Source organism: Pantoea sp. X-Soil-ISGK-259 (assembly GCF_059730705.1).
Map to the genome: position 1 here is coordinate 1 of NZ_AP035989.1, position 57671 is coordinate 57671.

Annotated in this window: 53 protein-coding genes, 4 pseudogenes and 1 riboswitch (1 of these 58 running past the window's edge); of the genes and pseudogenes, 37 read left to right on the top strand and 20 right to left on the bottom strand. The window is 48.9% G+C overall.

All coding sequences use genetic code 11. The features are described 5' to 3' along the window. Positions 1 to 114: 114 nt before the first annotated feature. From AC6I77_RS22215 to AC6I77_RS22230, 4 genes and pseudogenes are all read left to right on the top strand, one after another. On the top strand, positions 115 to 1323 hold the full coding sequence (locus tag AC6I77_RS22215; RefSeq protein ID WP_497817368.1) for an AAA family ATPase: 1209 nt from the start codon (positions 115 to 117) through the stop codon (positions 1321 to 1323). Then, on the top strand, positions 1320 to 2297 hold the full coding sequence (locus AC6I77_RS22220) for a ParB family protein (protein ID WP_497817369.1): 978 nt from the start codon (positions 1320 to 1322) through the stop codon (positions 2295 to 2297). Before AC6I77_RS22215 ends, AC6I77_RS22220 begins: the two co-directional genes overlap by 4 nt. 573 nt (positions 2298 to 2870) lie before the next feature. Next, positions 2871 to 4431, top strand: a pseudogene (locus AC6I77_RS22225) (ATP-dependent nuclease). Continuing rightward, entirely contained in the window at positions 4416 to 5438 is a 1023-nt protein-coding gene (locus AC6I77_RS22230; protein WP_497817370.1) for a DEAD/DEAH box helicase, read from the top strand. Before AC6I77_RS22225 ends, AC6I77_RS22230 begins: the two are co-directional and overlap by 16 nt. 18 nt (positions 5439 to 5456) lie before the next feature. On the opposite strand, the pseudogene AC6I77_RS22235 reads toward AC6I77_RS22230, so the two are convergent. Then, positions 5457 to 6280, bottom strand: a pseudogene (locus AC6I77_RS22235) (tyrosine-type recombinase/integrase). Between the two features lie 2103 nt (positions 6281 to 8383). Here AC6I77_RS22235 and AC6I77_RS22240 point away from each other — a divergent pair. The 19 genes and pseudogenes from AC6I77_RS22240 (at position 8384) to AC6I77_RS22330 (ending at position 26979) form a co-directional block, all read left to right on the top strand. Then, the gene (locus AC6I77_RS22240) at positions 8384 to 8704 is read left to right on the top strand and encodes a hypothetical protein (RefSeq protein ID WP_497817371.1); all 321 of its coding nucleotides are present in this window, start codon (positions 8384 to 8386) and stop codon (positions 8702 to 8704) included. Positions 8705 to 9267: 563 nt separating this feature from the next. Beyond that, a complete protein-coding gene (gene yjbE, locus AC6I77_RS22245) occupies positions 9268 to 9540 on the top strand; it encodes an exopolysaccharide production protein YjbE (RefSeq protein ID WP_497817372.1) in 273 nt (90 codons plus the stop codon). 41 nt (positions 9541 to 9581) lie between these two features. Next, positions 9582 to 10076, top strand: coding sequence for a helix-turn-helix domain-containing protein (locus AC6I77_RS22250; protein ID WP_497817373.1), 495 nt, complete (start codon positions 9582 to 9584; stop codon positions 10074 to 10076). An 84-nt stretch (positions 10077 to 10160) separates the two neighbouring features. Continuing rightward, positions 10161 to 11298 (top strand): annotated as a pseudogene (locus tag AC6I77_RS22255) (polysaccharide export protein). A gap of 232 nt (positions 11299 to 11530) precedes the next feature. After that, positions 11531 to 11761 (top strand): arsenate reductase/protein-tyrosine-phosphatase family protein, encoded by a 231-nt coding sequence (locus AC6I77_RS22260; protein WP_497817374.1) that lies wholly within the window; start codon positions 11531 to 11533, stop codon positions 11759 to 11761. After that, positions 11739 to 13913 (top strand): polysaccharide biosynthesis tyrosine autokinase, encoded by a 2175-nt coding sequence (locus AC6I77_RS22265; protein ID WP_497817375.1) that lies wholly within the window; start codon positions 11739 to 11741, stop codon positions 13911 to 13913. Before AC6I77_RS22260 ends, AC6I77_RS22265 begins: the two co-directional genes overlap by 23 nt. Before the next feature lie 62 nt (positions 13914 to 13975). Further along, positions 13976 to 15022 carry an EpsG family protein gene (locus AC6I77_RS22270; RefSeq protein WP_497817376.1) on the top strand — a complete coding sequence of 349 codons (1047 nt, stop codon included), beginning with the start codon at positions 13976 to 13978 and terminating at the stop codon, positions 15020 to 15022. 24 nt (positions 15023 to 15046) lie between these two features. Then, positions 15047 to 16159, top strand: a complete 1113-nt coding sequence (locus tag AC6I77_RS22275) for a glycosyltransferase (RefSeq protein ID WP_497817377.1) — start codon at positions 15047 to 15049, stop codon at positions 16157 to 16159. Then, entirely contained in the window at positions 16156 to 16383 is a 228-nt protein-coding gene (locus AC6I77_RS22280) for a glycosyltransferase family 2 protein (RefSeq protein ID WP_497817378.1), read from the top strand. The genes AC6I77_RS22275 and AC6I77_RS22280 overlap by 4 nt, the downstream gene beginning before the upstream one ends. Further along, entirely contained in the window at positions 16331 to 17029 is a 699-nt protein-coding gene (locus AC6I77_RS22285) for a glycosyltransferase (protein WP_497817379.1), read from the top strand. The genes AC6I77_RS22280 and AC6I77_RS22285 overlap by 53 nt, the downstream gene beginning before the upstream one ends. A 34-nt stretch (positions 17030 to 17063) precedes the next feature. Next, positions 17064 to 18053, top strand: coding sequence for a cellulase family glycosylhydrolase (locus tag AC6I77_RS22290; protein ID WP_497817380.1), 990 nt, complete (start codon positions 17064 to 17066; stop codon positions 18051 to 18053). Between the two features lie 70 nt (positions 18054 to 18123). Then, positions 18124 to 18978 carry a hypothetical protein gene (locus AC6I77_RS22295; protein ID WP_497817381.1) on the top strand — a complete coding sequence of 285 codons (855 nt, stop codon included), beginning with the start codon at positions 18124 to 18126 and terminating at the stop codon, positions 18976 to 18978. Between the two features lie 122 nt (positions 18979 to 19100). After that, a complete protein-coding gene (locus tag AC6I77_RS22300; protein WP_497817382.1) occupies positions 19101 to 20537 on the top strand; it encodes a lipopolysaccharide biosynthesis protein in 1437 nt (478 codons plus the stop codon). Positions 20538 to 20644: 107 nt separating this feature from the next. Next, positions 20645 to 22042: an undecaprenyl-phosphate glucose phosphotransferase gene (gene wcaJ, locus AC6I77_RS22305; protein WP_307570696.1), complete on the top strand. Its 1398-nt coding sequence runs from the start codon at positions 20645 to 20647 to the stop codon at positions 22040 to 22042. A gap of 128 nt (positions 22043 to 22170) precedes the next feature. Beyond that, positions 22171 to 23214: an acyltransferase family protein gene (locus tag AC6I77_RS22310; RefSeq protein ID WP_497817383.1), complete on the top strand. Its 1044-nt coding sequence runs from the start codon at positions 22171 to 22173 to the stop codon at positions 23212 to 23214. Between the two features lie 67 nt (positions 23215 to 23281). Further along, a complete protein-coding gene (locus tag AC6I77_RS22315; RefSeq protein WP_497817384.1) occupies positions 23282 to 23797 on the top strand; it encodes a hypothetical protein in 516 nt (171 codons plus the stop codon). A 46-nt stretch (positions 23798 to 23843) separates the two neighbouring features. Beyond that, positions 23844 to 24719 carry a beta-1,6-N-acetylglucosaminyltransferase gene (locus AC6I77_RS22320; protein ID WP_497817385.1) on the top strand — a complete coding sequence of 292 codons (876 nt, stop codon included), beginning with the start codon at positions 23844 to 23846 and terminating at the stop codon, positions 24717 to 24719. Between the two features lie 327 nt (positions 24720 to 25046). Continuing rightward, complete coding sequence (locus tag AC6I77_RS22325; protein ID WP_497817386.1) at positions 25047 to 25316, top strand: hypothetical protein; 270 nt, start codon at positions 25047 to 25049, stop codon at positions 25314 to 25316. A gap of 542 nt (positions 25317 to 25858) precedes the next feature. After that, positions 25859 to 26979, top strand: a protein-coding gene (locus tag AC6I77_RS22330; RefSeq protein ID WP_497817387.1) for an IS3 family transposase whose coding sequence is annotated in 2 segments (ribosomal slippage) — positions 25859 to 26117 and positions 26117 to 26979 — 1122 coding nt in all. Because the reading frame shifts where the segments join, the coding sequence is not laid out codon by codon here. On the opposite strand, the gene AC6I77_RS22335 is transcribed toward AC6I77_RS22330, so the two are convergent. Then, positions 26959 to 27105: a hypothetical protein gene (locus tag AC6I77_RS22335; RefSeq protein ID WP_497817422.1), complete on the bottom strand. Its 147-nt coding sequence runs from the start codon at positions 27103 to 27105 to the stop codon at positions 26959 to 26961. The genes AC6I77_RS22330 and AC6I77_RS22335 overlap by 21 nt on opposite strands. 1079 nt (positions 27106 to 28184) lie before the next feature. Between AC6I77_RS22335 and AC6I77_RS22340 the strand changes: the two genes are divergently transcribed. Together AC6I77_RS22340 and AC6I77_RS22345 are read left to right on the top strand one after the other, a co-directional pair. After that, positions 28185 to 29216 carry a tyrosine-type recombinase/integrase gene (locus AC6I77_RS22340; protein ID WP_346458065.1) on the top strand — a complete coding sequence of 344 codons (1032 nt, stop codon included), beginning with the start codon at positions 28185 to 28187 and terminating at the stop codon, positions 29214 to 29216. 467 nt (positions 29217 to 29683) lie between these two features. Continuing rightward, positions 29684 to 30628, top strand: coding sequence for an Rpn family recombination-promoting nuclease/putative transposase (locus AC6I77_RS22345; RefSeq protein WP_497817388.1), 945 nt, complete (start codon positions 29684 to 29686; stop codon positions 30626 to 30628). Between the two features lie 59 nt (positions 30629 to 30687). On the opposite strand, the pseudogene AC6I77_RS22350 reads toward AC6I77_RS22345, so the two are convergent. The 4 genes and pseudogenes from AC6I77_RS22350 to AC6I77_RS22365 form a co-directional block, all read right to left on the bottom strand. Further along, a pseudogene (locus AC6I77_RS22350) lies at positions 30688 to 31128 on the bottom strand (DUF2913 family protein); the annotation flags it as partial. 510 nt (positions 31129 to 31638) lie between these two features. Further along, positions 31639 to 32412: an SDR family NAD(P)-dependent oxidoreductase gene (locus AC6I77_RS22355; RefSeq protein ID WP_425018513.1), complete on the bottom strand. Its 774-nt coding sequence runs from the start codon at positions 32410 to 32412 to the stop codon at positions 31639 to 31641. A gap of 65 nt (positions 32413 to 32477) precedes the next feature. Further along, positions 32478 to 33179: a DsbA family oxidoreductase gene (locus AC6I77_RS22360; RefSeq protein ID WP_425018512.1), complete on the bottom strand. Its 702-nt coding sequence runs from the start codon at positions 33177 to 33179 to the stop codon at positions 32478 to 32480. A 53-nt stretch (positions 33180 to 33232) separates the two neighbouring features. Then, a complete protein-coding gene (locus AC6I77_RS22365) occupies positions 33233 to 34348 on the bottom strand; it encodes an alkene reductase (RefSeq protein ID WP_425031789.1) in 1116 nt (371 codons plus the stop codon). A gap of 237 nt (positions 34349 to 34585) precedes the next feature. Here AC6I77_RS22365 and AC6I77_RS22370 point away from each other — a divergent pair, with 237 nt between their 5' ends. Beyond that, positions 34586 to 34915, top strand: coding sequence for a thioredoxin family protein (locus AC6I77_RS22370; RefSeq protein WP_425018510.1), 330 nt, complete (start codon positions 34586 to 34588; stop codon positions 34913 to 34915). Positions 34916 to 34945: 30 nt separating this feature from the next. Here AC6I77_RS22370 and AC6I77_RS22375 read toward each other — a convergent pair whose 3' ends face one another. The 4 genes from AC6I77_RS22375 to AC6I77_RS22390 form a co-directional block, all read right to left on the bottom strand. Then, complete coding sequence (locus AC6I77_RS22375; RefSeq protein WP_019105537.1) at positions 34946 to 35284, bottom strand: carboxymuconolactone decarboxylase family protein; 339 nt, start codon at positions 35282 to 35284, stop codon at positions 34946 to 34948. 11 nt (positions 35285 to 35295) lie between these two features. After that, the gene (locus AC6I77_RS22380; RefSeq protein ID WP_497817389.1) at positions 35296 to 35868 is read right to left on the bottom strand and encodes a TetR/AcrR family transcriptional regulator; all 573 of its coding nucleotides are present in this window, start codon (positions 35866 to 35868) and stop codon (positions 35296 to 35298) included. Positions 35869 to 35945: 77 nt separating this feature from the next. Beyond that, positions 35946 to 36305, bottom strand: coding sequence for a thioredoxin family protein (locus tag AC6I77_RS22385; protein WP_497817421.1), 360 nt, complete (start codon positions 36303 to 36305; stop codon positions 35946 to 35948). Continuing rightward, positions 36199 to 36477 carry a thioredoxin domain-containing protein gene (locus tag AC6I77_RS22390; protein ID WP_497817423.1) on the bottom strand — a complete coding sequence of 93 codons (279 nt, stop codon included), beginning with the start codon at positions 36475 to 36477 and terminating at the stop codon, positions 36199 to 36201. Before AC6I77_RS22390 ends, AC6I77_RS22385 begins: the two co-directional genes overlap by 107 nt. A 182-nt stretch (positions 36478 to 36659) precedes the next feature. Between AC6I77_RS22390 and AC6I77_RS22395 the strand changes: the two genes are divergently transcribed. From AC6I77_RS22395 to gorA, 3 genes are all read left to right on the top strand, one after another. Continuing rightward, on the top strand, positions 36660 to 37523 hold the full coding sequence (locus AC6I77_RS22395) for a DMT family transporter (RefSeq protein ID WP_425031790.1): 864 nt from the start codon (positions 36660 to 36662) through the stop codon (positions 37521 to 37523). Positions 37524 to 37630: 107 nt separating this feature from the next. Further along, positions 37631 to 38875, top strand: a complete 1245-nt coding sequence (locus tag AC6I77_RS22400) for a MalY/PatB family protein (RefSeq protein WP_497817390.1) — start codon at positions 37631 to 37633, stop codon at positions 38873 to 38875. Positions 38876 to 38908: 33 nt separating this feature from the next. After that, the gene (gorA, locus tag AC6I77_RS22405) at positions 38909 to 40264 is read left to right on the top strand and encodes a glutathione-disulfide reductase (protein ID WP_425018505.1); all 1356 of its coding nucleotides are present in this window, start codon (positions 38909 to 38911) and stop codon (positions 40262 to 40264) included. A gap of 163 nt (positions 40265 to 40427) precedes the next feature. On the opposite strand, the gene AC6I77_RS22410 is transcribed toward gorA, so the two are convergent. Then, positions 40428 to 40985, bottom strand: a complete 558-nt coding sequence (locus AC6I77_RS22410) for an OsmC family protein (RefSeq protein ID WP_029571184.1) — start codon at positions 40983 to 40985, stop codon at positions 40428 to 40430. A gap of 552 nt (positions 40986 to 41537) precedes the next feature. Here AC6I77_RS22410 and AC6I77_RS22415 point away from each other — a divergent pair. Then, positions 41538 to 42458 carry an FGGY family carbohydrate kinase gene (locus AC6I77_RS22415; protein WP_497817391.1) on the top strand — a complete coding sequence of 307 codons (921 nt, stop codon included), beginning with the start codon at positions 41538 to 41540 and terminating at the stop codon, positions 42456 to 42458. Positions 42459 to 43322: 864 nt separating this feature from the next. Here the strand turns inward: AC6I77_RS22415 and AC6I77_RS22420 are convergent. From AC6I77_RS22420 to AC6I77_RS22435, 4 genes are all read right to left on the bottom strand, one after another. Then, on the bottom strand, positions 43323 to 43661 hold the full coding sequence (locus AC6I77_RS22420; protein ID WP_497817392.1) for a hypothetical protein: 339 nt from the start codon (positions 43659 to 43661) through the stop codon (positions 43323 to 43325). Continuing rightward, complete coding sequence (locus AC6I77_RS22425) at positions 43658 to 43903, bottom strand: hypothetical protein (protein ID WP_497817393.1); 246 nt, start codon at positions 43901 to 43903, stop codon at positions 43658 to 43660. Before AC6I77_RS22425 ends, AC6I77_RS22420 begins: the two co-directional genes overlap by 4 nt. A gap of 454 nt (positions 43904 to 44357) precedes the next feature. Next, a complete protein-coding gene (locus tag AC6I77_RS22430) occupies positions 44358 to 44873 on the bottom strand; it encodes an NAD(P)H-dependent oxidoreductase (protein WP_161736121.1) in 516 nt (171 codons plus the stop codon). A 17-nt stretch (positions 44874 to 44890) separates the two neighbouring features. Next, a complete protein-coding gene (locus AC6I77_RS22435; protein WP_161736120.1) occupies positions 44891 to 45856 on the bottom strand; it encodes an aldo/keto reductase in 966 nt (321 codons plus the stop codon). A gap of 115 nt (positions 45857 to 45971) precedes the next feature. On the opposite strand from AC6I77_RS22435, the gene AC6I77_RS22440 reads away from it, so the two are divergent. After that, on the top strand, positions 45972 to 46865 hold the full coding sequence (locus tag AC6I77_RS22440; RefSeq protein ID WP_161736119.1) for a LysR family transcriptional regulator: 894 nt from the start codon (positions 45972 to 45974) through the stop codon (positions 46863 to 46865). 157 nt (positions 46866 to 47022) lie between these two features. On the opposite strand, the gene AC6I77_RS22445 is transcribed toward AC6I77_RS22440, so the two are convergent. Continuing rightward, entirely contained in the window at positions 47023 to 47910 is an 888-nt protein-coding gene (locus AC6I77_RS22445) for a LysR family transcriptional regulator (RefSeq protein ID WP_161736118.1), read from the bottom strand. A 142-nt stretch (positions 47911 to 48052) separates the two neighbouring features. Between AC6I77_RS22445 and AC6I77_RS22450 the strand changes: the two genes are divergently transcribed. From AC6I77_RS22450 to AC6I77_RS22460, 3 genes are all read left to right on the top strand, one after another. Further along, positions 48053 to 49450: an amidohydrolase family protein gene (locus AC6I77_RS22450; protein ID WP_497817394.1), complete on the top strand. Its 1398-nt coding sequence runs from the start codon at positions 48053 to 48055 to the stop codon at positions 49448 to 49450. A gap of 14 nt (positions 49451 to 49464) precedes the next feature. Further along, positions 49465 to 49938 carry a DMT family transporter gene (locus AC6I77_RS22455; protein ID WP_161736116.1) on the top strand — a complete coding sequence of 158 codons (474 nt, stop codon included), beginning with the start codon at positions 49465 to 49467 and terminating at the stop codon, positions 49936 to 49938. 84 nt (positions 49939 to 50022) lie between these two features. After that, positions 50023 to 50883, top strand: a complete 861-nt coding sequence (locus tag AC6I77_RS22460; protein WP_497817395.1) for an SMP-30/gluconolactonase/LRE family protein — start codon at positions 50023 to 50025, stop codon at positions 50881 to 50883. A gap of 144 nt (positions 50884 to 51027) precedes the next feature. On the opposite strand, the gene AC6I77_RS22465 is transcribed toward AC6I77_RS22460, so the two are convergent. The 4 genes from AC6I77_RS22465 to umuC all read right to left on the bottom strand — a co-directional run bounded on the left by AC6I77_RS22465 (position 51028) and on the right by umuC (position 54419). Next, the gene (locus AC6I77_RS22465) at positions 51028 to 51807 is read right to left on the bottom strand and encodes an IS110 family RNA-guided transposase (RefSeq protein WP_497817396.1); all 780 of its coding nucleotides are present in this window, start codon (positions 51805 to 51807) and stop codon (positions 51028 to 51030) included. Next, the gene (locus AC6I77_RS22470) at positions 51773 to 51964 is read right to left on the bottom strand and encodes a hypothetical protein (protein ID WP_497817397.1); all 192 of its coding nucleotides are present in this window, start codon (positions 51962 to 51964) and stop codon (positions 51773 to 51775) included. Before AC6I77_RS22470 ends, AC6I77_RS22465 begins: the two co-directional genes overlap by 35 nt. Before the next feature lie 1088 nt (positions 51965 to 53052). After that, positions 53053 to 53304 (bottom strand): EexN family lipoprotein, encoded by a 252-nt coding sequence (locus AC6I77_RS22475; RefSeq protein WP_497817398.1) that lies wholly within the window; start codon positions 53302 to 53304, stop codon positions 53053 to 53055. 89 nt (positions 53305 to 53393) lie between these two features. Beyond that, positions 53394 to 54419, bottom strand: a complete 1026-nt coding sequence (umuC, locus tag AC6I77_RS22480; RefSeq protein WP_497817399.1) for a translesion error-prone DNA polymerase V subunit UmuC — start codon at positions 54417 to 54419, stop codon at positions 53394 to 53396. Between the two features lie 253 nt (positions 54420 to 54672). On the opposite strand from umuC, the gene AC6I77_RS22485 reads away from it, so the two are divergent. The 3 genes from AC6I77_RS22485 (at position 54673) to AC6I77_RS22495 (ending at position 57580) form a co-directional block, all read left to right on the top strand. Beyond that, positions 54673 to 55671: a YncE family protein gene (locus AC6I77_RS22485; protein ID WP_085016771.1), complete on the top strand. Its 999-nt coding sequence runs from the start codon at positions 54673 to 54675 to the stop codon at positions 55669 to 55671. Positions 55672 to 55823: 152 nt separating this feature from the next. Beyond that, complete coding sequence (locus AC6I77_RS22490) at positions 55824 to 56984, top strand: TDT family transporter (RefSeq protein ID WP_085016770.1); 1161 nt, start codon at positions 55824 to 55826, stop codon at positions 56982 to 56984. Next, the gene (locus AC6I77_RS22495; RefSeq protein WP_085016769.1) at positions 56981 to 57580 is read left to right on the top strand and encodes a uracil-DNA glycosylase family protein; all 600 of its coding nucleotides are present in this window, start codon (positions 56981 to 56983) and stop codon (positions 57578 to 57580) included. The genes AC6I77_RS22490 and AC6I77_RS22495 overlap by 4 nt, the downstream gene beginning before the upstream one ends. A 49-nt stretch (positions 57581 to 57629) precedes the next feature. Beyond that, positions 57630 to 57671, top strand: a riboswitch (Fluoride riboswitch); it runs 28 nt beyond the window's last position.

Consider the following 57671-nt stretch of genomic DNA (forward strand, 5'->3'; position numbering starts at 1 on the left):
GAACGGCGGTAATATTTTTTTTGGTTGTACAAAAAAATAAAGACATTCTTAAAATTGTTGCTCAGTCATGATTCCTGTGTACAATCGATACAAAATTGACAACGGAACGGTTATATGAAAAGTCAGTACGGTGGAGTGGACGAGACTGCACGCAGGGCCAGCGCAATGTTGCGCAGTATGAGCGACGATATCTCTCTCAGAAGAAACGAGTTCGGACTGGATCAGTATTATCAGACATTCACCCGTAACTCGGTGGCTAATCTTCCCAAACTCAGCCGGCGTGCTGTCGAGCAGGCGATTGATGAAATGGAAGCACAGGGGCATGTTTTCGGCAGGAAAGATGCCGGAAATACCCGGCATTATGCGCTGACCATCAAAGACGTTGTTGATATTTATGCCCACCGCAAAGTGCCAAAATACCGTGATTTGCACGCCGGCGAAGGCCCTTTTGTTATCTTTGTTGTGAATCTGAAGGGCGGGGTCTCGAAGACAGTAAGCACTGTTACACTGGCACATGGTTTACGAGTTCATCAGGACCTGCTCCAGCATGATCTTCGTATCCTTGTGGTGGATCTGGATCCCCAGGCATCCAGCACGATGTTTCTCAGCCAGGAAAACAGCATTGGCTCCATAATGGAGACTGCCGCACAGGCAATGCTTAACGATCTTGATGCCGACCAGCTCCGTGAAGACATCATCAAACCTACAATCATTCCCGGTGTTGATGTGATCCCTGCTTCTATAGATGATGGTTTCATAGCCAGTCAGTGGAATGACCTTGTCAGAGAGCACCTGCCTGACAAGCTACCCTCAGAAGTTCTGCGCCGAACCATCATTGACCGGGTCGGGGGGGATTATGATTTTATCTTTATCGATACCGGTCCTCACCTTGATGCCTTCATGCTTAATGCGCTTGCGGCGAGCGATTTATTACTTACTCCTACACCACCGGCACAGGTGGATTTTCACTCCACGTTGAAATATCTCACCCGATTGCCTGAAATGATTGAACAGCTTGAGGAAGAGGGTATTACGCCACGTATTAAAGGCAATATCGGTTTTATGTCGAAAATGACGTCAAAGCGTGACCATGAGATGACGCACGGTCTGGCGCGCGATGTCTTCACGTCTTACATTCTCGATGCTGTCCTACCACGGCTGGATGGTTTTGAACGCTGCGGAGAGAGCTTTGATACAATTATCAGCGCTGATCCATGTTCTTATCCAGGCAGCGCTGAGGCGCTCAAAAAAGCAAAACGGGAAGCAGAACGTTTTACTCAGGCTGTATTCAAAAGGATCGAGTTCATCAGGGGTGTTAAATGAAAAAAGAAATGGTGAAGCTGGGTCGGCAGTTGGGTAATTCCAGCTTTTCTAAAATGATGACGGAGTCAGACAGTGAGAGGGTGTTCACCCTGAAATCTGGTGCCCAGGCACGTTTTGTTCTGACCAGGATTCTGCATGGCGATATTGAAGCACAGACTTTTGTAGACGCAACTGTCAATGGTCGTGATCAGGCCTTTCTGACACCCGAATCAGTCAGTGATATCTCCCGGACCATCAGACTGCAGCAGTTCTTTCCTGCCATCGGCCGGGAAGTAGACGGGTGTACAGAGATCCTTGATGGTTCACGCCGCCGGGCGGCCTGCCTTTATAACGGGACGGCCTTTGAAGTGCTTGTAACGCGTGACGCATTATCTCTGTCTGATGCAAGACAGCTGGCCACTGACATTCAGACGGCCAGAGAGCATACGCTGCGTGAACTCGGTAAACGATTAAAGCTGATGTATCCTGCGGATATGAATCAGTCAGATATTGCCGCCGCAGAGGGGCTTTCGCCGGCCAAGGTTACCCGTGCATTTCAGGCGGCCTCAGTGCCTGAGGAGGTCATTTCAGTCTTTCCATCCGTCAGCGAACTTTCCATCAGCGATTACCAGATCCTGCTGGATGTGACTGAGAGAGCCCGGGCAAGAGGTATCAGCGCGGAGCAATTAGCAGGCAACGTCCGTGTGCGTATGGAAAGTGATGTGTATGACGACAGGACTGACCCTGCCTTTAAGGCAAAAATAGTCAGTTATTTCCGCGCTGAAAGCGCAGAGCCCAAAAAAGGATCGGTCAGCAAAAAAGTCGTTACTGAAAAACTGGCTGAATTTACTGATAAAAAACAGTTTGCAAGAAAGAAAACGGATTCGGATAAACGGCTGGTGACGTACGAATTTTCGCGTCTTTCTGCCGCCTGTCAGGCTGAACTCGATGCCGCAGTACGAAGCGTCATCGAACGCATGGCTGTGAAGGGTTAGCGTGCCTGACTTCCTTTTTGTTGCGGGAGACAGAAATTTCCCGCAAAGAAAATTGCTTAACACCCTGTTTTAAAGAAAAAAAAACAGATATTTCAGGCTGAAATTCCCGCAGTACCATATCCTCTTCTGCCTGAAATGTCGGGATTCGGCGCTGGTCAAAGTAATAAGAACCTGAAAACTGAGTATTAACAGACGAATAAAAAAGCTGAGACTGGCGGATTAAATATATTATGTCGTCTTAAACGTCGTTCTCCGCGAACCTGAACAGGAGTGATGGCGTTTCTGATTCACCGGTCCTGGCTCAACAGGCTCTCTTTCATCTGTATTTTCAGTCAATGGCTCTGCTTTATCTGAGCCGGAACCTTGTTGTTCCTCACAACATTCGAACTACTGCCTTATGTCGCCACATCATGTTTTGAACCCACCCCGGACAACGCGCATATTAGTTAATCACCTATCCCTGTCCTGAACTCTCCTTTTAATAGAGCTGGACAAGGACAGCAGAGAACCGGACCGGGTTAGTTTGCCCTAGTGGATCCAATTAATCGTGATCAGACAAATAAGGAGAAAATGGTGCCGGCCATTACCCATCTTATGCTCAGGAACTTCAGGAAATTTGATTCGCTGAGGCTGAATTTCCACTCCGCAAAGAACGTTCTTATTGGAGATAATGAATTCGGTAAGAGTTCTGTTCTTCTCGCGCTGGACCTTGTTCTCAACGGAAAAGCCGTCACCGTGTGGAAATGCTGGGCGCTGAATTGCTGCTTTCCCGCCAGGCGGTAAGGGCGTTTCGGGCGGGACCTCGTCGCGCTGATTTGTTACCGGAACTCATTGCGGAGGTATTTCTAAGTCATACCGGAAACCCCGATCTGAACGGGCGACAGAATCTTATGGAAAGAGATTTTGACGGGCTGAGAATGCATATTTCGCCGATGCTAGAAGAGTATGGTCAGGATATCCGGCACGTACTGGAAGAGGATCCAGCCAGCTTCCCGTTTGAATATTATGCAGTAAAATTTAGCACCTTCTCAGGTGGCGCTTATGCCGGCTTCAGTCGTCATGTCCGTCATCTGATGCTCGACAGTGCGCGCATAGATACCGATCATGCTGCACAGGAGTATACCCGCACCTTATACAACGTAAACGTTCCCGTGTCTAACAGGTACCGGCTGGAAAATCATGGCGTCAGCAGAAAGAACGTTTTCAGGAGCAGCATCTCTCAGCCATAAATGAAGAACTCGAAACCTGCTAGTTTGGTATCCGGTCAGGCATGCGTGCAGGCCTTGAGGCCAGTCTGTATATTCTTGAAGACGGTATACCGATCCGCGATCGGGGCAAAGGAAGACAGTGCTTCATCAAAACCGAATTTGCGTTGCGCTGGCGTAAACAGCATAAAGAGCTTGATGCGCTGCTGCTCGAAGAGCCGGAAAACCATCTCAGCCATGTGAACATGAAAAAACTGGTGAATAAGCTGGCGCAGGAACGGGAGATGCAACTGTTTGTGGCCACACACAGCAGTCATATCTCATCGCGACTGGATTTCCGCAGTGCCATCCTGCTCGGTAAAAGCAGACCAGTTTCTTTGCATGAACTTCCGGAAGACGCGGACCGTTTTTTTATGAAGGCTCCGGATAATAATGTTCTTGAGTTCGCACTGGCCCGGCGGGTTATCCTGGTAGAAGGCGACGCAGAGTTTATCCTTACTGACGTATTTTATCGCACACTGACCGGCAGAGCTCCGGAGGACGATGGGGTGCACATCATTTCTATCGGCGGTACGAGTTTCCGCCGTTATCTAGAGCTGGCGGTACTGCTTGAAAACCGCGTTGCTGCACTGAGGGATAACGACGGTGATTATCAGCAGAACTGCTTAGAACGCTTTGCAGATGTATGCAGTCCGGATACACGGGTTTTCAGCGATGAAAATAATGCCAGGTCAACATTTGAAATATGCCTTTATCAGGACAACGTTGCGATTTGCGAGCAGGCCTTCGGCAGCGGCCGTCGCCGGCTGTCGGTGCTGGCCTACGTGCTCGCCAATAAGGCTGAAGCCGCTTTTGAATTGGTGGAACTGAACGTCCCGCTGTCTGTACCTGCGTACATTCGTGAGGCCGTAACATGGATAAGCGAGTAATCTTCGCGGTTGCAGGTTCAGGTAAAACGATGTTCCTGACGGAGCACCTTACAGAAAACAGCCGGGCCCTGTTACTGACCCATACACGGAATAATGAAGCGAACCTGCGAGCCAAGCTCATTCAGCGTTTTGGATTTATTCCGGGCGGGATCCGCGTAATGACGTGGTTTGAGTTTCTGCACGGTTTCTGTTGCCGGCCACTTCTGCAGCAGCATTTGCAGAGCCGTGGTCTCAGTTTTGCCCGGCCTGTGCCGGGGACCGCACGCACCCAGCATCTGCATTTTCAGGATAGCAGCGGACGTCTTTACCACCGTCGTCTGTCACTCCTGCTGATGTACCGTAATATGATGCCGGATATCTGCGCCCGGCTTGCACAGTATTGTGACGTGGTGCTGGTTGATGAAGTTCAGGACTTTGCGGGTCACGATTTTAACTTCCTTCTCGGACTGTGCAGTGCTGAAATATCAGTGCTGCTTGCCGGTGATTTTTATCAGCACACGTTTGACACCAGCCGGGACGGCAATACCAACTCAACCCTGCACGATGATATCACCCGTTATGAAAGCCGTTTTCTGGCGGCAGGAATTGTACCCGACAGGGTCACTCTCAGCAAAACCTGGCGCTGCTCGCCATCAGTGTGCTGTTTCATCACTGAGCGTCTCGGCATAAGGATTGATGCTCACCGTGAGGATGAGACGCAGATTAAACTGATCACCTGTCAGAGTGAAGCGGGGAGACTTTACGCAGATGAAGGTATCATAAAACTCTTTTACCAGGAACATTACCGGAATGGCTGCCATTCCCTGAACTGGGGCGCCAGCAAAGGACTCGATCATTTTACCGACGTCTGTATTGTAATGAGCGCAACACACTGGGCGCTGCTCACAGACCGGTGCTTAGGGGAGTTACCCCCCTCCACCCGTAATAAACTCTACGTTGCCTGTTCGCGCGCCCGGGGGCGGATCTGGTTTGTGCCGGAAAGACTGCTCCGCCATTACAGACACTAGGCGTTATGCCTGCGAAGATCAGCGCGGCAGTAGCAGCCGCCCGGCCTCATGGAGATCCATCGTGAACCGCACCCCGAGCTGGCGGGTAACATCCAGCGCAAACACTCTGGTATACCACTCCGTGGACTTCGCATCTTTGTGACCCATGAGTGTCTGAATGACCTTCTGGGGCACCTGGTGCTGCACGAGGTGCATCGCAAACGAATCCCGGAACGTCTTGGGTGTGACCGGCCGGATGGAGAACATCACACCGTCACGCGCAGCCGCCGCCACAGCCTGGCTTATCCAGCTGCGCGCCGTGTCTTCACTCCTGATATCCCAGAGCCGGCTGCCTGCCGGCAGCTGCGCAGTCGCAAACCATTCCCTGAGCCGCTGCACAAACGCCGGATCGGTGAGGGGCACCGCGCGCGGCGGGTTATCCCGGATTTCCGCTTCGGTTTCGCGCTCCGCCTGCTGCTCCTCCCGGGTAGGCCGCCCGCGTGCGCGCCGGCGGCTGCGGGCCGCCGTTTCAAGCTTACGCTGTTTGAGCGTGCGCAGCACCACGAACGGCGAGGTGAGGGGCGCACCGGTGAGCGGATCGTCCAGCACAAAATCCCCCCCGTCAGCGGCAGGATTTCGTTGAGACGCCCGCCGGTATTCCACAGGGTATCGATGAACAGCCGCTTCTTAAGATCAGGGACCTTTGACAGCAGCACGGCCACCTCAGGAGCGAGCAGGTAGCGCGGCATGTCGGTGCCGTAAGCGGTGGCTAGGTTGCGCAGCGCCACGGCGCTTTCGTAGTCAAAGTAGCGCGCGGCGCCGGATCCGGTTACGTTCTGACCAGTGACGTCGCTACGCGAAATCTGCGTCAGTTCGCGGGTAAAGAGCCCGAACTTTCAATCTCCGTTGTCTGGCGGTGCGGAACGTATTTTCTCCTGTCTGTCCAGAGAAAACCACGTGAATAAATCGATCCGGACAGGATCCGGTTCGGAGCAGTGTTCCGGCTTTTTTCCTGTATAGGGAGAATAGCCTGGACGGCCGGAAATAAAAAGGTGCGAACCGCGGCGTCTTTCGCGCACGGAAAACAAGGTAAATCGTTGGTTTTAAGGCATATTATGAGAAATCAGTGCCAACGGGATCGCACCAGGCACTCTTTGCTGAATCCCTTGAAGGTAAGCGGATAAAAGATGAACAACTGTAATTACCTGCGTGAACAGATCAATGGTGTCATGAGTCTTATGCGCAATCGTAAAGGTGAAGAATAGCAGATCGAAACGGCGCGGCACTTTTATATAACCTTCAAAGTATGAAGTTGGCAGTTCAGATGTTGAAATATATTGCTAGTACTATGAGAAACTCTGTTATGGAACCTGCCTCGTGCGGAAAAACGTCCGGAACCTCGTTAACAAAGCAGTTTCGGGAAAAAGCCCTCAAACCCTGTTGAACATTGATTGTCCTCTCGCGGATTCAATGGCATTCAACGCCCGAAGCTATGGGCGCTTAAATCAGCCATGTAACTATCTGAAATATTATTGTAATACTGATCTGCATGATGCTATGTGCGCGGAAGATTTTCAGCCTGTTAATAAGAGAAGATAAATGATGTTTTTTTCATCGCACAGAGAGTCAGATACAAATATGCGCGTTACAGTCATACGCACTTTTTTTAACCCGGCGAGATGATGTTGTAATCGGTATTTCTCAGGTATCAGTTATTCAGTGTTTCGTATGGACGCTCACGGTTAATTGATGAAAGCTATGGCTCTGTGATTTACCGTACTTCGTACAGCGTCCTAATCCGATTGAAATCGGATATTTCAATTAGGTATGTCCTGTTATAACGCATTATTTAATGCATTCTGAGTCGGTTTGCCCGGTCAGATAAATTACAGCTATGTGCCTGTCTGCCCAATCAGCCAGTGTCAGCGAAAGACATACTAGTCCGTTTTTCATAAAAAGCATCACTGAAGATCCCTGGGGTGCTGCGATCTTGCTGGACACAAAAATAGTCCGCATGGCTGGCACATCTATGTCTTTTTCAAGCGACAAAGCGTCGCAATTAAAATTATCGACAATATTGGACGTGCGAAAGCAGCCGCCGAAAATCAGCGCGTAATGAACAAAAATCTTCGGACCAGTTGTGGTTAAGAGCTTCCGGCGAGGCCAGAGGGTATGGGTTGCATACAGGCATATGCTATTTGTCACCTGGACAAAAATTCATCTTCAGCAAGTGGTTAATATGATGGAACCGTTTATGTAAACCAGCATTGCTGCCGACCCAGTTTCTGAAACAGCTATGCAAGGCCATATCGTGCATGTCTTTGATCAGTCGTGTGCAACTCGGAAAGCAATGGTTTGCCACGAGTTTGGTCCAGACTTGTGTTCAGGTTCAGACTTTTACGGGCATGAGTTCTACTTAGTCCAAATATTTAGCCGATGAGCTAGGAACGACTCTTAAGGGCCAGCGGTTGTTATATATGTCTTCAGCGATTCTGGACTCCTGACAAGCATCTTTCACTGTTCATCCGGCTTAGTTTGGCTTAATCACTGAGATGAACTGATTGTCAGTAAACGGGCTATACGAATAACCTTCCTGTTCGTTGGTAAAAGGGAGGATGCCGGAGGGGTTCTCTAAGTATGAATGGATCGAACATCGGGGAGGCATACTTTTTAGCGAGTGCAGGAATAATTCTGTTAGCAACTATATGCATGTCTTTGTAATTAAAGATTATATTTAAAATGCTAGTTTAAAAGATGACTTATAGTGAAATGAACAAAATATAGCACCATTTTAGAAAGTTAAATTAGCCTATGATTTTGAAAATTCCAAATAAAAAGGATTTTTCGATCAAAATGTATGTTTTGATAGGAAAAATCATAGACCTTTCCGATCATTATATGTTTATTGATTGGTTAAATTGATCATAAAATAGGACCATTCTGATGCAGTTTGTTGAGAACTGATCATGTGCAGTAACGAATCTTCAATCAGTAACGCAGCAAAAGAGCGCTTATCCGATCCAAAAATTTCAAGTGCAAAAGGAGTGATCTCGGTCGCGATTCGTACAGAGTGTGCCTCACCAGGGAAACTCTTTGGATTTAGGGTAAGCCGGAATAGATGGGAAAAAAGAAAATTATTGAAGGAACAACTCCTGTTCATCAAGAAGAAAGATGAGCATTTTGTTACCAATGATATCTTATGCTGCATCCGAAAATATTTCGATATAGTTGGTCACTTAATAAAAGATGCTGAAATTTCTACTTTAGCTAAGTTAATGCCTTTCTAGCGTTTAGAGGTTTATGAAGACTTCCCAAACATTCCGACGGGAAAATAATAGCCTGTTAAAGATGCTGTCGAGTAATTATATCTTGTGGTTAGGAAATCTTGATTCAGGTGGCGCAAGTTTTCGATTTTTACAAGGAAAATTATACTAAGCAGTAAGGATGAAGAGGGATTTTTAAGCTCTATTCAGAATTTATTATCTGGCCAGTGATAATCAGAAACGTGATGGGATATTGCTGCTTCAGCATATTAGACGACGTCAGTAATCAAGAAAATTTTAACCATCTGGCAAGAGTATTAATTGTGTTAACGGCAATTACATCACAGATTTTGCTTTGAATGAGATTGAGAGACTTAACCGAATATATTAAAACGTCAAATTAAATCATTATTAAATTTTTTTATCGCACTTTTATATAAGTGCCTCAATATCATCTTGCTGTTATTTTTTGAGGAAGTGGCTTTATATTTTTTATTTAGGTCATTGGTGCCAGTAAACCAAGGGCGGTAGCATTAGTAAATTTATAGTCCCGTGGCTATATACAACTATTTTGAAAAGGGTAAATCATGAAAACTTCATTGATTATTATATTAATCATGTCGGCATTGATGAGCACAAATACAATCGCTGACGAGAAGAGTGCCAAGAATAAAACTGATTATGTTAAAAATGCAGGGGCACCAGCCGGTGATATGGCGACAGGATATGCTGTAGGTTACTCTACTGCTGTTGGTTGTTCTGTCATTTCAGTTATGGCGGGAGTCGCGCTGGCGACAATGAATTCAGGGGGCAGTAATACAAGCACCACAACCACTACAACCACTATTCCAGGAAAATAGGGCAATTTGTACTAACGGGAAATTTACAAAGGTGACAGGATATGAGGATAATATCTGAAGACAATTTCTTTAGATTAGGTCTAAAGGAGGTGCTTAAAATACATGACGCTGGATTAAGAGAAATTACTATCTCGTTAAGTACTGATCTGAATACTATAAGATTATATAAGAATGTTTCCACATATTCGAATGAGAGATATTTTATACTTAATTGCCTCACTGGGTTTATCTTAAGCCATCAACTCAGCGATGGTCTAACAGTTTTACATCAAAATCTATTTAAATTGATAACTGAAAAAAAAACAAATTATCTGACACCGCGAGAAATAGACGTAATGAAAGCATTGCTTAAAGGTAATAATGTTACAGATATTTCCAGGTTAAGAGGGTTAAGCCATAAAACAATCAGCGCACAAAAAAGCTCCGCATTAAGAAAGTTAAAAGTCAGTAATTTAACCATGTTGCACCGTGATCTTGAAACATTTAAAAGCCTTTTTTACAACGAGTGCTATAGCCATAAAAATGCTGATTTATGATACTTAACATCTGAACAGAAAATCCTCTAATAATTTTAAGCGCTTTTTTGTCTTTAACCCTTTTCCCAGCCAATAGTTTATCTTATGAAGAAATTTTCTTGCCGTATATGTGCAATATCCCTGGCTGTATTATCACTTTCTGGGTGCACGCTAATCCCCGGACAAAATTTATCTATCAGTAATAAAGATGTAATAGAGCAAATGGACTCAAATACTGATATTGATAAGTATGTTAGCGTTATTCCAATAACACCAAAATTGATTGAGTCTCTCCAGCCTAAGAGCATCATTTCAAGCCAAAACATTCAGTTAGATGAGGCCATCAAAAACTATCAATACCGTATTGGTGTTGGCGACGTGCTAATGGTCACCGTTTGGGATCATCCTGAATTGACCACCCCGGCGGGTCAGTACCGCAGCGCAAGCGATACCGGCAATTGGGTAAATACCGATGGCACCATTTTCTATCCTTACATCGGAAAAGTTATGGTTGCTGGTCACACAATTGAACAGGTACGCGACGAAATATCCTCGCGCCTGAAAACATTTATTGAAAGCCCGCAGGTCGATGTCAGTGTTGCCGCGTTTCCGTTCGCAAAAAGCCTATGTTACAGGCGAAGTGGTGCGATCCGGTCAGCAACCGATTAGTAATATCCCATTAACCGTGATGGATGCTATAAATGCTGCGGGTGGCTTAGCACCCGATGCAGACTGGCGCAATGTGGTGCTGACCCACAACGGTAAAGACAGTTTGATCTCGCTGCAGGCGTTAATGCAGCTGGGTGATTTGCGACAAAACCGCATACTGTCGCCTGGCGATATATTATTTGTACCGCGTAATGACGACCTCAAAGTCTTTGTCATGGGGGAAGTGAACAAACAAGCGACGCTCAAAATGGACCGTAGTGGCATGACTCTCGCTGAAGCGCTGGGTAGTGCAGAAGGGGTCTCTCAACAAATGGCAGATGCATCGGGCATCTTTGTTATTCGCGCAATAAGAAAAAATTTGGGCAGTTATAAACTGGCGAATATCTATCAGTTAAATGCCAAAGATGCGGCCGCCATGGTACTGAGCACCGCATTTCAACTACAGCCTTATGACATCGTTTATGTCACGACAGCCCCGGTAGTCCGCTGGAACCGTGTGATATCGCAATTGGTTCCAACGATCGGTGGCGTATATGACTTGATAGATTCTGCACATTATATACGCAAGTGGTAAGCACTATGTTTGAATCTATTTTGCTGATTTGCGCTGGGAGTATCTGCAGGTCACCGATCGCGGATCGTATTTTATTACCAGCGTTTCCCAAAAAAAAAGATTGATTCAGCTGGTCTTGAGGTGTTGGTCGGTAACCCGGCCAATGCCACCGCGGCACGCGTGGCTGCCGCCATACCTCGACAGGTACACCGCACGCAGTTTAGAGGCCAATAAAGATGCCTTGTTGCTGGTAATGGAACAGCAGCAACGGGAAAAGATCAGTCTGATAGCCCCTCAATTAAGAAGTAAAGTCATGCAGCCCGGGCGCTGGAACGGCCATCGCGACATTCCTGACCCTTATAAAAAAAGTGATACCGCATTTGAATCGGTACTCAATCTTATCGCTATGGCCTGCCATCAATGGGTCAATAAACTCGGCACTAAACATTCAGGGAATAAAGATGACCACAATGATGACCAATAAGCACTATGCCGGAAGCCCGGATGAAGGCGAGATGGGGCGATATATTGCGGAGCTACTGGACCACCGGAAACTTATACTCACCATAACCGGTTGCTGCATCGTGCTTACTGCAATCTATGCCTTGCTGGCTACGCCGATATACCAGGCTGATGTGTTGATCCAGGTTGAGCAAAAACAAGGTAATGCAATTCTTGACAGTCTCAGCCAGATGTTACCCGATTCACAACCTGTATCGGCGCCGGAAATCTCACTGATTCAGTCGAGAATGGTGGTTGGTCAAACGGTTGACGATTTAAATCTGCGTATTGATGTGCAGAAAAAATATTTTCCGCTAGTGGGTAAGGGGTTAGCCAGGCTTTTAGGAGAGGAGGCCGGCACACTATCAGTAGCAAAATTGAGCCTTGCTACTACCACAGACCTGAAACCGGGAGTCGCGCTGTTAACTGTTATTGATGGTCAGCATTTCAGCGTTTCCTACGATGATGAAACGGCAACCGGTCGCGTAGGGCAGATGTTGAATACAAATGGGCTGTCATTACTGGTCGATCAAATTAATGCTCATCCGGGCGAACGCTTTGTTGTAAGAGAGTTCACCCGGTTGGCTGCGGTCGACAGATTACAGTCAATCCTGACGGTAGCTGATCAGGGGAAAGATACCGGGATGCTTGAACTTAAGCTGACAGGTGATAACAAACAGAAAATAAGCAAGATTCTCAATAGCCTGAGCTACCATTACCTGGCGCAAAATATCGATCGTGAAGCCGCTCAGGATGCAAAGAGTCTCCAGTTTTTAAATCAGCAGTTACCTCAGGTCCGCAACGAACTCGATCGTGCTGAAGATAAGCTGAACGCCTATCGCCAGAAGAAGGACTCAGTGGATTTATCGCTGGAAGCAAAGTCAGTTCTCGATCAGGTGGTCAATGTCGATAATCAATTAAATGGACTGACTTTCCGTGAAGCTGAAGTTTCGCAACTCTATACCAAAGAGCACCCGACTTATAAGGCTTTACTTGAAAAAAGAAGCACCTTAGAGCAGCAGAAACAAAAGTTGAATAAACAAGTCTCTTCGATGCCATCCACTCAGCAGGAAGTGCTGCGCCTGAGCCGTGATGTGGAATCCGGACGTGCGGTCTATATGCAACTGCTGAATCGCCAGCAGGAATTGAGCATTGCTAAATCAAGTGCCATTGGCAATGTGCGTATTGTAGATGACGCAGTAGCAGCACCAAAGCCCATACGGCCACAAAAGATTCTGTTGATCCTGGCTGGTGCGGTTCTTGGATTTATGCTTTCAGTAAGCGTGATTCTGCTGCGTATTTTTTTCCATCGTGGGATTGATTCAGCCGATCAACTCGAAGAGGCGGGATTGTCTGTTTATGCCACCATCCCTGAATCTGAATGGATCAAGAAGACAACACGGGGGGGTATAAAATCGTTTCGTCAACAGCGGGAAAAAAACGTTAGTTTCTTAGCGGCAGAAAATCCAGCGGATCTCGCCATTGAGGCAATTCGAAGTCTACGCACCAGCCTGCATTTTAACATGTTGGACGCGAGTAATAATGTGGTGATGATCTCTGGCGCAACCCCAGAGGCGGGGAAAACGTTTATCAGCGCTAACCTCGCTGCCATTATGTCGTTAACAGGGCAAAGAGTGCTGCTGATTGATGCTGATATGCGCCGCGGTACTGGACACAAGGTGTTCGACGTCAGCAATTCGAGGGGGCTGGCAGAAATCCTTTCGGGGGAGGTGTCCTTCGCAACACCAATTATCCGAGTGGAAAAAAATGATTATAATTTTGATTTCATACCTCGCGGAAAAACCCCAGCGAACCCTGCTGAAAGACTGATGGGACCGGTAACGCCTGAACTTATAAAATGGGCGTCAGAAAATTATGATCTGGTGATTATCGATACACCGCCGGTACTGTCCGTGACCGATGCCGTGATAATTGGTAAACATATTGGGACATTATTACTGGTCGCTCGCTATCAAACTAACACGGTGCGGGAAATTGAGCTGAGCATTAAACGATTTACTCAATGCAATATTAATGTACAGGCTTGTGTACTTAATATGGTAACCAGCAGTTTCAGAAGCTATTACAGTTACGGCTATAGCAATAGTACTTACGCATACGGTGAAACCAAGTAAATTAACAGAGACTCATTAAATGTGGCTTCAGTGTTGAAGAGAACTGCACCTCCGAGAAAATTATGCTTCCCTATTTATTTGCCGCCCTTTTTTGCATTTTTTTTGTGTACGTTCAGGATAAATCATTAAATAGTCGTTCGGTTATATTTCCGTTGCTGGCATTAACACTGATTGCTTCATTGCGGGATTATACCATCGGCACGGATGCTAAAAGCTACACGCGTGATTTTCGCTTTCCCTTTAATCACTATCCGCTTGTACTAAATCCAGATGTCGAAAAGGGATACCAACTTCTGGCGATGTTGGTCAGGGAAGTGTATAACGATTATGCGTTTTATTTTTTTATCATGTCTTTGGTGTGCATATTTCCCGTGCTTTGGGTGTTAAAAAAACGCTCACCCAGCTATACGTTGTCAATTTATATCTACATAACATTCGGCCTTTATTTTGCTTTATATAATCAAGTACGTCAAACCATCGCGATGGGGATTTGCTTTCTGGCATTAAAGTTTTTAGTTGAAAAAAAACTATTAAAATATTCCATTTGCATTGCGATCGCTTGCCAGTTTCATATCAGTGCTGCCTTAATGTTGGTTTTTTATTTCCTTTGTCATGCAAAGGTTAGATTAGAATTCAAAGTCCTGGGCACTTTTTTCTGCGGTATGGTCAGCACCTCACTGATTATTACGATGATGGCAGCAGGTAATGAGCGATATCAGCACTACACCGAGGAGGCGACTAACGGCAGAAATGGGCTGATGACCGTTGCGCTCTATGTCCTGATTGCGATAGCAATCTATATTTTTGGCAGAAAACTGCGAAGAGAGAATATAGAGTATCGCATCATGGAATGTAGCTATTTGTGCGGGATAGCCGCGTTATTACCGGTGTCGATGTTGGGCACTGACCCGGCAGGACCGCAACGCATTGCACAGTACTTTGTTTACTATTTGATGCTTCTTCTGCCAATCATCCTTAAAAAATTAAATAATAAACCAATTACCATTACATTTTGCCTGTGTGGGTTGGTTTATTTCGTGATGCTAATTTCGAGCAATATCGGTGGGATTTATCCCTATTTATTAAATGATGCATTCAAAATTTTCTGAGAGTAATATTATAAGGGGCAAGTAATGAGAGTGCTTCATGCCGCAGAGACCATAAAAGGCGGAGTTGCCACTGTACTGGATAGTTTGGCGACTTTTCAAAAGCAAAATCACCAGATATCGCAGTTAAATATTCTGGTGCCCGAGCAACATATGTCAGAGCTTTCAGCCACTTTACGACCTTATATTACCACTTTTAATCGCCAGAAAAGGGGGGTTTTGGGATTGCTATCATTCGCAAAGAGTTTTTATCGACAGGTTAAATCTTTGGAGCCTAATATTGTTCATTTACATAGCACTTTTGCGGGGTTTGTTGGGCGGTTAATGATATTGGCTTTTTTCAGGAACAGGAACATTAAGGTTATTTACTGCCCTCATGGTTTTTCATTTCTGGTGGATACTTTTTTTATCAAACGCCTGATATTCACCTTATGCGAGAGACTGTTATCACTCTCAACGCAAAGCATCATATGCGTGGGAGAGTTTGAATACATTAAAGCTTTAGAAAAAGGATTTTCCAGCCACAAGCTTTGTCTGATCAGTAATGGGGTTGAACTCCCCAGTTTGTCTAATGCGTTGACGCATAATAAGCTGGATGAATATACCTTACTGTATGTCGGACGCTTTGATTATCAAAAAGGCACGGATACGTTAATGGATGCCTTACGCACTCTGGACGAAAAAACGTTAAGTTTCAAACTTAATGTTATTATGGTAGGTTCTTCGGTAAACCAGATAAGTGACAAAGAAAATTATGAGTTCAAAAACATAACTATCACCTATACAGGCTGGATTAAGAAGGAACAGATTGGTGAATATTACAGAAAAGCTAATTGTCTGATTATTCCTTCCCGTTGGGAAGGATTTGCGATGGTTCCTCTTGAGGCCATTAGTTATAACCTTCCTATTATCACCAGTGATATTGTCGCATTTAAAGAGTTGAACAGAGTCAGCAAGCTTTTCTTCAACTGTGGCAACAGTGCTTCTCTGGCGAGTCTGCTTTCTGGTATTAACACATATGATTTAGATAATGCTAAGAAAAGACTGATGCAAAAGTTAGTTGATAATTACACCAGAGATAAAATGAATACTAAAACACTGGATGTGTATGCCCAAGTAACTACCAGGAAAATAAAATGAATGATATGCCATTGGTTTCCGTCTATGTGCCGACGTATAATCGAATTGAACTGCTGAAACGTGCTTTGACCTCGGTCCTAAGTCAAAGCTACCAAAATATCGAAGTGATTGTTGTTGATGATAATTCATCTGACGGCACGCAAGAGTTTTTGACGGAGATGGCGAAGCAAGATGATCGCGTTAAACCCATCCTCAAAGAGCAGAAACTCAGGAGCTTGTATTAGCAGAAATATGGCGATTGAGAGCGCCCAGGGTGAGTTTATTACCGGGCTGGATGATGATGATTACTTTCTGCCAGGGAGGATCACGTATTTCGTTGAAAATCGTCATTTATTGAAAAAATACATTTTTTTGTACACGAATTTTTTTACCTTAACCAAAAGTGGGCAATATAAAAAAACGCGATATCTGGATATGGCGATGCCGAAGGAAATAACTTCACGGAATCTGTTGTTCAAGAATATTATTGGTAATCAATGTTTCACATACACCCAACGAATGAGATGCGCTGGGAAATTTACCCCGGATATGCCAGCATGGCAGGATATGGATCTTTTCTATCGTCTGCTCAATAACACTGAACTAAAGCAAGCACGATTATTGCGGCAATATCTTTATGTTCAGGACACCTCTCATGACCTGAATAGAATAACACTCAGCAATAAAGATAAAATACACCGTGCATTTTTCCTTTTCTGCGAAAAAAATCATATTACAGGAAAATATCAGGATATCCTTGAAGTACAATTGGTGAGTTATGGGATCAAAGTCAGGAATTCATTGTTTTTAACACGTCTGCGTTCGAATACAAAACTTTATTTCTATTTTGTGGATGCATTTCTTTTTTTTAAGAATCTATCCAATAAATAGCTTTGAATCTTCAACTCATCGTCCGGGTCTCATCATGAACAAGTTATATCTATTGGCCATGCTATGCGTGTTGCACAGTGGCTGCGTCAGAGCGGCTCACTCGATGTATACCGGTGTGTTCTTTCAACCCGAACGAATGACAGGACAAGGCGATAGCACCATTGAGCTACTGAAAAAATATCATTTCAACTCGTACCGCAGTGGTTTCAGATGGCGCCAGGTAGAGCAGGTGAAGGGGATCTACCGCATCCCTGACGAGAGGCTCACGCGTTTCGTCAATGATTCATTGCAAGCCGGAATTACCCCTTTGCTGGTGTTGGGCAACACTAATGCTTTGTACCAGAATACCAAACCGGTCACTGCTGAGCAGCTTAAGGCATTCTGTGGATTTGTCGCATGGAACGTTGATCTATTTCCACGCAAGAAAGTGGTGTACGAGATCTATAATGAGTGGTGGCACGATGACATGAAAAATCATCCCGAAAGTTATGATGATACTTCAGCTCATCAATACGCTGCCATGATTATGATGGTGGCTAAAGTTATCAAACAGCATAACCCCAACGCCGTGATTATTGCAGGCAGTATGAATCCATTGTCACAACGCCACATTAACTGGTTAGATGTGATGGTCAGGGACGGTGTGTTAAAGGATGTAGATGGAATTTCGATACATCCATACTCCACGAATACACCAGACTCAGACTTCAAAGCTATTGAGCATTTCGAAGATTATCTCAAGAGTGTAAATGCAGGTCATAAGGTAGATTTGTATATCTCAGAAATGGGATATTCAGATTCACCGCGTGGTAAATTATTACCTTTCCAGCAAAAAGCCTATATCAAAAGATATTATCAACTCGCTGCGTCACATGACTTCATTAAAGGCATTTGGTGGTATTCATTACAGGACGTAAATATCCCGCATAATGCCTATGAATCAAACTTTGGAATGCTTGATGAATCAGGTAACGAGAAAGATATTATGCAGGGATATCTTTCCTGGCTTCATGAGAAGGATTGAATCTTGCTCAGCTTCTTGTGTGCCGCTACTAACATGAAAATCTCAACTTTTAACTCACAGGGTTTTAAGTATGCATACCATCATGACGGTTGTTTTAAGTCATTGCTCTGCTCAAAAATCTCCGACACTCAACTCACTAATGAAGTCAAAATGTTCTTTAGATGAACTGTTGATAATAAATAATGGTGCAGGAACAAACAACATCGATAAAGAATTTATCCATAACCTCGGAGTTAAAATTAAGAAAGTAAGTATTAGACACTTCTTAGATGTCAGGCCACTGAGTTGGATATACAATGGAGTGCTCAACGAGTATTCGCAGAGTGACAGATTTATTTTTTTTAGTGACAACTTTGTTTTTGAGAATAGCTACATTGATAATTTAAATTCTTTTTACAGTGACGTAATTGATTTGCAAATACCTAACATACGCGATGGTGTTTCAAAGCAGATTATCTACCCGCGGTTGAATAAGTTTGTACAGAAAATTCCAGATGGGATTAAAATTGACTCTCAGTATACATTACTGTCAATGAATTCGGGGCTGGTTATCTACCGCAGTTTGATCGATAAATTTGCTGAGTGCAACATGGAAGTTTTTGATAATCGTTTTGCCCTGTATGGCGTCGATTATAATTTTTTCAACCGCCTCGAAGTGTTAAAGAAAAAGAATTTTAAAGTTTGTATCCAGGTCATTAATACTATTGAATCCTCAGCGTCAGAGCCAGAAAACTATGATGGCGATTCACAGGAAGTCGAACGCATTTATGACCGTGTGCTTTCAGGGAAATACTATTCAAAAAATATATTTGTGATTTATCTAAGGTTGCTAAGAATTACACTACAGCAGATTATTAGGTTCAAGTTTTCTAATTTAGAACTAATATTTAAAATTTTCTCAGAAGGAAAGCACCCGCGTTGTTGATCTGTCAGATATTTAAATCGGGCTAATATAAAAGGGATAAGTATGGATTCATTATTTAACGGTTTTTTTCCTGGAAGGAATAAACAACATGTTGTCATATCAATCGAAAGGGCGGTATTTCGATGAATGTACTTTCAAACGCCAAATGGAATGCAGTGTCCCAATTCCTAAAAATGTTGGTGCAAGCTGTCAATTTGATCTATCTGGCTAAAATAATTTCGCCAGCGCAATATGGCATCATGGCGATGGCGGTAGTGGTGATCAATCTTGGTACGCTGTTAAGGGATCTCGGGACATCAGCAGCACTGATTCAGAAAAAAGAGGTGAGTAACAACCTGATCAATTCAGTTTTTTGGCTGAATGTACTGCTGGGGCTGTTCTTGTGTGGCGTGATTGCTTGTCTTGCATATCCACTCTCATTACTCTATCACCAACCTGAACTGGTGAAGGTTCTCATTCTTCTGGGATTAACCTTTCCGCTCTCAAGTTGCGCGGCCACCCATCTGGCATTGTTAGAACGAGGTAACCAGTTCAAATCAATTTCACGTGTTGAAGTCACATCATCTGTTTGTTCTGTCATTATTGCTATCATATTAGCTAATTGCGGCTTTGGTGTTTACAGTCTGGTGGCACAGGCATTAGTTCAGAATTCGATGTCAGCATTACAATTTTGGAAGATATCTAAATGGAGACCATCACTTACTCATTTTATCCGAGCCTGTGACATCAAAGAAATCTTTTCATTTAGTACAGAGCTATCTTTGTATAACTTCATTAATTATTTTTCCAGAAATACCGATAGCTTCATTATTGGTCGATATATGTCGGCGACGATACTGGGGCAATATAACCTGGCGTATCGGATTATGCTGTTTCCTTTGCAAAGCATGACTTATGTGGCAACGCGTTCGTTGTATCCGGTATTGAGCCGTTTTCAGGACGATAACAAGCGCATTGAAGCGACCTATCTTAATACCATATTTTTTGTTCTGGTATTTACAGCACCTCTAATGACATTAATTGGTTACTACAGTTTTCCAATAATAAAATTATTTTTCGGTGAGCAGTGGCTCAAAACCGCAGAGATACTAAAATGGCTGGCACCAACTGCAATTATCCAGTCAGTGCTCAGCACTACCGGCGCCGTTTTTATGGTGAAAAATCGCACTAATATCATGTTAAAGCTTGGGATGTTTAATGCTCTTATCATGGTTTCAACCTTTTTTATCGGTGTAAGATTTGATATCACCACTTTTGCTAAATTTTATATGCTCGCCAACATTTTTATGTTTTTTCCATTGATGCATTGTCTGATGATGACCCTCTCGGGGAATCTCATTAATGTATTTCTAAAGGTTTATCCGGTGTCTATTGCCGTTGGCGTGATGATGATGGCTATGTTTGTGATTGATCAGAAGTACCCTTCCTCTCAAATTAATAATATTCTGCTGTTGGTATCGATCTGCTTCTGCTGCGTAATCACCTATTTGGTTTCACTTTTTACAATGTCAAAAAGCGCCAGAATGTTTATTTGCCATCGCTTAAAAATTCAATCCTGATAATCAGTAAATCATAAAATATTAACCTCAGGCCCACCGAATTAATTTCGGTAAACATCAATAATCTCAGTTTTCGTTTAACGGTTTAACCAGGCAGGTTGACGACTATGAATACATTACAGCATCGCGTTCACATACCTTCGAATATCTCGGTCATCTCCATTGTGCAGCGACTCTCTGATATAGGTGTTATTTTTACAGGTCTGTATCTGGTTTCTGCTCTGCATCGCACTGTTTTTGATGACCAACATTTACTGCTACTGATGACGGCAATGATTGCTTTCGTCACAGTTGCAGGATTTACTAATTTCTATCGTTCGTGGCGTGGGATGCACATCTATGTTGAGCTGTTTTCGATCACCAGAAACTGGATAGTGACAGCAGCAGCAACCTGGCTGGTGCTGAGCTGCTCTGCTCATTTCACCCTGTCATTTGACGTGCTGATGCATTGGTTCCTGTTGGTGGCGGTCGGACTTACCGCCAGCCGTTCAGTGATCCGTTACCTTTCTGGCACACTGCGTAAGTATGGTTATAACAATCGCCGTGTCTGTGTCGCGGGTAGCATGCCAGCAGGTATTGCTTTGTTGAAAAGTTTCGGTCGTTCTCCCTGGTTGGGGTTTGTGGTAAAGGGCGTTTATGACGATGTGGTCTCTAACGATCTTAACGGTTTACCTTATGCCGGAAATCTTGCCGAATTAATCAGGGAAGCGCGTGACGGAGAAATTGATCGTATTTACATCGCAATGCATATGAAAGATGAAGCGAAGATCAGTGAGTTAGTGAAGCAGCTGGCTGATACCACCTGTTCAGTGTTGCTGGTGCCCGATGTTTCAGCTCTTAACATTCTGCAATCTCATCCTGAGGACATCAACGGTGTTCCCGTCGTGCCCTTAGTGGATACACCTTTCAATGGTATCAACCGGGTTTTGAAGCGGCTGGAAGACATCGTGCTTTCTTCACTGATTTTATTGTTAATCTCGCCGATTCTGCTCGCCGTGGCGATTGCTGTGAAACTCTCCTCACCCGGACCGGTGCTTTTTCGTCAGACACGTTATGGCATCGATGGCAAGCCCATCGTTGTCTGGAAGTTTCGCTCTATGAGCGTTATGGAAAATGATGCCAAAGTGATGCAGGTAACGCGAGGAGATGTGCGCGTAACGCAAGTCGGGCGATTTTTACGTAAAACCTCACTGGATGAGTTACCACAGTTCTTCAACGTATTTCGTGGCGAGATGTCAATTGTTGGACCACGCCCTCATGCCGTTGCCCATAATGAACAATATCGTATGTTAATTCATGGCTATATGCTGCGTCACAAGGTTAAGCCTGGGATTACGGGCTTAGCACAGATTAATGGCTGGCGTGGTGAAACCGATACCTTAGATAAGATGCAAAAGCGTATTGATCTGGATCTGGAATATATTCGTAGCTGGAGCATCCCAGGAGACCTGAAGATCATATTCTTAACGTTACTGAAGGGTTTTGTGAACAAATCCGCCTATTGATAATACGCAATTCATTGCTCTGACATTCTCAGTTAATCGAAATTTAATCACAATATTAACCGCATTTCCTGGCGAGCACACTGTTCGCCAGTAGCAATCTCAAGATTCGCTATCTATAAGGATTTCTCATGTTGTATTCGATTCAGTTTCTGAGAGGAATTGCAGCGTTAATGGTGGTGCTGACCCACATTGCACATAAAGGGAAACAGTACGAAACCGGCTCGTTGAACTGGTTTCATGTGGGAGGGAATGGGGTGGATCTGTTTTTCATCATTTCCGGTTTTATTATGTGTGTTGCTACCCACAATAAAAATATAACCCTTCTTCATTTTCTGCTTCACCGTGTTATAAGAATTATTCCTTTGTACTGGGTGCTTAGTCTTGTCGCTTTATTCATCTTCTTAGTTTCTCCACAAATGGTCAATTCGTCCGGTGGCAAAACGGGTATTATTCAATCTTTCTTCCTGATTCCTGATGGTGTTAAGTTTTTAATTCAGAATGGATGGACGTTAAGCTACGAATTTTATTATTACCTGATATTTTCCGTTTTCATTTTTCTGACTGACATCAGGTTAATGAGATATCTTGGTGTTTCATTAACTATCTTGCTATTGTCTGTTACAGGATTGTTCCTTCAACCAGAAACACCGATCCTGGTTTTTTTATTCAGCAATATGTTGCTTGAGTTTATGCTTGGCGTGCTTTCGTTTGTGATAATTAGCAACATTAAACCGGGTCAGGTTTCTGCATGCCTGATGATTACTTTGGGTCTGAGTTGGGTGATTTACAACAATGTTTACGGTACCCCTGAAGTGCCTTTTGGCAAGGTCGTGACTTCGGGTTTACCGATGTTTCTCATATTTCTGGGAGCACTCAGTCTGGAACAGTGGTTTGCAACAAGTAAGGGCTGCCTGGTCCGTGTTTTTGAACAGTTAGGTAACTCCTCATACTCACTCTATTTAATCCATCCCTTTATATTGAGCCCTGCCGCGTTGGTTTTAAAGAACCTTGGGTTGTTGAGTTCGGGTTTATTTACTGTAGTCTTACTTTCAGCTTCGATTATTTCTGGTTTGCTTACCTACCGTTTTATTGAAAAGCCCCTCGCTCGATTAACACAGAAGTGGGGCAAAGACCGGGCAGCTAAAAAGAGTCGTATACAAATAGTTAGCTGACTTCAGTGCTTAAATGGCCTGAAGATAATGTAAATCATAGTGTTAGCGTTAATTTAAAGGTAATGGTATGAGAAAAGTCATCACTCATATTCAAAACAAATTTATTGAAAGTGCAATTGAAAATCTTTCGTCAGAAATGTCCTTTATTCGGGCTGATTTATTGGTTTTTGATGTATACCACTTCATGCTGGCACTCAGCAGAGAGAGGTCCTTGCTGAAAAAAAGAAATATCATTGTAATTTACAGTAATGAATTAGAGGTTTTTATTCTTCAATCCGTGTGCGATTTTTCTTTTTACGCCTTAGACCTGCGTGATAATGATATTTTTGATTTTTTTAAAGGTAGAAAGGTGTTTAAGAAAATAAAGCCATTCAAGGAAAAAGAAGACAGCGTGAGAATGCGGGTGTTCTTGCTGATTTTACGCGGCTGGGATGATGACAGAATTTGTCATGCTCTGATGCTTACGATGAAAAAGTTAAAGGAGTATAAATCGCAACTTACGTATTTATTCTTTGAAAAAAGGCGAAATCTCTTTTACCTGACATTAAACGGGTTTTTGCAGTGTGACGCATTAGCTGCATGATACAATCTCAGTGTTCATTAGCCTGAACAGGCAAGGTATTCGTTAAATGAAAAAAATTTTTTGTATTCTTTGTCATAAAGTTACAAATCCTCTTATCTTCACTATTACTTATTTATCATCTTTTGCTGAAAACATTATTCTTATTCACGTCGATGCAAAGTCCTCTCTTGATGATTTTCAGTCATTAGCTGCCTCTAATGTCCATTTTGTTCAGAATCGCGTGTGCGTAACCTGGGGAAGCTATAGTCAGGTAGCCTCAACCCTGAATACCTTTTCAGAAGCACTGCAATGGAATTTCGACTATCTGTTCTTATTGTCTGGTGACGATATACCAAACAAGAGTAATGAAACGATGAATAATTTCTTGCACAGCATTAATAAGAAAAACTTAATCCATTTCCAGGACTCAAGAAACAACTATGTCGATCCAGAGAAGAGGGTTAAGTATCGATATCCTGATGTGTTCTATTCCAGAAGAAAAAGTATTCCTGAAAAGATAAAAATCCTGGCATTCAAATCACTCAGAAATTTTTTTATAACCGATGTTTTCAAAAAACATGCTAACAAAAAAATTCAATTCTATAAAGGGACAAATTGGTTCTCATTAAATCATCCGACTGTAAATTCAGTTATGATGTTTGTCTCTTTGAATAAGTGGTATTGCGATTTATTTCAATATTCCTTTTGCAGTGATGAGGTTTTTTTTCATACAATTATCAAGCTTCTTGGCAGAACGGACCTATATCATGACGAACTTAAGTTAAATGATGCTTTGCGATATATTGATTGGAAAACCGGACCTGATTATCCCAGGGTTCTTGATGAGTCAGATTTTGCTAATATAAAAAACTCTGGCTGCTTTTTTTCAAGAAAGCACGCAGATCTTAGCTTTGATGTTTTTGATAAATTGCTCAGTGAATAAATTATAACTATTAAATCCATGAAACCTCACTTATGGTAACTCAAATACACATCAAAAAAAATCAGAAAATTTATTGGTACTGGATAAAGTAACGGGTTGAAAATGTGTTCATTAAACAGCTAATATGCATCCTGTTAACTAATAATCTACTTTTTTCATTCTCTTTTTTTAAAAATTATTTTTGTCAACTGTCAGTAATTGGGGTTATTTGTTTTATTATTTAGTGATATTATATTCTAATTTTGATGGTGATGCGGCGTGGTAATCAGATCAATCTTAACTCATTGAAGGGTTTATTGTTGTTGTTTTTATCATTAAGAGATTAAAATGAAAAAAGAAATTTCTGAAGATATGAAGAAAGCATTATCTGGGATAAAAGAGGGTCGTGTTTATATTTTACGCGGAGACAAGTTAGTTGGACTTGAGATGAATCGTGATTGTTCACGCAGTTGTAGACCTGGTAAAACTTGCAGAAGCCTGGCTCCATTGATGCGCAGGGGATTTATAGAGTTTTCTGACGTTGCATCTGATACGTCTCGTTTCTACAAAGTTAAGATAACAGAAATGGGCCTAATAATGTTATCCGTATGTTCTTAGCTCGATTTAGGTTCATCTTATCCTCATAAGATATGTCTTATGGCTATCATTCTAATTTTTTTGATAAAAGTTCAGGTTAAAGAAATTTTTTCTGCCGAAGCGATATTTTAGTTTTCTTAAAAAGTGCTTAATCTTCTCTTCCCCTGCGCAGTGCTTATGGTTACGCTTCGGCTTTTTTTCTTTCCATCTCAATGTTCATCGTTGCAAGATTAGCCAAATGAAATGAATTTTATAAAAAATTTTCTTTATATGTATATTGCCGCAGCTGGTGTGCGGGTGCTTATCCCTGAACACAATGAAAGCTATTAAATTAATTTAGGTTTCAGCTCACGCAAAAATGCTGAAGATGATAGTATTGGAATCTCTATTCATTAAGCGTTCGGAAGTAGCCTTTTATTTAAACAGAATGTTTACTTCACCCTGTTTGCTGCTCTTTACAGATCATGGAACATTCGTATCTGCTTTTCATACTGACCTGCTCCCCGTTGATTAATACACCGCGATGTTAGTAATGTCTTCATAAGCCACATGAGGACATCCCCATGAAGAAGCGTTTTTCCGACGAACAGATCATCAGTATCCTCCGCGAGGCTGAAGCCGGGGTTTCTGCCCGTGAGCTCTGCCGCAAGCACGCTATTTCAGACGCCACCTTTTACACCTGGCGCAAGAAGTTCGGCGGCATGGAAGTCCCCGAAGTGAAGCGGCTCAAGTCGCCTGAAGAGGAGAACACTCGTCTCAAGAAGCTGCTCGCCGAAGCCATGCTGGATAAGGAGGCGCTACAGGTGGCTCTGCGCCGAAAGCTCTGACGACAGACCAGAAGCGGGAAGCCGTGGAGGTCATGTGTGAGGCAACGGGTCTGTCGCAACGCCGTGCCTGCAGGCTGGCCGGTCTGTCACTTTCAACCTGCCGTTATTCGGCCCAGCGTCCGGCTGCTGATGCGCAACTGTCTCTACGTATCACAGAGCTGGCACTTGAACGCCGCCGGTTTGGTTACCGGCGCATCTGGCAGTTATTGCGACGGGAGGGCCTTCACGTCAACCACAAGCGGGTTTACCGCATCTATCACCTTAACGGTCTGGGTGTAAAACGCAGGCGCCGCCGTAAGGGTCTGGCGACTGCACGGCTTCCGCTTCTTCGCCCGGATGCGCCGAACCTGACATGGTCGATGGATTTTGTCATGGATGCACTTGCCAGCGGTCGCCGGATTAAGTGCCTGACCTGCGTGGATGATTTCACCAGGGAGTGCCTGACGATCACCGCCGCTTTCGGGATTTCAGGTATTCAGGTCGCGCGTATTCTGGACAGCATTGCGCTGTTTCGTGGATATCCTGAGACGATAAGAACCGATCAGGGCCCGGAATTTACCTGCCGCGCGCTGGATCAATGGGCCTTTGAACATGGTGTTGAGTTGCGCTTAATCCAGCCGGGCAAGCCAACGCAGAACGGATTTATTGAGAGTTTCAACGGTCGCTTTCGGGATGAATGCCTGAATGAGCACTGGTTCATCGATATTCTACATGCCCGAGAAATCATTAATGACTGGCGGAAGGACTATAACGAGTCCAGACCGCATTCATCGCTGAATTACCAGACGCCATCTGAATTTGCAGCAGGCTGGCGAAACGGGAAGCATGAAGAAATATCAACCGACATTACTAACTGAAGGTTGTATCTGATACAGGGGGCAGGTCACGGTCATGCCATCATTTAGATCATTTTTTATTGAACCTCTTAATAAAAGGCTCTCTTTTTTAAGTCTCTCATTATCTGATAATTTTTCATTGCTCATTATCTTCTCCTTGGTTTTACAACATAGAACCATTATCCTTAAATCTTAGCAATAAACAGTTCTTATATTGATTGTCATAACAGTTCCTTTATCTATTTTACTGTTTAAACTAATGACTAAATTGTATATGTTATCTTTTTTTACTCTTAATGGAATTGGTCAGGGAAATATAAATTCATGTCGGTTTATTACGCAATAGACGGCATAATAAAGAAAAACTCAGTTTTTTTCAATTAACTCAGTCGACCGTAAAGTGCTTCATGAACTCCAGATAGATGTACGTTTAACAAATAATTTTCTTGAAGAGATGGTTGGACTTTAACTTTCATCTTGCCTGCTAAGAGTCAAAGCGCTGGAGGAGGGGGAGTATATTAGTAAGTATGTCGCAATATTCAACCCTAAGTCTTCATGACTAGATTTAACCGTATTTCTAAGAGTATGGCTCACGGGTAAGGAAGAATAGATTGTTGAGCATTTTCGCCACGAAGTGAAAATTATTCCAGAGGTGGTAGAAGACAAAATAAATGTATCAATCACATCAAGTCGTCATTATTTTTTTTGGATTCAATATAAATCCAAATCATTGAAAATTATAACTCTCATTTATGTAATTAATTTATAGTTAAGAAAAGAAATGTCGTTATTAATTTAGATTTTCTGCTTAATTGGATACTTTCATTTTTTCTATACAATTGAGACCATGCTTTTAACACCCTCATCACTCATTCATATTTCCTTTTTCTAATTTGTAAATGTTTTTTGTATGCCCATTATAGACCCTCTTTTTAATCTTAATTCAAATCTTTTTCATATGCTTCTAACCTTATATAATTATACTTATATAAGGCCAGACACGGCCTAAGAAACCAGGTATCATAAGGATCGAGGCCGGATCCTGAGATCCCTGACCACTATAAAAAAAAGACGAAGTACCGGACGGCGTGCTGCGGAGGGTCATCTGTGTACAGACGGTTAAAAATCCGGCAGCGCTACGTAAAATCTGACGGGCACTGCCCCTGCTTCTTTGTCAGAATTCACGTAGCGCTGCCTCCTGATTAATGGGTGAAAACTGAGCAAATATGAACGATATCTCCGGTTTTACCGGTGTGACCCTCAGCGGCAGCGCTGGTGACGATCTTACTGCGAAGCTGGCCGGGTTTGTCCGGCACCGCGAAGCCTTTTCGCCTAACACGTGGCGTCAGCTCCTGAGCGTGATGCGGATCTGCTGGCGCTGGTCGCAGAAAAACAACCGGACCTTTCTGCCTATGTCACCGGATGACATGCAGGACTACCTGTTTCACCTGCAGGCGATTGGTCGGGCAACTTCAACCATCTCAGTGCACGCTGCGCTTATATCAATGTTACACCGTAACGCCGGACTGGTACCGCCAACGGTTGCGACTGACGTTGTGCGCGCCAGGAAGAAGATAAACCGTACCGCGGTCATGTCAGGTGAGCGCACTGGGCAGGCAGCTCCATTCTGCCGACCGGACCTGAACCGTCTTGATGCAGCATGGAGTCATTCCCCGCGCCTGCAGCAGCTGCGCGACCTCGCGTTTATGCACGTTGCTTACAGTACACTTCTCCGCATGAGCGAGCTTTCACGTCTGCGGATCAGGGATATCTCCCATGCAGCAGACGGGCGTATCATTCTGGACGTTGGCTGGACCAAAACCATCCTGCAGTCAGGTGGCATTGTGAAGGCCCTTAGTGCGAAGTCTTCCCGCCGGCTGAGCGAATGGATTACCGCGGCGGGCCTGGCTGGCGAACCTGACGCTGTTATCTTTTGTCCTGTCCATCGTTCTAACCGTATCGCCCGGGTGTCGGAAGTCCCCATGAGCGCACCTTGCCTGGAAGATATTTATCGTCGTGCCCGGCAGGCTACGGGTAAAACGGAGGCGCTTGAAACGAACAAAGGGCGCTATGCCAGCTGGAGCGGCCACAGCGCTCGCGTCGGCGCCGCACAGGATATGGCCAGAAAAGGCATATCCATTGCGCAGATCATGCAGGAAGGTACCTGGACGCAGACTCAGACTGTCATGCGCTACATCCGCATGGTTGAAGCTCACCGGGGTGCAATGGTCATCCTGATGGAAAGCGATGATGATTAGCTGATAAAGCGCTCTGCTTCTGAGATCCAGTACTGCTTTTTTCCTGACTGAAATCTGTCTGTGCTGCTGACAGAATGACCCTTCTACATTGCAGGCTTCAGCTGACGATATGACGTATGACATGACGGGAATCAATGGCAGTCGATAATTACGGGTTTATTACACTGTCTGATTTTACCGATGATAGGTGCGTGAAATGTAATTTATGTTAAATGGTGGCAGAAATAGCCACATCTCCCAGCCGTATTGACGGTGTTTTATGATTCCATCACTCATCTGGCTGTGCGAACAGCGACGAAGAATGATTATGCTTCGATTATTAGAGATCGTACGATGAAGCAGTGTATCCGAAATAATTAAAAATAATCCGAACGGCTACCTGCAGGCATTGCAGATCTGTTCACCATCAATACAGACGGTTTTCTGCCTGTGGTAACATACAGCGGTTATTTTCAGAGCCGGGACTGATGAAGAAGAAAAAAAACCGTACACCAACTCCTCACGATGCCACGTTCCGGCAATTTCTGACCCACCCGGATGTCGCCCGTGATTTCATGGAACTGCATCTGCCCGCAGAGCTGCGTGCTATCTGTGACCTCAGTACGCTAAAGCTGGAATCCGGCTCGTTTGTCGAGGATGACCTGAGGCAGTACTTTAGTGACGTGCTCTACAGTCTGAAAACCACAGCCGGTGAGGGGTATGTCCACGTGCTCATTGAGCACCAGTCTTCACCCGATAAACACATGGCTTTTCGCCTGATGCGTTATGCGGTGGCGGCCATGCAGCGCCACCTTGAGGCGGGCCATAAGAAGTTGCCACTGGTGATACCCGTGCTGTTCTATACGGGTAAACGCAGCCCGTATCCTTACTCCACCCGGTGGCTGAATGAGTTTGATGATCCGGCGCTGGCAGGCAAACTCTACAGCAGCGCTTTCCCGGTGGTTGACGTTACCGTCATTCCTGATGATGAAATCGCCGGCCATCGCAGCATGGCCGCCCTGACCCTGCTGCAGAAACATATTCATCAGCGGGACCTGGCAGAACTGACTGACCGGCTGGCGCCCATTCTGCTGGCCGGCTATCTGTCTTCATCACAGGTGATATCGCTGGTACACTATATTGTACAGGCAGGCGAAACAGCCGACGCCGAAGGCTTTGTACGCGAACTGGCACAGCGTGTGCCGCAACACGGAGACGCACTTATGACCATCGCACAACAGCTCGAACAGAAGGGCATCGAGAAGGGCATCCAGAAGGGTATCCAGTTAGGCAGGCAGGAAGGCCGAAATGAAGGCATGCTGGAAGGCAAGCTGGAAGTTGCCCGTACCATGCTGCAGAACGGTCTTGACCGTAATACCGTCATGAAAATGACCGGACTGACTGAAGACGACCTGGCGCAGATCCGCCACTGACTTATTTAGCGGCCTCTCTGGCCGCACTGCTGATCCGCCAGGTACAGCCGCCCAGGGTCTCACTGCTCCATCGTTAGTTTATATTTTTCTGCCGTCAGCACATAAAACCCGGAAGGCCCATCAATAGCCATCTGCCATCCACAGCGGTTAAGAAGCGTTTCCACCCCCTGCACGCGCCCGGTCAGTTGCGCCATCACCGGTGAGAGCTGTTGGCCGTCATCGTCAAACACAGCATCCAGGCTGGTCCGGGATAGATAAATTCCGTTTACGCCAGTATTCAGGATGGCAGCATGCCTTCCCGACCATTCCCGGTCGCTAAGCTGCCGGGAAGTCCAGCACATATCTTTCGCTATCTCCGGGGCATATGTCAGCCGGAACAGGTCATTCTGCCGGGACAGCTCGCCTGTACAGGAACGCCAGAGGTAGTCCTGCTTTCCGGCAAGCTTTGCGCCAACACTTTGCCGGAACCACATCCTGAACAGCTGTTTCAAATCACTGGCCCACCAAATGGGCTATTGCGTTTGAAATTACTCTATGAGGATGAGCAGAGTCTGTCTGACATCAGCTTCCCCAATGACATCCAGGAGTATAAAATGCAAAACATTAGAATGCTGTGGTTGCAGAGCAGACAATATGAACAGAGTCTCTGGTCTGCTATGACTAAGAAACGGACTGGCTATGAAAAGATGTCCGGGGCTGCAGCACTCAGAAATAGCGTGACCGGGGCGTGGAGGTATATTCCTGGCATGTCTGTATTCACCCTGGTGAAAATGCCACCTTCATACCTGGTTGCTTTCAGATCGCCTGCCCCAAGCTCTGTCAGCGAATACCACAAACCGCCCTGCTTCGCGCAAATTAGCTCACGAGGTTGTCAGCAACTTCTGTTGATGACTTAGAGACTCCTGGCTATCACCGCTGCTGCTGAAAAGAATCTCAGCTGACGACAACCTCACCCTGGGGAGCAGTCTGTCAGGCTTTAAGACATAAAGCCTGACAGGCGTGGCGTAAAATTAACGACGTACGGCCATAATACCTGCATCCACGTCCCAGATAGCACCGGTCACCCAGGCTGCCTTGTCCGACAGCAGGAACAGGATAGTATTTGCCACATCTTCAGGTTTGCCGACGCGGCCCAGCGGATGGAAATCACTCATCGCCTTCATTGCATCAGCAATATCTTCTTTGGCCATGAATCCTTCGTAAATTGGCGTCTGCACAATACCCGGAGAAACGGCATTCACACGGATACCCGCGCTGGCCAGTTCAATCGCCAGGTTGCGCGTCAGCGCATGCAGACCAGCTTTTGCCATCGAGTAGGCAGAAGCGGGAGAATCACCCAGCGCAGCCTGCGCGCCAATTGACCCTACGTTCACAATGGCACCTTCGCGTTTATCAGCAAGCATGTTCTTCACCACGTCCTGCGTGATAAAGAAAGTGGCGCGGTTCAGCGACAGGTAGCTATCGTAGTCTGCGGCATTGTGCTCGGTAAAACTTTTCGGGATAAAGATACCCGCGGCATTCACCATCAGGCTGATGTCGCGATGATGCGCATTGATTTCCTGACGAATGGCATTCATCCCTTCTTCTGTCATCAGGTTTGCCGTAATGACAGACACCGGGCCGAGTGGGCTCAGTTCTTTCTGAACGGCGTCAGCTTTATCTTTTCTGCTGCCCGTCAGGACCACGCTGCCGCCTGCTTTCAGCACCATACGCGCCGTTTCAAGACCCATACCACTGGTGCCGCCTACGACCAGAAGCTTTTTACCGTTAAAAAAATCGCTCATATGTGACTCCGTTATTTACAGGTAGTGTTCAGCCGGCACGTAAATGGCCGGCAGGTGTTGGGTAATCAGATGCTGCAGCCGTCTGCGCCACAGGCCTGACCTGCAGTCACGGTTATTTCTTCCTGCTTTTCATCCCAGACCTGTCGCAGGGCACTCAGGAAATTTTCCGATGCCTGAGCGCCGCTTATGGCGTATTTCTGATTCAGCAGAAAAAGAGGCACGCCACTCACACCAATCGATCGGGCGCTGCTCTCATCCTCCGTTACCGAAGCACGAAACGACGGGTCATTCAGCGCCTCAGCAGCGGCTTCTGCTGCCATGCCTGATTCGGCGGCCAGCTTTATCAGCTCATTGCGATCAAAGAGGGAGCGCCCTTCGGTGGTACCCGCAAGATAGAATCGTTCGGTCATAACCTCCCCCAGTCCTGCCTGTCGTGCAGCAGCCAGCAGGGTCAGCGCATCTTCGGTATCCCCGAACAGCATGGTGTCAAAGTTGTATCGCAGTCCCTCTGACTTCGCGGACGTTTCCACCTGATTCATCATCAGCTCAGCGTTGCTCTGACCGCCGAGCTTTTTGTAGAGCGCATCGCGGAAAGGCATGGCCGGCATGCCTTCGGCAATCCGGAAGCTGTGCTGACGGATGACCACGCTGTCGCGGTGTTCAAACGCTGCCAGGCCTTTCTCAAAGCGTTTTTTGGCGATCCAGCACCAAGGACAGACCAGATCGGACCAGATATCTATGGTTATGACGGGCTTAAGGGTTTGCATTGCTTACTCCTGAATTTCTGCTTTTCGTGTGACGACTGAAGGCTGCCGGAGGCTTAGTGTTTCTGTTCATCCTGCCAGGCCGGATAGTCGGTGTATCCCTTTTCAGGATTGCCGCTGACGCCGTAATAAGTACTGCGATCGCTTTCAGCCAGCGGCCAGCCGTTCTGCATTCTCTCGACCAGGTCAGGGTTAGCAATGTACGGCACGCCGAATGCCACCAGGTCCAGTTCATCAGCCTCAAGAGCGGCGCTGGCGATGTCGCGAGTAAAGCCGCCGGCGCCGATAAGCGTGCCGCCAAAAGCCTTACGGAAGAAAGCCTTAAAGCCCTTAGGTACAGGTGCGCTGATATAAGCCGGCTGGTAGTAAAGGTGAACATAGGCAAGGTCACGTTCTCCGAGCGTCATCGCCAGAACCGCCCACGTCTCCTCCTCCCCCTCATACGGGGCCAGATCATAAATACGCCCGAACGGGGAAAGCCGCACGCCGACCTTCTCGCCGCCAATAGCGGAAGAGACCGCATCAATGGTTTCCATCAAAAAGCGCTGACGGTTTTTAACGGTGCCGCCGTAAGCGTCGGTGCGGTGGTTCAGCGCGGTGCTGAGGAACTGGTCAAAGATGAAGCCGTTAGCCGCCATAATTTCGACGCCGTCAAAGCCCGCTTCCATTGCCAGTTCTGCTGACTTAACAAAGTCAGCCGTAATACGCCTGATTTCAGCCGTTTCTAGTGCTCTTGGCGTGCTGGGGACGACAGGGCCTGGCTCGCCGGATTCTGTCAGGGCAAATACGGTGGTGTTGGTTGCCGGAATGGTGCCCGATGACACCGGGGCGGCATTACCCTGCTGTAATGAAACATGGGACATGCGGCCGACGTGCCATAGCTGGGCGAAGATACGGCCGCCCTTTGCGTGTACCGCATCGGTCACCGTGCGCCAGCCGGCTACGTGCTCACGGGTATAAATGCCCGGCGTGTAGAGATAGCCGCGTGCCTCTTCTGAAACCGGCAGCCCCTCCGTAATCAGCAGACCTGCCGAGGCCCGCTGCGCGTAGTAGCGGGCAACCACCTCACCGGCAACGTCGTTCATGGTGCGGGTGCGGGTCATGGGAGCCATGACCACGCGGTTTTTCAGTTCTGTTCCAGCCAGGTTAAACGGGGTGAATAACTTGCTCATGGTGCGCCTCTGACAATATCAATGGTGGCTACAGGAGCCGGGCTTCGGTTCTTACACCGTATTTTCCGGCCTGCCGGGTTCATGGGTGGCACTATACCAACCTACTAGTTGATAGGTCAACAGGAATTAATTATACTGCTGCTTCCGACCATACCGGTAATGTCGATACTCAGGGGGCCGGCAAAGGGCAGGCGCCACAGATGCCCTCACTTTAAACCGAAACAGAAGGGGATTAACGTGCGTGAAGCAGCCGCTTATAACGAAGATAATTTTCGCGATATTGAACAGTATGAAGGCATTTCTGTCGTGCGTTTTTCGGCACCATGGTGTCCGCCCTGCCAGAGCAGTGAGCCATTCTTTAGCGCGTTTACCGACGGCCTGGAAGAGAGCATTCAGGTGGGTAAAGTGAATGTCGATCAGGCACCAGTCCTGACGACTAAGTATGAAATATGGGGTCTTCCTTCTGTACTGATTTTCAGGGAGGGCCAGCTGGTACGCCGGATACCTGGCGTTAAATCACCGGCATTTTATGCTGCAGTGCTTGAAGAAATAAAAAAAGGGCCGTAAGGCCCTTTTCTGAGGAGGCGGTAATGTTTTTTAACCGCGCAGCTGGCTGACCGCATCCAGGGTTCGGGCTGAATATACGGCAGCGGCACCCGCATTCAGATTGATGGCAACGCCCAGCGCTTCGGCAATTTCTTCATCCGTTGCGCCGGCCTTGATGGCGGCCTCCGCGTGAAACGCAATGCAGCCGTCGCAACGGGTTGTCACCGCACATGCCAGGGCTATCAGTTCCCGGACCTTTGCACCGAGCAGGTCGGTTTTATTGCCTGCAGCGCCCAGTGCAACAACGCCTTTCATCGTATCCGGTGCCAGCTTGCCCAGCTCGCCGAGGCGCTGCATTAATTCCTGCCGGTAATTGCTCCAGTCATGCATAGTATTATTCCTCAGGGGGTAGTGTTTAAAGTGAGAAGGATGTGCCGCAGGCTTGTTTTAAACACTTCAGCCCGACCTGTCGCACGGGCCACCACGCTGGCACCTTCGCAGAGGTTTATTATCAGCATAGCCACATCGGCGGGCTGCATGGCAGAAACAAACTCACCCGCGTCTGTACCGCGCTTAACAACCCCGGTTAGCCACGCAATCTGCATATCAAAATACCGGGAGGTCTGTTCCAGAATCGCCTCAGGAAGGTTTGCCGTTTCAGCTGAAAGCGCGCAGCACAGCGGCAAAAGTGATGCCCGGTAGCTTGCTTCAAACAGCGCTACATAAGAGGTAATCTGATCTGCAGCTTTTTGATGCACTGCTTCAATCTGATCAAACTGGTTAACCGTATCACTCACAGCCTGCTTCACGACTTCCTGCCCGAGAATTTCTTTCGTCGGGAAGTGGTGATGTATACTGGCCTTCGTGATGCCAATCAGCTTGGACAGGTCAGCATAGCTGAAAGCTGAATAGCCCTTTTCCCGCATCAGGTGCTCGGCTTCATTAACCAGCCGTTCACGCGTCATAATCGTCATTTTAAAATCCTTCAATCTACTAGTTGGTAGATTGTATCCTTCACACCCTTCTATGGCAAGCAATCGGCGTTTTTTCCTCAGCCGTTCTGGTGGCGACAATGCGCAGCGGCTTCCTCTGCACGAAACAGTACTGCGGCGATTTCCCGGGCTGTATCCATGAGCATCTCACCCTTTCGGTATCTGTCGATCATGTTTCCCTGCGCATCATTTGCATTGCGCGGTCTTTCAATAAACTGACCGAGAAGTTCGAAATTGCTGTTCAGCACAGCGGCAAAAGGAATGTGAATTTTATCAATGCCAAAGAAGGCTGAAAATTCACTGCCCGCGTCTTCACGCGTAATCAGGCCCAGGGAAACGTGTGGAGCTGCGCGGGCAACGGCCCTGATGGCTGGCAGGTTTCCGGTGACAGTCCGGGCACCACATCTCTGCCACGACAAGAATGTTGTAGCCGCCCTGCAAGGCAGATAAACTTTCAGAAAGCGTTTTATCCTCTGCCTGTCCTGCCAGCGCTTCAAAATAACGCAACGCCTCGACATCTTTCTCTGCACCTCCCTGCGTAAAAAGCTCGTAATCCATTGCGTGTGCAAACAGCACCCTGAAGTTCATCATTTTTCTCCTGTCTTAAGTCATCCGGTTCCCGGTAACGAAACCGCTGCGCGAGATCCGCTATTTAATTCTCGTTTCAGGCTTAAATAAGTTACTTCAGGCTCGTCCGGACAGCCAAAACGTTAGCATGAACGCTACCAATCTACTAGTTGGTAGTTTACATTTCTCTTTTTGGAGGATCCACTGTGACCGGAAAATTTATCGTACTGAAAGTTATTATTGCCATGATTGCCTTTGCGGCCAACTCCGTCATTTGCCGCGTGGCACTGCGTGGCAATCACATTGATCCGGTGACCTTTACCGATCTCAGACTGTTAAGCGGTGCTGTCGTTCTGCTGCCTTTTTTCCTGCTCCGAAAGGACGGAAGAGGCTCACTGTCCCTGAAAAATGGGTTCAGTCTCGTGGTATATGCCATGTGTTTTGCGATGGCTTATATTCATCTGGATACCGGGGCCGGGGCATTACTGCTGTTTGGTGTTGTCCAGCTGACCATGGTTATTTACGGCCTTTTTCACGGGGATCGACTTTCCCCGGGCAGAGCTGCAGGCCTTGTTATTGCGTCCTGCGGATTACTGACTCTGCTCTTACCCGGAGCCACTGCGCCGCCGCCGGGCAGTGCGCTGATCATGGTGCTGGCCGGGCTTGCCTGGGCGGCCTACACGCTTGCCGGTAAAAAAATGCCTGATGCCACAGCGTCTACAGCCGGTAACTTCCTGATTGCCGCGCCCCTTGCGCTTCTTGTTTCTCCCTTCATCAGCAGTGGCCTGCATGCTGACGGTACTGGCATTGTTCTGGCCGTAATGGCGGGTGCAGTTGCATCAGCCGGCGCCTACGTTCTCTGGTATTCACTTCTGCCACATCTGGATGCCGTGACCGCGAGTACGGTTCAGCTGAGCGTACCCTGTCTCGCCATGCTCGGCGGCGTGTTATTTACCGGTGAATCACTGAGCCTGAAAATGGTTCTGTCTGCGGGGGCCGTGCTCAGCGGGATTGGTATAGTAATTGGTTTTTCGCGGTCCGAAAGCAGTGGCAGCAGCCCGGCAAGGTGAAAGATCAGAAAGACTTGATTTACCAACTAGTAGGTTGGTAATCTCAAGCCGGGCGCTCTGCATTGCCCGGACTCCCTGCAGCTGGTCTGTCTGACGGTCGCCGGGCCGTGATTGTTATTTCGGATATACCGGATATCTTCATGCAATACGATTTTGACGGGCTTATTGAACGATCGGGAACAGACAGTCTGACCGCCGAGGGCTGGCGTGAATATATGTTCGGCGACTGCCAGGGCGACATACCATCAGAGCCGCCCGGTGGCTTTATTAATCTGTGGGTAGCGGATATGGCGTTTTCCACACCTCCTGAGGTACTGGAGGCTATCCGTGCGCGGCTCAGCCAGAAAATAATTGGTTATACTAAAGCTTACCACCCCGGGTATCTTCTGAGCTTTGAAAACTGGTGCGAAAGACACTATGGCTATTGTTTTCCGCGCGAGAGTATTGTGCTGTCACCCGGGGTGATACCCGCGTTGTACCGGCTGGTTCCTTTACTGACACGTCAGGATGAAAGTATCCTGATCCTCACACCCTCGTATGCTCCCTTTAAGAAAGCCGGGGAATACAGCGACCGTCGTGTGATCAGCTGCCCGCTGAAAAGCAATGGCGAGTATATGACGGTTGATTTTGACGCTATGCGGAATCTTGTGCAGGATAAAACGCTGAGGATAAAAGCTTTTTTCCTGTGTAATCCGCATAATCCCACGGGGCGTGTCTGGCATCCTGATGAGCTTCGCAGGATGATGGAAATGTGTCTGGAAAACGACGTCTGGATCATTTCAGATGAAATTCACTGTGACCTGACGCGCATCGGCATTTCACACACGCCTGCGGCTTCCCTTTTTCCCCACAGCCAGAAAATCATTACCTGCATGTCTTCCAGCAAAACGTTTAATCTTGCAGGTAACCTGTTGGCCAACGTCATGATCCCTGATCCCGGAGTCAGGACTGCCTGGCTTCGCCTGCACGATGAGTTCGTTTCCCCGCTAAGCCTGGCGGCTAACATTGCGGCCTGGTCGCAGTGTGATGAGTGGCTGCTTCAGGTAAAACGCTATATTGACGGAAATTTTCTTTTCCTGAGTGAGTGGCTGAAAAAACATCTTCCCCGCGTCCGCTACAGCATTCCTGAAGGCACCTATCTTGCCTGGATTGACCTGACGCCGCTTTCTGCTCAGGACGAACCGAAATTCACTTCCCACTTTTTTGCAGAAAAAGCGGGTGTTCTTGTAGAGGACGGATCCATGTTTGTCGGTAACGGTGATAACCACATACGGCTCAATCTTGCCTGCCCTCGCGCCGTTCTGAGCGAAGGACTGCTTCGTATATATCTGGCATTAACCGCCTCAACCTGAAACCAGGACAGCAGAGCTGTCCGGAGTACAAAAATGACAAACCGACACTTCGATTATCTCACCATCGGCGGCGGCAGCGGCGGTATCGCCTCGATTAACCGTGCAGCCATGTATGGCCAGAAATGCGCCCTGATTGAAGCGAAAGAGCTGGGAGGCACCTGCGTGAATGTGGGTTGCGTACCGAAAAAAATCATGTGGCACGCCGCGCAAATCGCCGAAGCTATCCATCTCTACGGACCGGATTATGGCTTCGACACCACAGTGAATCGCTTCGACTGGGCCACGCTTGTAAAAAACCGCAGCGCCTATATCGACCGTATCCACACTTCGTATAAAAACGTGCTGGGTAAAAACAACGTTGAAGTGATCAAAGGATTCGCCCGTTTCGTTGATGCGCACAGCGTTGAAGTCAACGGTGAGATCATCACGGCGGATCATATTCTGATTGCCACCGGCGGTCGCCCCAGCCATCCGTCGATACCGGGCGCAGAGTACGGCATTGATTCCGACGGTTTCTTTGAGCTGGATGCGCTGCCGAAGCGCACCGCAGTTGTTGGCGCGGGCTATATCGCGGTTGAGCTGGCGGGCGTTGTGAATGCGCTGGGTTCAGAAACTCACCTGTTCGTGCGTAAGCAGGCGCCGCTGCGCAGCTTCGATCCGCTACTCACCGAGACGCTGGTCGAAGTGATGAACAGCGAAGGTCCGGCCTTGCACACCGAATCTGTTCCTGAAGCTGTGATTAAAAACAGTGATGGCAGCCTGACGCTGCAGCTGGAAAACGGCAGTGACTGTACCGTGGACTGCCTGGTCTGGGCGATTGGCCGTGAGCCCGCCAACGATCACCTCAACATTGAAGCCGCAGGCGTGGCACTGGACGACAGGGGCTATATCAAAGTCGATAAATTCCAGAACACCAGTGTGTCAGGCATCTATGCCGTGGGCGACAACACCGGTGCGGTTGAACTTACGCCGGTTGCGGTTGCCGCAGGCCGTCGTCTCTCTGAGCGTCTGTTTAACAACAAGCCGGACGAGCATCTGGATTACAGCAATGTGCCGACCGTGGTGTTCAGCCATCCGCCGATTGGTACCGTGGGGCTGACCGAACCGCAGGCGCGCGAACGGTATGGCGACGACCAGGTGAAGGTTTATAAATCGTCATTTACCGCGATGTACACCGCGGTAACCAGGCATCGTCAGCCGTGCCGCATGAAGCTGGTCTGTGTGGGTGCCGATGAGAAGATTGTCGGCATTCACGGTATCGGATTTGGTATGGATGAGATACTGCAGGGCTTTGCTGTGGCGCTGAAAATGGGGGCGACCAAGAAAGACTTTGATAATACCGTGGCGATCCACCCGACGGCAGCGGAAGAGTTTGTGACCATGCGCTGACCGGCGCGATGCGAGGCGCATAACAGGCGACTCCGGTAGTCTGTTTTGCGCCTGAAGCTTCATGCAGAACAGTGCTGAGTAAAACAGATAAACTGGCTGCACAGAAAAACCCTGATCCGGGAGGAACAGGGTCATGAAGCTTCACAGGCAGAACAGATGTGACTTATACGAGACGTGTCTCAATCGGCACCGGGTTAGCCAGCGTGTCATGAATAGGTGATGCCTCAGGAAGCAGGCTGACCAGCTCTTCCAGCTGTTCACGGCTCGCCGTATTACTTTCAAGACGTACGTCTACGCGGATACCTTTAGCCCCTTTACGGGCATTTTTATCCAGTCCCAGGAAACCTTTCATATCAATATCGAAATAGAGATCCAGCTCGATACTTTCCAGATCTACGCCTTTTTCAGCAGCCATCAGGGTCAGAGTAGCGGTATAACACCCGGCCAGCGCCTGCAGAATATATTCGGTGGGGCTCATGCCGGTGTCGGCACCAAGCAGCCCAGGTGGTTCGTCCCCGATATTCGAGAATTTGCCTACGCGGCTACGGTCTTCTTTGCCATTCTGAAATGACGATCCGGTTTCCACACGTACGGCCAGACCGCCGTGTGAACGCGCTTTTACCTGGAATGACATGTTACCAAGGCCAGGCTCTGCGCGAACGGCCTCACGAACATTACTGATGGCGTCAGCGGAAGCCTGAGGTTTTGCTGAATGCGACATACATACTCCTGTAAACGGTTTGTGGGAGAAAGCCAGAATACGCCAGCTATCTACTAGTAGGTAGATTAGTCATTTGAAATGCCGTTGTCCAGTTTTAAAAAAGTTATTCATCATATTTTCGATTTAACCGCAGAAGCTGATCTGAACCTGACGGGCCACTCAATGACTGGCGGCGTAATGAGCGGGGGGATCAGAAACGCTGATACATACTGGCAGAATATTTACGGCGGCCTCCCTCCGGCAGAGTGCTGACTATCCTGGAGGCATCTGTTTCTTCATCAGCGCCAGACCGGAGGAGCTTACACCGGAGAGATCAGCCCAACGCAGGCAGGACTATCAGGAATAAAAGTGAGAGCTGCTTAACGTTCCCGGATAACGTCAATTGACGGATGATTTCATAGCGGTATTGTCTGCACTTAACAAACGAGCAAACAAAAGTGATCATATGAGCAAAATTGTTGAGCCATGCAGCATCCCGGCTTAGCTGTTTTTAGTCTGATGATACTTTTGTTCAGCTCTGTCATTTCTCAGAAATTGTTCAGGGGTAGTTCAATGAAGCGGGACCTTGTTGCGGGAATAGACTCATCTACTCAGTCTTGTACCGTTATGCTGCGCAGCCTTGAAAGTGGCGACGTGATTGCTCAGGCCCGTAAGCCGCATCCGCCGACGACGCCCCCCTGCAGTGAGCAGGATCCGCAGGCTTGGTGGGACGCGTTAACTTCGGCTCTGGATGAGCTCAAAGCATGGCAGCCCCGTATTGCAGGGCTTGCTGTCGGTGGGCAGGGTCACGGTCTGGTCATGCTTGATAAAGATGACCGGGCACTGCGTCCAGCCAAGCTCTGGAATGACACTGAGTCTGCTACCCAGGCACACGAGTTGTGCCGGAAAGTTGCCCCTGAAGAGTGGGCTCGCCTTACAGGATCGGTGCCCGGACCGGCGATGACCATTTCAAAACTGGCGTGGACCGAACATCACTGCCCCGGCCTGCTTGAAAAGTGCCATCGCATTATGCTGCCGTTTGACTATCTGGTTTATCGCCTCAGCGGCAGTTTTGTGTGCGAGCGTGGCGGTGCATCCGGGACCGGCTACTTCAATCCTTTCACCAATAGCTGGGAGCCTGAGCTCGCTGCTGTGGTAAACAACCGAATTGACTGGCTCTCCCTCTGGCCTGCCATCATTCCCTCGCATCAGCCTGCCGGCGTGGTGAAGCTGATCCCCGGTCTGGAAGACCTTGCCGGTGCCGTTGTAGGCGTAGGAACTGGCGATAATATGTCTGCTGCGCTGGGAATGAACCTGAAATCCGGTGATACCGGCATATCGATCGGCACGAGCGGTACGCTGTACGGCATAACCCCGACGGGAATAGCCGACAGCACCGGGATTATCAACGGCTATGCAGATGCGGCCGATCGCTTCATTCCCATGATTACCACGCTGAATTCCGCGAAGGTAAGCGGGCTGTACGGCGCATAGCGATGTACAGGGCGAGATTTCCGGGGTCTTGGTTTTACTGTTCACTATGAACAGTAAAACTTAGAGGATTAGTTACACCATCCATTAAAGCCACTCCTGTTCCGGCCCGAAGGGCCGGGGCGGGGGCGGGGGCGGCCTGTTAATGGGCACTCGGAGTTTCAGGTCCAGCTCAGGTCTGGCGGGAGAGGGGCTGGAGGTTTCAGACCTGCCTGGGCGCAGTTTTCTAGCGTAATTAAGGGTGTTGTAACTAAATAGGGTGCGCCACGCCCGCCACCGGCGGGAGCTACTTCAGGCTTTGAGCGGCGCAGACGCTTGCGGCCGCTGCAAGCGAAGGCATCATTCATCCCCACAAAAGCCCGGATGAAAACCTTATTTTCTTTTTGATTATTTCTTTACTGACCGAAGGTCAGGAATGTCTTGCGGGTACCGGTCCTTAAAGCCAACGAGGTACGGGGGATCTGTCAGAATGAAGTCGATGCTGTTATCCGGAAAGCCGGCCATGATCTCTACGCTGTCGCCACGCATGAATCGGGACATAGTTATGCTCCTGAGTATCGAGGGGCACCCCTGTGGTGCCGTGACCACCACAAAGACGGGCGTAAAGCGGAGCAGGCAGGGGCGGACGCGCAAGCCGCACGCGCCGCCGGAGCGGACTGAATGTCCCGCGCACGGCGGGGAACGGGTGAGCAGGACGGCGAAGCTTCCCTTGACTGCGAAGCGGCCCGGCTACAGTGAGGGCACGGCACTTTATCCCTGCTGGTTTCCGGCCGCAGGACGGGAAGCGGCAAAAAGAGCGGAGCGAAGCGACATCCTTATCGTTAATTTGAGAGATGCCGCCGGTCGGGGCGGCATCGGGTGAAAATATCAGGGCCGGTAATCTTCCCACCGACAGTCGCTGCGGTCACAGATGACGGGCGCATCCGGCGAACCGCTCACCCGCCACTCATCGAGGAATCGCAGGCCGGCCAGCGTCTGTGCCTCACGTTCGTCAAGCAGAACGATGCTTTTGAGCCAGACACTGCCACGATCAAACTGCCAGTAGCAGCCCTGAGAGCAGACGGGACGTTCCGGTGGCCACCAGTTTTCACCCATCCTTTCACACGCTGCTTCGGCCAGCTTAAAGTCCTGCCCGCTAAGCAGCATGTGGTATTCATGTGAGGTGCTGCCGACCTCTTCCTGATAACTGACAAGCCAGATATTCATTCTGTCACCCTCCGGGCCTTCACGCTTTCTGCACAGTCGCGCATAAAATCCCAGCTGAGGCTGATATCAGCATCCAGCGTCCTGTCAGCCAGTTCGATCGCTGCAGTCACTTCGCCTGGCGTAAGTTCCGGGTCAATATCCTCAAAGTCGTCCGCCATCCACAGATGGGCTACGCATGGGGTGTCCGGCGCAAAACCCGACAGGCTGGCCATAAGGCCGGAAATAGTAAGTTCTCTTTTCATCATCTGCTCCTCAGTCAATGGTTGCACGGCCTCACCTGCGCCGTGCCGCCACAGCAGCCGGGCGTAAAGCGGAGCAGGCAGGGGCGACATCGGAAGCCGCACGCGCCGCCTGAGCGGACTGAATGTCCCGCGCAGGGCGGGGAACGGGTGAGCAGTTGTGTTTGATGTCAACCAAAGAGGGGGGTTTTAAAGACGTGTCGTGGTTGCAGGTGATGAACGTCCGCTATGAGCGAGGAGCGGACATTGCTAATAGCGTTCTGTGTCTTCAATGGGGAGCAGATAACTTCACCCGTTATTCTGGAAAGGCAAAGCGTAGGGGCGGGTGTTTTTTGTTTGCTGAGGGCCCTCACAACAGCCATCAGCAGCCATAGTTGTGCAGGTTGCCGCAATTAAAATCCTCACGACAACCAGCACATCTGAGCGTTTTAATAATCGAAAGAATGCATGTTGCTTATCAGACTAATACCGCTTTATAGCGTTCAGCCTGTGCCGCAATTTCTTCGTCGGTGATCGTCGCACTACCGCCGGTAATGAAAGGTTTAAGATAACGCATACCCAGATATCCAGAGATGGTTTCAAAGGACAACAGATATTCGCTGACCGTATGTCCGGCTGCACCATCAGGCTGATAGGCAGACTCAGCGCCACCAAGCGAAACGGCCAGCATAAGTTGCTTGTCACGCAGTGCCTGTGTTTCGCCACCATGTGACCAGCCGTAGGTCAGCACATCATCAAGCCACTGCTTGAGCAGTGGCGGCGTGCTGTACCACTGCATCGGGAACTGCAGCACAATACGGTCGCTGTTTTCCAGAGCAGCCTGTTCAGCGGCTACGTCAATTTTGCCGTCCGGATAGAGGTCATACAGATAACGCACTTCAGTATCGGGCAGCGATGCTGCACTTTTTGCCAGCGCCGAGTTAACACGGGAACGAAGAATGCCTGGATGAGTAACAACAATTAGGGTTTTCATTTTCTTATCTCTTGTCTTTAAAAAAAGGTTTCGTCAATTTCAAGCCGGGCTAAAGCGGCATTGATATCATCTAATTCAGCGTCACTGAGCTGTACATTTGCGGCATTAAAATTCTCTTCCAGCCGGTGCAATTTGGTTGTTCCCGGAATCGGCACGATATAAGGCTTCTGAGCCAGTTCCCATGCAAGGACAACCTGTGCCGACGTTGCAGTGTTTCTTTCAGCAATGTCCGCGATCAGATTAAGAAGCGCCTGGTTGTTTTCCATTACCTCGGGTTTAAATCGCCCCATCATGCCCCGGTAATCGCCCTCGCCATAGGTTGTGTTCGCGGTCACCTGACCACTCAGGAATCCATTACCCAGCGGGCTGTAGGCCATAAAGCCGATATCGAGTTCGTCGCAGACTGTAAACAGATCCTGCTCAGGCTTACGCCACATCATCGAATATTGATCTTCAACGGCAGTGACCGGGCACACTGCATGGGCCCGCCGGATATAGGACGCGGGCGCATTGGATAATCCCCAGTACTTTATTTTCCCTTCGGCGATTAACTCTTTCATCAATCCTGCGACCACTTCCGGCTCAACCGCGGGATCAACGCGATGCTGATAAAACAGGTCAATATAATCAGTTTTAAGACGGTCAAGAGAACCTTCCAGTTGCTTTCGGACAGACGCCGGACTACTGTCCAGAACCGGTACCAGCTGACCATCGATATTTTCCATTCCGGTCACGCCGAACTTGGTCGCAATGATGACACTCTCCCTGTGTTTACTGAGAGCAGTACCCAGCAGTTCTTCGTTTTCAAATCCGTAAATAGGGGCCGTGTCGAAAAGGTTGCATCCCAGCTCAATAGCCTTGTCTATAAGCTTTATTCTTTCCTTGATTTCAACTGAATGACCATAGCCATGATCCATGCCCATGCACCCCAGCCCCATCTCTGAGACCTGAAGCCCCTGGCTACCTAACCTTCTCATTTTCATGATTATTTCACTCTTATTTAAGACGATGACGATTTTGAGTGATTAGTATATGGCTGGATTTATTGCTGAAAAATTGTTAATTTCGAAAGTCAGAATTGCTTAAAACACAATAATTATGAATAAACTTGATGCTCTGCGATTTTTTGTTGCCGCTGCGGAAACGATGAATTTTCGCGAAGCGGCGGTCAGGCTGGCCATTTCTCCCTCCGTGGTAACGCGAACAATTGCTGAGCTGGAAAATCAGCTCGGCGAGCCACTCTTCAAGCGGAATACCCGATCGATTGTGCTGACCAGCTTTGGCGAACTTTTCCTGCCAAAGGCTGTGCGCCTTCTTGAAGACTCACAAGCGCTGTTTCAGACGGCCAGAGATGACAATGAGATGAAGGGGATTGTGAGGATCACACTGTTCCGCTTTCCCGGACACGAACAGGTGCTGTTTGAGCTTCTGACCGCGCTTCGCCCCTATCCTGAGCTGTTTATAGACTGGCGGCTGGACATGATGAAGCTGGATTCGGTACAGAACCGTATTGATATGGGGATCCGCATCGAACGCGAGCCAAATCCGAACTTTATTATCAGGCCCATCACGCTCGTTCATCACGCGCTGATGACATCGCCTGAACTTATTGAGAAGCTGGGGGCACCGGAAAACTTCGAAGATCTGCGCCAGCGCTATCCTTTCAGTGGGCTGCTGAATCCTGAAACCGGCAAAGTATTCGAATATATGCTCGATGGCGTCGATACGTTTGTACCACGCCATCTTGAGTTTTTTACCACCGACTCCCAGTCTGAGATTCAGGCTGCTTTAGCCGGGAAAGCCGTGATCCAGTCAAGTAATCTGGCCTGCAGGGAATATCTGGAAGATGGCAGGCTGGTGAATGTCCTGCCGGAACTGAAACTGGAAACCTGGCAGCTTTATCTTTACCGGCCCTATCAGGCACTTGTACCGCAGCGCATCAGGACCGTTTTTCGCATTCTGGAAGATATCTTACTCCGGCACTTCAGCTGAGTGCGTGCCCGGATGCGGCTGGCATCTTCAGACGGCGGCGCCCCTTACCAGGAGCGGTGAGTTTCCGGGTGGGTATAGCCCTTTCCCCGGTAAGTCGCTGCTCCGGGATGCACGCATACGCCAGATACAGACTTTTGTCTGCACCGGCCGGGAGGTATCAGTTAACGATTTCATCTATCCAGTCTGCAAATGCGCGAACGGCGGGTGACAGAAAACGCTGATGGGGGTAAAGCAATGTGACAGGAACAGACGACGGCTGCCAGTCGGCCAGGACTTCAACCAGCGTTCCTTTCTGCAGATGTTCTGCGACCACGTTCTCAGCAAGCTGCGCCAGTCCGAACCCTTCAAGGCACATTTTTATATAGAGTCCCGTCTCGTTAACGGCGGCCTGCCCGCTGACGGAGACAGACAGTGTTTCCGTTCCCTGCACAAAACGCAGTTCGTCCGTGCGCCGGCTCTGGCCGGAAAAATAGTGAATGGCCCGGTGATGCGATAACTCGTCAGGTGACTGCGGAATACCATATGCCCTGAGATAGTCGGGAGAGGCACAGGTGATCCAGCGAAACTGCCCGAGCGGACGGGCAACCAGCGTTGAGTTAAGCAACTCTCCGGTTCTGATTACGCAATCCACCCCCTCCTGAACCAGATCGACCTGCCGATCGCTGACGCCGATCATCAGGTAGATATCAGGATACCGGCTGCAGAACGCTTTCAGATTAGGCATAACAACGAACTGGGCTATTCCTCCGGGCATATCAACGCGCAGACGGCCCCGGGGCCGTCTGTTCGCATCGGCCAGACTGGCTTCCGTATGTTCGATCAGGGCCAGTATTTCTCTGCACTGCGCCAGATACTGCAGGCCTTCGGGGGTCAGACTGACCCGTCTCGTGGTCCGGTTCAGCAGACGCACCTGCAGATATTTCTCCAGATTTTTGATGGTGCTGGTAACCGTCGAGGCAGGCAGGGAGAGTGTTTCCGCTGCCCGCACAAAGCTTCCGGCCTCAGCCACCCTTAAAAAAATCTGCATAGCCTGAATGCGATCCATCTGGCTGCTCTCCTGAATATCCTGTGAAAGAGATAAACATCATTATTCGTTAATTGTGAATTATGAAAACGCGTTAGTCATCTTTTTCAACTTAATCGTAGGGCGTATCGTTTTCCTGTTCACACATAAAGAGAGGATGACAATGACTGATTACAAAAGAAATATTGTTAATAATCAGTACGAAAACCCGCCGGTAACGCTGATTCGCGGGGCCACCATACTGAGTATGGACGAGAATGTAGGAAACCTTGAGCGTGGCGATATTCTTGTCACTGGATCAACGATTACCGCCGTGGGACAGAACCTTGACGTGCCGGGTGCTCACGTCATTGATGCTACAAACATGATCGCCATGCCGGGGATGGTCGACTCTCACCGTCACGCCTGGGAAGGTCAGCTGCGCCGTATCAACCCCAACGCCACCTGTCTGGACGACTACAGCAACGCCACGCACTTTTCGTTCGCTAAGTATTACCGTCCGGAAGATATCTATGTGGGTAACCTTCTGACGGCGCTGGGCGCGATTGACGCGGGCATTACCACAATGATTGATAACTCGCACAACAGCCGGACCGCTGCGCACGCCGATGCCGCCGTTGAGGCCCTGCTTGATGCCGGTATTCGCGCTATCCATGCTTCGGGCGCACCGGTGGCCGGCGAATGGGATAAGGCGCACTGGCCTGGCAACTGGCAGCGCCTGCAGGAAAAATATTTCGCGGACAACCCTGATAGTCTTGTGACGCTGGGCGTCATGGCCCAGCTGGAACCCGAACTGTGGGCTGAGGCGCGCAGGCTGGGGCTGCCGATTGTCACCGAGTTCTTTGGTGCTGAAATGGCCTCCGAGCTTCAATCACTGCATCAGCAGGGTCTGCTCGGTCCGGACAATATCTTCAACCACTGCACCGCCGTACCTGATGAGGGATGGGAGATCCTGCGTGATGCCGGTGTCCGGGTGAATGTCTGCCCGCGCTCAGATTCCCACTATGGTATCGAAAGCGGAATGTTCGCCATTGAAGCCGCGCAGCGTCATGGTATCCATCCTGGCCTTAGCGTGGACAATGAAACCTCTTACAGCACAGACATGTTTATGGAAATGCGCGTGGCGTTCTATCTGCAGCGCGTGATGGGGATGCACAAGCAGCACTGCTGTGATTCAGCGCATTCGCTGACGACGCTTCCGGCTGCGCAACTGCTTAAATCGGCCACCGTCGATGGTGCTTTCTGTGCAGGAATGCAGGACAAAGTAGGCAGCCTGACGCCTGGAAAACAGGCTGATCTGGTGCTGATTAACGCGGCTGATCTCAACCTCTATCCCAATGGAAATGCGTTTGGTACGGTAGTACATGCAACCGAACGCAGCAACATCGACACCGTGATGATCGGCGGGCGCATCGTCAAGCAGAACGGCAAAGTGCTGGGTGTGGACGGTGCGCGCCTCCGCGCTGCTATCGATGAATCCCGCGCGCACCTCTTTGCGGCAGCAGGCTATCAGCCAGACATCTTCGCGGAAAAATTCCTGCCGCTGGTTCAGGCTAACTGACAGAGACGAACAGTATGAGCGCGATTTATTACGTCATTGCTTTTGCAGCAGGACTGGGGATTACGCTTCAGACGACCCTGAACAGTCAGCTCGCAAAAGGGCTCGGCGGGGACCCGGTCACCGCCGCGTTGTTTTCCTTTACAGCCGGGGCGTTCAGCCTCGGAATTTACTCGCTGCTGCGTGGGGGATTATTCAGCTCACTTGCCGCCATACCTTCGCAGCCTGTGTGGAGCCTGGCGGGCGGACTGATCGGTGCCTGTGCATTATTCAGCTACGTCGTGCTCGCACCCAAAATCGGTTTTTCAGCCCTGCTCGGGCTGGCGATTGTCGGACAGCTGCTCTCCTCGCAGGTGATTGACCACTTTGGCCTGCTGGGCGCGGTCAGGCGGCCAGTCTCGTTGCTGAAGCTGGGAGGAATGCTGGTCATGCTGGCCGGACTTGCCATCATGCTTTTTGGCGATCGGCTCTCCGCACGTTTTCTGCAGTAAGGGCTTTCCCCCGTTTGCTTCCTCGCAGACGGGGTGATTTTGGCCTTGCGCGAAGTACGACCTTTATTTATCTGAAGGATTTATATGTTTTCAATCGCAGCTGATATCAGAAATACACTGGGGGAGTGTCCCCTGTGGTGTGAAAGGACCCGCAGGCTGTACTGGACTGACATTGAAGCCAGTGAACTGCTCGCATCAGAAGAAGGTAACGACGCTGTAATGCGCTGGTCGCTGCCTGAACGCCTGGGTTCCTTTGCGCTGACTGACCGAAGTCATATTCTGCTGATGGGGCTTGCATCCAGGCTGGCTTTGTATGATCTCAATACCGGGTTTCTTACCACGGTGGCCGCCTCACCGGGAGGGACGGGTACCCGCATTGGGGATGGACGCTGTGACCGCGCCGGTAATTTTGTCTTTGGAACAATGGATGACGGTTTTCCCGCGAAAGTTATTGGTAAGTTTCACAGGCTCAATGCAGCGACACTCGCTGTTGAGACGCTTTCTCTGCCTGAGGTCGCCATCCCGAACAGCATCTGCTTCAGCCCGGATGGCGGGACAATGTACTACTGCGACTCAATGCAGGGGCAGATTATGTGCTGCGATTATCCCTCGCTGCAAAACCAGCGCATATTCATAAAAGTCGAAGGTGAAGGCGCTCCTGACGGCTCCTGTGTGGATGCAGAAGGGTATCTGTGGAATGCAGAATGGGGTGGAAATCGTCTGGTGCGTTATCGCCCGGACGGAACAACGGACTATATCCTGCCTTCTCCCTCCGTGCAGAGCACCTGTCCGGTCATTGCGGGTGATACCTTCACAACGCTTTACTGCACCAGCGCAAGCGTGGGCCTTCCTGAGCAATCAAAACATGATGGCGCGTTGTTAAAGGCTAACTCAGCAGTATTTTCCGGTTTACCTGAGAGTCGGTTTACAACATATGAAATGTAACAGTCTTGTCCTTCATCCGTAAAAGTGCCTTAACCACAAGTAATGTCGTTAGCGTCCGCTTCTGGCACAAAGCGGACCCTCAATTCGTTCAGATTGAACAGTGATATGTATCGTCTGCTTCATACAGAGTCGTAAATTGTCTCTTCAGCTGTATATCCAATCCTTCTGGTCCCTGAACATAGCATTGAGTATCGTTATGAATTTCCTGATACAGGCTGTAATCGCGGCTTTATTTACTTTTCCACGTGCAATGAGGGATGTATAGAAGTCTTTAATCTGAGGGTTATATCGAACCGCGGAAAGCATCGCCATATAGAGTGTTGCCCGCAGGCCAGCTCTGCCTCCCCAGATAGCTCTTTTGCCGCGAAGCTGCCCGCTGTCCCTGTCATACGGGCATACACCAACCAGCGCCGAAATCTGCCTGCGCGTCAGCGCTCCCAGCTCAGGAAGCTGGCTCAGGATCGCCGCCTGAGTTACTGGCCCAATGCCCTTAACTTTTTCAAGCATTTTTCGCTTTGGAGATAGCGCAGCATTCTGATCAAGCTGGTATTTTATTTCCTGGTCCAGAGTATCAATCTGTAAGCTAAGCCACGCGATGTGCTCTGTAATACCCATCTCAATATATATCCCGTTTTTTTCCTGCAGTCTGTTAGCTTCCATGACACGATTCTGTACCAGCTGACGCCCACGGGTAAGAAGCAGTGCAAGATCCTGAAGTTCTTTGTCCCTGGCAGGTCTGAATTCCGGTTTCATACGACGACCATATTCGCAGATTATCCTGGCATCGATAGAGTCGCTTTTTGCCACCTTTCCCATTGCCCGGGCAAAATTCTTTATCTGTCGCGGATTAATGACAGCAACAGGCAGATCAGCTGAAATCAGCATTGATTCAGCAAGAGAGTGATACCGGCTTGTGGCTTCCATGATAACCCCCCGATATATGAAGACCTTCCAGCTCCTTCAGCAGCTGTATGATGCCGGAGGCGGAATTCTCCAGATGTATCAGTCGCTCGCTGGTATCAATAAAGATATCTAAAGCGAACTTTGATACGTCAATACCAACAGTTGTTTTATCGCTCATTTCAGTTCTCCCTGCCTTGCAGATACGGGCTTCTGACGCACCAGGCAATTGTTCGGGCTATAGCTGAAAGTGATGCTGCGCATAGTGCTCACCCGCGGGCTTGTTAATCCCTGGATGTCGATCGCGCTGCAGCATCAGTAAAAACACAGGATAAGTTTAGTCCCATCCCGGTTCTGCTTTAAACATACAAGGATGGCGAGCGTAAGCGTCCCTTGCCGGCGAAGCGGCCCGGCTAACGTGAAGGCACGGTGCTGCCCGACGGTACGGAGGGAGCTACTCAAGGTGATGCGGATAAAACGGGATTTATATGCGTCATCTGATAAGGCAGAGGGCAAACGGCCCCTTAGATGACCAAATGCATGATGTGTTTATTTTGAAAGATAACACCTGAAGTTACTTAAAGAGATTCTCAGTACCACACATTATTGATGTATCCTTGCCCGGATTTTCAAAAGGAGCAGGTCTGGAAATGAAGTGTGGATTTTGTGGTACACACGTACCTGATAATTATACCGTCTGCACGGGCTGCCACGCTGAGTACAGACTGGAGCCAGCGAGTACGGGATGCAGACCGGCATTGCCGATGCTGACGGGCATAATCATATTATTTTGTACTCCGGCCATCAGTGAACTGGGGCTCAGACGCCCATTCATTGCAGCAACTATTTTTATAACCGGTTTAGTTCTTTTTATTGGTGGCTGGAGACACTTGAAACGTCTTCAAAAAGTGGCTCCGCGAGTAGGGAGATGGTACAGGAAAAGAATATGATTTTTGGAAGAATCAAAATTGAACCGGAACACGGCATGTCCTGGGTGTAAGCAATAAACAAAAAATCCGCCTGTAATGCGTGAACACATAACGTTCACCGAAGTAACGGCTGAGGCTCACCGGAAGCCACATGCGCAGCCGGAACGGACTGAATGTTCCGCGCTAAGCGGAGAACGGGTGAGCAGTTTTGTTGGTATCAATCTGGAGAGGTGTTTCAAAGACGCGCAGTGGTTGTAGGTGATAGCCTCGCGGGACCTCTCTACCTATAAACGTTCAAAGCCGGGCATAAAAAAACCGCCTGCCGACGGTTCATTCTCAGCTAACTTTTGGGACCATCGGGAGTCCACTCTTTAGGCTTACTCTCTGTAATATTGCCATCAGCACGGAAAGAAGCATCAATCGCATTCCGGCAGTCCTCAGTACCACGTGGGTCGGACGCTTTTTTGCACTCTTCAACTTTTGCATTGCGTTCTTTATCGTGCGCCTTATACCACTCAAGGGTCTGCGTGTCAGCATCGCAACCGGCAAGTAGGGTAGCCAGTAAACCCTGTGAAATCAGTCCTGTTTTCATCATATATTCCTTTTAATGGATTAATTGCGACGGGAATTATAGACCAACAGCGCGATCGCCCGCACGAAGCAAAGACTGCGAAAATTAACTTACTTTATTTTTGGGATATCTTTTAATCTCGTTGTATAGCGAGGTGACAGCATTTCACGTTTCATCTGCCATGAACTGTCGCGATCTCCCTGACCCGCGAAAAAGACTTTTCCTTTCCCGGATCGATTAATACCGTCCAGTGCTGCCATTAGCGCGTCTGCGTTCGCCCGCGGCTGCTGCTCACTAAACATGTCAAACTGCGCAATACCTGACTGATAAAAATCTCCCAGCATGACGCCCGCTTTAGCGTACCGATAGCCTTCCCGCCAGATAGTGCCGAGGCCGCGAAGCGCTGACTCAATGATGTCGCGCGTATCGTTCGTCGGATAATCACAGATGCGAGAGGCGGTATTCGAATATTGCGGTTCATTACCGTGACGGGCAGTGGCGATGGAGACACTAATATGCCGGCAGCGTGAGTTCTGCTCCCTGAGCTTTTCCGCAGCACGTGTGGCATAAAGCACGATTGCCTGCTGCATGTCTTCCAGTTTTGTGACTTTTTCGCCAAAAGAACGCGAGTTTAAAATGTGCTGCTTTGGTGGCGGGGCATCTTCCAGTGCAATACAGGACTCACCATTAAGCTCGCGAGTAGTGCGCTCAACAATAACGTCGAAGTTTTTCCGTATCATGCTGATGTTGCTGTCAGCCAGCTGCAGGGCCGTTGTGATCCCCAGCTGGAGCATGCGCTTGGTAATGCGCGGGCCAATACCCCAGATATCCCCGACGTCGGTCAGGTGCAGTAGTTTACGCTGCCGGATTTTGCTGGACAAATCCACGACGCCACCGGTCTGCGTCCACTTCTTTGCCGCATGATTGGCCAATTTGGCCAGTGTCTTCGTTGGTCCGAATCCTACGCCGATAATCAGCCCGGTTTCACGCCGGATTCGCTCGCGCATCTGCTGTCCGAACGCTTCAAGGGGAATCAGGCTATCGATGCCAGTGACATCAAGGAACGATTCATCAATGGAGTAAACCTCCTGACCCGCGGCCATTTCGCCCAGTATGGCCATCATCCGCGCAGACATGTCGCCATTTATGTGGAATGCAATTTAAACAAAAAAAATGAGCAACTATTCCTCATGGACTGAAATCCAGAGCCCCACTTATTCAGCCTTAAATTGCTGCAGTTTACCTCCGCTCAGAGCATAAAGAAGTGAACTGGTAAGACATAGCCGGAAAATCGATTTCCCTGAGAGGGGGTTATCTGCCACGCTTCTTCTGAAGCCCTTAAGCGGGCAATGAGTCTTATCCCTTACCACCCCCTATGCAGGAAAAATGATGATAAAAAAATACAGGATCCCGGGACTGACCGCGGTGGCGCTTCTTCTCATCAGCACCCTCGCCGGTGCCGCAGAGGCGCGCTGGACGTTTGACGGCGATATCCACAACAATTCTCTTGCTGTCAGTCCCGATGAAAAAACGGCGGTGGCCTCCTACAGTGAGCGCCCTGACGTGGTGGTTTACGACCTGGTTAACGGCAAAGTCAGAAAGGTGCTGAAGGGATACGTCACGCCCCGCAATGCGCTTTTCTCCCCCGACGGGAAGGCTGTATATCTTTCAGACAGCAGCCTCGGCGTGGTCAGAAAAATCAGCACCGGGACGCTTGACGTGGAGACCACGCTGCCGCTGGGGGCCGGGGCATTCGGTACAGCCATCAGCCGTGACGGTCAGCGTCTGTATGTGAATAACGAAGCCGCCAGCACACTCTCGGTGTATGACCTGACCCACAACCGGCCCGTTTCGGTTGTGACGGGTTTTGCTCAGCCCCGTCAGGGCATCAAAATCAGCCCGGACGGCAAAACCGTCTACGTCACCAACTTTAAGGGCGATAAAATCACCCTCGTTGACGCCGTAACGGGTGAGATTCGCGGCGAGATAACCGGCTTCAGCAAGCTGCGCGCCATTTCTGTCAGCGCCGACGGCCGCACGCTTTACGCGGCTAACAGCGGGAGCAACACCATCGCAGTGGTTGACACGCAGAAGCGCGCCATTACGGCAACCATTCCCGTGGGGCAGGACCCTTACGGTGCCGCCCTGACACCGGATAACCGCTATGTTTACAGCGGCAACCTGGGTGACAACAGCCTCTCCGTTATTGATACCGCCGCCGGTAAGGTGGTCGCCACTGTTACCGGACTGGATGCGCCCCGTCAGGCCATCGTTTTCAGTAAAGACAGTGCCCGCGCGTGGGTGCTGAATAAAGACCTCAGTATTTCGGTGGTTGACCTGAAACAGAACCGCGTCACGGCCACGATTAAAAGCCCGCCGAAGGCCTGATTCAGTCCCTCCCTCACTCCGGTGCAGTAACAGTCTTTCGCAGGGTGAGGGAGGATAAACCACTTTTACAGATTTATTTTAGCTGAATAACCTGTTTTAAAGATTTACGTCTGCATGCCTATACTGTTTCTGTTTACACAGGAGATCCCGGCATGAACGATAAAATATTTACCCTGCATAACGGAGCACGCCCGCTGAGCGCGCTGAGCAGCCCGAAAGAGGCCATACGTCAGTTCACGCCAAACTGGTTCGCCGCCACCATGGGAACCGGTATCCTGTCGCTGTCTCTGGCGCAGTTCCCCTGGCCGGTTCCGGGATTGCGCCTCGTCGCGGAAGGGCTGTGGATGTTTAACATCCTGCTGTTCAGCGTTTTTGCCGTGATGTATCTGGCCCGCTGGGTCATGTACTTCGGTGAGGCAAAGCGCATCTTCGGCCATTCAACCGTGTCCATGTTCTTCGGCACCATCCCGATGGGCATGGCGACCATCATCAACGGCCTGCTGGCGTTCGGTCTTCCCCGGTGGGGCGCAGACGTCATTCCGGTGGCGCACGCCCTGTGGTGGCTGGACGTGGCGATGTCGCTGCTGTGCGGCGTGTGTATTCCTTACATGATGTTTACCCGGCAGCAGCACAGCATTGACCAGATGACGGCCGTCTGGTTACTGCCGGTTGTGGCTGCCGAGGTCGCGGCGGTCAGCGGCGGCCTGCTGGCGCCGCACATTGCCGACACCCACGCGCAGCTCGGCATCATTATTACCAGCTACGTGCTGTGGGCTTACTCCGTACCGGTGGCGCTGAGCATCCTTGCCATCCTGCTGCTGCGTATGGCCCTGCACAAGCTGCCGCACGAAAGCATGGCAGCCTCAAGCTGGCTGGCCCTGGGGCCGATTGGCACCGGTTCGCTCGGTATGCTGGTCATCGGCGGCGATGCGCCCGGGGTGTTTGCCGCGGCGGGCATGCCGGAAATCGCTCACATCGCGCAGGGCGTGGGGTTCGTTGCCGGCATTCTCTTCTGGGGCTGCGGCCTGTGGTGGATGCTGCTGGCCACGCTGATAACCGTGCGATACTTTCGTGAAGGCATTCCGTTCAACCTGGGATGGTGGGGCTTTACCTTCCCGCTGGGCGTGTACACCGTCGCCACGCTGAAGCTGTCCACCCTCGTTGACCTGGCGTTCTTTAAAGGCTTCGGCGCGCTTCTTGTCGTCATGCTGGCCGCCATGTGGCTGCTTGTCGCTGTGAAGACGGTGCGCGGGGCATGGAGCGGGAAACTCTTTGTTTCCCCCTGCCTGGCAGGCCTGGACCGGAAGTCGTGAGTGAAACCTGCACGTCGCTGCTGGACCCCTTTCTGCGCGAGGAGCGCCTCGCGGCGATTACCGCGCCGCACGTAGCCGCGCTGAATCGCTGGGTCAGCGGGCAGCGTCAGGCCGGCGTGGAACTGCCGTGGTTTGATCCGGCCGACGGCGGGACCGGGGCCGGACTGCTTGTCCTGCTGCAGTCGCCGGCGCGCAGCAGCCCGTCACCCCGGTTCGTTTCGCGAGATAACCCGGGGCCGGCCCAGCAGAATCTGGGGCGGTTTCTGGCGGAGGCCGGTATTGCGCGCCGGGACAGCGTGCTGTGGAATACGGTGCCCTGGGTCAGTGACGGGCCGCAGAAACGGCCCTCAGCGGCGGACATCCGCAGCGGCTGCGCCTGGCTTGAGGGCGTGCTGGCGTATCTGCCCGCGCTGCGCGTGGTGGTGCTGGCCGGTGCCGTAGCGGCGCAGGCCCGCGGGACGGTCAGCTGCCTTCGCCCCGGCGTCACGGTGCTGACTATGCCTCACCCCAGCCCGCTGTCGCTTTGCACAAGCCCGGCAGTGCCGGAAAACATCCGCCAGGTGCTCCGCGAGGCACGCACTGCGCTGGCGGGCTGAGAGCGCCGCCGGAATAATACTGACAGGTTTTGCAACCGGCTCTATACTCACAGTACAGGGTGATGGCGTTCCACCCTTCCCAACCGCTCCG

What these genes read in the sequence shown, in the direction of transcription:
- AC6I77_RS22260 (WP_497817374.1), top strand. Translation starts at nt 11,531, where the DNA reads ATGGAACAGCAGCAACGGGAAAAGATCAGTCTGATAGCCCCTCAATTA.
- AC6I77_RS22425 (WP_497817393.1), bottom strand. Translation starts at nt 43,903, where the DNA reads ATGAAAAGAGAACTTACTATTTCCGGCCTTATGGCCAGCCTGTCGGGT.
- AC6I77_RS22360 (WP_425018512.1), bottom strand. Translation starts at nt 33,179, where the DNA reads ATGCAAACCCTTAAGCCCGTCATAACCATAGATATCTGGTCCGATCTG.
- yjbE (WP_497817372.1), top strand. Translation starts at nt 9,268, where the DNA reads ATGAAAACTTCATTGATTATTATATTAATCATGTCGGCATTGATGAGC.
- AC6I77_RS22290 (WP_497817380.1), top strand. Translation starts at nt 17,064, where the DNA reads ATGAACAAGTTATATCTATTGGCCATGCTATGCGTGTTGCACAGTGGC.
- AC6I77_RS22340 (WP_346458065.1), top strand. Translation starts at nt 28,185, where the DNA reads ATGAACGATATCTCCGGTTTTACCGGTGTGACCCTCAGCGGCAGCGCT.
- AC6I77_RS22230 (WP_497817370.1), top strand. Translation starts at nt 4,416, where the DNA reads ATGGATAAGCGAGTAATCTTCGCGGTTGCAGGTTCAGGTAAAACGATG.
- AC6I77_RS22420 (WP_497817392.1), bottom strand. Translation starts at nt 43,661, where the DNA reads ATGAATATCTGGCTTGTCAGTTATCAGGAAGAGGTCGGCAGCACCTCA.
- AC6I77_RS22265 (WP_497817375.1), top strand. Translation starts at nt 11,739, where the DNA reads ATGACCACAATGATGACCAATAAGCACTATGCCGGAAGCCCGGATGAA.
- AC6I77_RS22390 (WP_497817423.1), bottom strand. Translation starts at nt 36,477, where the DNA reads ATGATGAACTTCAGGGTGCTGTTTGCACACGCAATGGATTACGAGCTT.
- AC6I77_RS22465 (WP_497817396.1), bottom strand. Translation starts at nt 51,807, where the DNA reads ATGGAAGCCACAAGCCGGTATCACTCTCTTGCTGAATCAATGCTGATT.
- gorA (WP_425018505.1), top strand. Translation starts at nt 38,909, where the DNA reads ATGACAAACCGACACTTCGATTATCTCACCATCGGCGGCGGCAGCGGC.
- AC6I77_RS22285 (WP_497817379.1), top strand. Translation starts at nt 16,331, where the DNA reads ATGATCGCGTTAAACCCATCCTCAAAGAGCAGAAACTCAGGAGCTTGT.
- AC6I77_RS22280 (WP_497817378.1), top strand. Translation starts at nt 16,156, where the DNA reads ATGAATGATATGCCATTGGTTTCCGTCTATGTGCCGACGTATAATCGA.
- AC6I77_RS22300 (WP_497817382.1), top strand. Translation starts at nt 19,101, where the DNA reads ATGAATGTACTTTCAAACGCCAAATGGAATGCAGTGTCCCAATTCCTA.
- AC6I77_RS22455 (WP_161736116.1), top strand. Translation starts at nt 49,465, where the DNA reads ATGAGCGCGATTTATTACGTCATTGCTTTTGCAGCAGGACTGGGGATT.
- AC6I77_RS22415 (WP_497817391.1), top strand. Translation starts at nt 41,538, where the DNA reads ATGAAGCGGGACCTTGTTGCGGGAATAGACTCATCTACTCAGTCTTGT.
- AC6I77_RS22320 (WP_497817385.1), top strand. Translation starts at nt 23,844, where the DNA reads ATGAAAAAAATTTTTTGTATTCTTTGTCATAAAGTTACAAATCCTCTT.
- AC6I77_RS22275 (WP_497817377.1), top strand. Translation starts at nt 15,047, where the DNA reads ATGAGAGTGCTTCATGCCGCAGAGACCATAAAAGGCGGAGTTGCCACT.
- AC6I77_RS22450 (WP_497817394.1), top strand. Translation starts at nt 48,053, where the DNA reads ATGACTGATTACAAAAGAAATATTGTTAATAATCAGTACGAAAACCCG.
- AC6I77_RS22470 (WP_497817397.1), bottom strand. Translation starts at nt 51,964, where the DNA reads ATGAGCGATAAAACAACTGTTGGTATTGACGTATCAAAGTTCGCTTTA.
- AC6I77_RS22435 (WP_161736120.1), bottom strand. Translation starts at nt 45,856, where the DNA reads ATGAAAATGAGAAGGTTAGGTAGCCAGGGGCTTCAGGTCTCAGAGATG.
- AC6I77_RS22490 (WP_085016770.1), top strand. Translation starts at nt 55,824, where the DNA reads ATGAACGATAAAATATTTACCCTGCATAACGGAGCACGCCCGCTGAGC.
- AC6I77_RS22485 (WP_085016771.1), top strand. Translation starts at nt 54,673, where the DNA reads ATGATAAAAAAATACAGGATCCCGGGACTGACCGCGGTGGCGCTTCTT.
- AC6I77_RS22410 (WP_029571184.1), bottom strand. Translation starts at nt 40,985, where the DNA reads ATGTCGCATTCAGCAAAACCTCAGGCTTCCGCTGACGCCATCAGTAAT.
- AC6I77_RS22220 (WP_497817369.1), top strand. Translation starts at nt 1,320, where the DNA reads ATGAAAAAAGAAATGGTGAAGCTGGGTCGGCAGTTGGGTAATTCCAGC.
- AC6I77_RS22460 (WP_497817395.1), top strand. Translation starts at nt 50,023, where the DNA reads ATGTTTTCAATCGCAGCTGATATCAGAAATACACTGGGGGAGTGTCCC.
- AC6I77_RS22250 (WP_497817373.1), top strand. Translation starts at nt 9,582, where the DNA reads ATGAGGATAATATCTGAAGACAATTTCTTTAGATTAGGTCTAAAGGAG.
- AC6I77_RS22345 (WP_497817388.1), top strand. Translation starts at nt 29,684, where the DNA reads ATGAAGAAGAAAAAAAACCGTACACCAACTCCTCACGATGCCACGTTC.
- AC6I77_RS22430 (WP_161736121.1), bottom strand. Translation starts at nt 44,873, where the DNA reads ATGAAAACCCTAATTGTTGTTACTCATCCAGGCATTCTTCGTTCCCGT.
- AC6I77_RS22270 (WP_497817376.1), top strand. Translation starts at nt 13,976, where the DNA reads ATGCTTCCCTATTTATTTGCCGCCCTTTTTTGCATTTTTTTTGTGTAC.
- AC6I77_RS22325 (WP_497817386.1), top strand. Translation starts at nt 25,047, where the DNA reads ATGAAAAAAGAAATTTCTGAAGATATGAAGAAAGCATTATCTGGGATA.
- AC6I77_RS22240 (WP_497817371.1), top strand. Translation starts at nt 8,384, where the DNA reads ATGTGCAGTAACGAATCTTCAATCAGTAACGCAGCAAAAGAGCGCTTA.
- AC6I77_RS22475 (WP_497817398.1), bottom strand. Translation starts at nt 53,304, where the DNA reads ATGAAAACAGGACTGATTTCACAGGGTTTACTGGCTACCCTACTTGCC.
- AC6I77_RS22295 (WP_497817381.1), top strand. Translation starts at nt 18,124, where the DNA reads ATGCATACCATCATGACGGTTGTTTTAAGTCATTGCTCTGCTCAAAAA.
- AC6I77_RS22310 (WP_497817383.1), top strand. Translation starts at nt 22,171, where the DNA reads ATGTTGTATTCGATTCAGTTTCTGAGAGGAATTGCAGCGTTAATGGTG.
- wcaJ (WP_307570696.1), top strand. Translation starts at nt 20,645, where the DNA reads ATGAATACATTACAGCATCGCGTTCACATACCTTCGAATATCTCGGTC.
- AC6I77_RS22215 (WP_497817368.1), top strand. Translation starts at nt 115, where the DNA reads ATGAAAAGTCAGTACGGTGGAGTGGACGAGACTGCACGCAGGGCCAGC.
- AC6I77_RS22375 (WP_019105537.1), bottom strand. Translation starts at nt 35,284, where the DNA reads ATGCATGACTGGAGCAATTACCGGCAGGAATTAATGCAGCGCCTCGGC.
- AC6I77_RS22355 (WP_425018513.1), bottom strand. Translation starts at nt 32,412, where the DNA reads ATGAGCGATTTTTTTAACGGTAAAAAGCTTCTGGTCGTAGGCGGCACC.
- umuC (WP_497817399.1), bottom strand. Translation starts at nt 54,419, where the DNA reads ATGTCTGCGCGGATGATGGCCATACTGGGCGAAATGGCCGCGGGTCAG.
- AC6I77_RS22380 (WP_497817389.1), bottom strand. Translation starts at nt 35,868, where the DNA reads ATGACGATTATGACGCGTGAACGGCTGGTTAATGAAGCCGAGCACCTG.
- AC6I77_RS22445 (WP_161736118.1), bottom strand. Translation starts at nt 47,910, where the DNA reads ATGGATCGCATTCAGGCTATGCAGATTTTTTTAAGGGTGGCTGAGGCC.
- AC6I77_RS22365 (WP_425031789.1), bottom strand. Translation starts at nt 34,348, where the DNA reads ATGAGCAAGTTATTCACCCCGTTTAACCTGGCTGGAACAGAACTGAAA.
- AC6I77_RS22440 (WP_161736119.1), top strand. Translation starts at nt 45,972, where the DNA reads ATGAATAAACTTGATGCTCTGCGATTTTTTGTTGCCGCTGCGGAAACG.
- AC6I77_RS22335 (WP_497817422.1), bottom strand. Translation starts at nt 27,105, where the DNA reads ATGAGCAATGAAAAATTATCAGATAATGAGAGACTTAAAAAAGAGAGC.
- AC6I77_RS22315 (WP_497817384.1), top strand. Translation starts at nt 23,282, where the DNA reads ATGAGAAAAGTCATCACTCATATTCAAAACAAATTTATTGAAAGTGCA.